This window comes from uncultured Porticoccus sp., from assembly GCF_913061305.1.
In the GTDB taxonomy this organism is placed as follows: Bacteria; Pseudomonadota; Gammaproteobacteria; order Pseudomonadales; family Porticoccaceae; genus Porticoccus.
In genome coordinates, this window is record NZ_CAJXST010000001.1 from 342,452 (window position 1) to 398,378 (window position 55,927).

The 55,927-nt window shown below is 58.5% G+C and carries 58 protein-coding genes (2 of these 58 cut by a window edge); 18 read left to right on the forward strand and 40 right to left on the reverse strand.

Features of this window, described 5'->3' with window-relative positions; all coding sequences use genetic code 11:
* Positions 1-1,278 carry the 3' portion of a hypothetical protein gene (locus QZ516_RS01650; RefSeq protein ID WP_297185292.1) on the forward strand. Its footprint begins 198 nt before the window's first position, so only the last 1,278 of its 1,476 coding nucleotides appear in the window; its start codon lies off the left edge, out of view; its stop codon occupies positions 1,276-1,278.
* A gap of 20 nt (positions 1,279-1,298) precedes the next feature.
* Here QZ516_RS01650 and QZ516_RS01655 read toward each other — a convergent pair whose 3' ends face one another.
* The 6 genes from QZ516_RS01655 to QZ516_RS01680 are packed head-to-tail and all read right to left on the reverse strand — an operon-like array spanning position 1,299 to position 6,601.
* Positions 1,299-2,048: a TIGR03747 family integrating conjugative element membrane protein gene (locus tag QZ516_RS01655; RefSeq protein ID WP_297185295.1), complete on the reverse strand. Its 750-nt coding sequence runs from the start codon at positions 2,046-2,048 to the stop codon at positions 1,299-1,301.
* A complete protein-coding gene (gene traD / locus QZ516_RS01660; protein WP_297185298.1) occupies positions 2,045-4,216 on the reverse strand; it encodes a type IV conjugative transfer system coupling protein TraD in 2,172 nt (723 codons plus the stop codon). Before traD ends, QZ516_RS01655 begins: the two co-directional genes overlap by 4 nt.
* 1 nt (position 4,217) lies before the next feature.
* Positions 4,218-4,712 (reverse strand): integrating conjugative element protein, encoded by a 495-nt coding sequence (locus QZ516_RS01665; RefSeq protein WP_297185543.1) that lies wholly within the window; start codon positions 4,710-4,712, stop codon positions 4,218-4,220.
* A 38-nt stretch (positions 4,713-4,750) separates the two neighbouring features.
* The gene (locus QZ516_RS01670) at positions 4,751-5,332 is read right to left on the reverse strand and encodes a transglycosylase SLT domain-containing protein (RefSeq protein ID WP_297185301.1); all 582 of its coding nucleotides are present in this window, start codon (positions 5,330-5,332) and stop codon (positions 4,751-4,753) included.
* The gene (locus QZ516_RS01675) at positions 5,317-6,042 is read right to left on the reverse strand and encodes a TIGR03759 family integrating conjugative element protein (RefSeq protein WP_297185303.1); all 726 of its coding nucleotides are present in this window, start codon (positions 6,040-6,042) and stop codon (positions 5,317-5,319) included. Before QZ516_RS01675 ends, QZ516_RS01670 begins: the two co-directional genes overlap by 16 nt.
* A gap of 52 nt (positions 6,043-6,094) precedes the next feature.
* A complete protein-coding gene (locus tag QZ516_RS01680) occupies positions 6,095-6,601 on the reverse strand; it encodes a PilL N-terminal domain-containing protein (RefSeq protein WP_297185306.1) in 507 nt (168 codons plus the stop codon).
* 230 nt (positions 6,602-6,831) lie between these two features.
* On the opposite strand from QZ516_RS01680, the gene QZ516_RS01685 reads away from it, so the two are divergent.
* Genes QZ516_RS01685 through QZ516_RS01700 form a run of 4 tightly spaced genes read left to right on the forward strand, consistent with a single transcriptional unit; the run spans position 6,832 to position 12,617 of the window.
* Positions 6,832-7,308 (forward strand): hypothetical protein, encoded by a 477-nt coding sequence (locus QZ516_RS01685; protein ID WP_297185308.1) that lies wholly within the window; start codon positions 6,832-6,834, stop codon positions 7,306-7,308.
* Positions 7,305-10,415 (forward strand): N-6 DNA methylase, encoded by a 3,111-nt coding sequence (locus tag QZ516_RS01690; protein ID WP_297185311.1) that lies wholly within the window; start codon positions 7,305-7,307, stop codon positions 10,413-10,415. Before QZ516_RS01685 ends, QZ516_RS01690 begins: the two co-directional genes overlap by 4 nt.
* Positions 10,399-11,043 (forward strand): hypothetical protein, encoded by a 645-nt coding sequence (locus QZ516_RS01695; RefSeq protein ID WP_297185314.1) that lies wholly within the window; start codon positions 10,399-10,401, stop codon positions 11,041-11,043. Before QZ516_RS01690 ends, QZ516_RS01695 begins: the two co-directional genes overlap by 17 nt.
* Positions 11,044-11,066: 23 nt before the next feature.
* Positions 11,067-12,617, forward strand: a complete 1,551-nt coding sequence (locus QZ516_RS01700; protein ID WP_297185317.1) for a hypothetical protein — start codon at positions 11,067-11,069, stop codon at positions 12,615-12,617.
* Between the two features lie 58 nt (positions 12,618-12,675).
* Here the strand turns inward: QZ516_RS01700 and QZ516_RS01705 are convergent, their stop codons facing one another.
* The 22 genes from QZ516_RS01705 to QZ516_RS01810 all read right to left on the reverse strand — a co-directional run bounded on the left by QZ516_RS01705 (position 12,676) and on the right by QZ516_RS01810 (position 32,623).
* Positions 12,676-14,955: a DEAD/DEAH box helicase family protein gene (locus QZ516_RS01705; protein ID WP_297185320.1), complete on the reverse strand. Its 2,280-nt coding sequence runs from the start codon at positions 14,953-14,955 to the stop codon at positions 12,676-12,678.
* A 78-nt stretch (positions 14,956-15,033) separates the two neighbouring features.
* Positions 15,034-15,327, reverse strand: a complete 294-nt coding sequence (locus tag QZ516_RS01710; RefSeq protein ID WP_297185545.1) for a hypothetical protein — start codon at positions 15,325-15,327, stop codon at positions 15,034-15,036.
* 116 nt (positions 15,328-15,443) lie between these two features.
* On the reverse strand, positions 15,444-16,553 hold the full coding sequence (locus QZ516_RS01715) for a DUF6094 domain-containing protein (protein WP_297185322.1): 1,110 nt from the start codon (positions 16,551-16,553) through the stop codon (positions 15,444-15,446).
* 80 nt (positions 16,554-16,633) lie between these two features.
* Positions 16,634-17,287: a hypothetical protein gene (locus QZ516_RS01720; protein WP_297185547.1), complete on the reverse strand. Its 654-nt coding sequence runs from the start codon at positions 17,285-17,287 to the stop codon at positions 16,634-16,636.
* Positions 17,288-17,366: 79 nt separating this feature from the next.
* Positions 17,367-17,756 carry a hypothetical protein gene (locus QZ516_RS01725; protein WP_297185325.1) on the reverse strand — a complete coding sequence of 130 codons (390 nt, stop codon included), beginning with the start codon at positions 17,754-17,756 and terminating at the stop codon, positions 17,367-17,369.
* Between the two features lie 87 nt (positions 17,757-17,843).
* A complete protein-coding gene (locus QZ516_RS01730; RefSeq protein ID WP_297185326.1) occupies positions 17,844-18,446 on the reverse strand; it encodes a DUF3275 family protein in 603 nt (200 codons plus the stop codon).
* A gap of 80 nt (positions 18,447-18,526) precedes the next feature.
* The gene (locus QZ516_RS01735) at positions 18,527-19,057 is read right to left on the reverse strand and encodes an STY4534 family ICE replication protein (protein ID WP_365332576.1); all 531 of its coding nucleotides are present in this window, start codon (positions 19,055-19,057) and stop codon (positions 18,527-18,529) included.
* A gap of 19 nt (positions 19,058-19,076) precedes the next feature.
* The gene (locus QZ516_RS01740; RefSeq protein WP_297185329.1) at positions 19,077-19,337 is read right to left on the reverse strand and encodes a hypothetical protein; all 261 of its coding nucleotides are present in this window, start codon (positions 19,335-19,337) and stop codon (positions 19,077-19,079) included.
* Positions 19,338-19,401: 64 nt separating this feature from the next.
* Positions 19,402-20,118, reverse strand: a complete 717-nt coding sequence (locus QZ516_RS01745; protein ID WP_297185330.1) for an ABC transporter substrate-binding protein — start codon at positions 20,116-20,118, stop codon at positions 19,402-19,404.
* A 78-nt stretch (positions 20,119-20,196) separates the two neighbouring features.
* Positions 20,197-20,589 (reverse strand): hypothetical protein, encoded by a 393-nt coding sequence (locus tag QZ516_RS01750; RefSeq protein WP_297185332.1) that lies wholly within the window; start codon positions 20,587-20,589, stop codon positions 20,197-20,199.
* A 739-nt stretch (positions 20,590-21,328) separates the two neighbouring features.
* Positions 21,329-23,350 (reverse strand): DNA topoisomerase III, encoded by a 2,022-nt coding sequence (locus QZ516_RS01755; protein ID WP_297185335.1) that lies wholly within the window; start codon positions 23,348-23,350, stop codon positions 21,329-21,331.
* Between the two features lie 235 nt (positions 23,351-23,585).
* Complete coding sequence (locus QZ516_RS01760) at positions 23,586-23,981, reverse strand: single-stranded DNA-binding protein (protein WP_297185337.1); 396 nt, start codon at positions 23,979-23,981, stop codon at positions 23,586-23,588.
* Positions 23,978-24,514 (reverse strand): DUF3158 family protein, encoded by a 537-nt coding sequence (locus QZ516_RS01765; protein ID WP_297185339.1) that lies wholly within the window; start codon positions 24,512-24,514, stop codon positions 23,978-23,980. Before QZ516_RS01765 ends, QZ516_RS01760 begins: the two co-directional genes overlap by 4 nt.
* On the reverse strand, positions 24,511-25,296 hold the full coding sequence (locus tag QZ516_RS01770) for a PFL_4669 family integrating conjugative element protein (RefSeq protein ID WP_297185342.1): 786 nt from the start codon (positions 25,294-25,296) through the stop codon (positions 24,511-24,513). The genes QZ516_RS01765 and QZ516_RS01770 overlap by 4 nt, the downstream gene beginning before the upstream one ends.
* A gap of 296 nt (positions 25,297-25,592) precedes the next feature.
* A complete protein-coding gene (locus QZ516_RS01775) occupies positions 25,593-26,792 on the reverse strand; it encodes an STY4528 family pathogenicity island replication protein (RefSeq protein ID WP_297185345.1) in 1,200 nt (399 codons plus the stop codon).
* Positions 26,793-26,795: 3 nt separating this feature from the next.
* Complete coding sequence (locus QZ516_RS01780) at positions 26,796-27,356, reverse strand: DUF2857 domain-containing protein (RefSeq protein WP_297185347.1); 561 nt, start codon at positions 27,354-27,356, stop codon at positions 26,796-26,798.
* A gap of 16 nt (positions 27,357-27,372) precedes the next feature.
* Positions 27,373-29,115, reverse strand: a complete 1,743-nt coding sequence (locus tag QZ516_RS01785; protein WP_297185350.1) for a ParB family protein — start codon at positions 29,113-29,115, stop codon at positions 27,373-27,375.
* Positions 29,108-29,347, reverse strand: a complete 240-nt coding sequence (locus QZ516_RS01790; RefSeq protein ID WP_297185353.1) for a type II toxin-antitoxin system HicA family toxin — start codon at positions 29,345-29,347, stop codon at positions 29,108-29,110. Before QZ516_RS01790 ends, QZ516_RS01785 begins: the two co-directional genes overlap by 8 nt.
* Positions 29,344-30,195 (reverse strand): ParA family protein, encoded by an 852-nt coding sequence (locus QZ516_RS01795; RefSeq protein ID WP_297185356.1) that lies wholly within the window; start codon positions 30,193-30,195, stop codon positions 29,344-29,346. Before QZ516_RS01795 ends, QZ516_RS01790 begins: the two co-directional genes overlap by 4 nt.
* A gap of 39 nt (positions 30,196-30,234) precedes the next feature.
* The gene (locus tag QZ516_RS01800) at positions 30,235-30,450 is read right to left on the reverse strand and encodes an AlpA family transcriptional regulator (RefSeq protein ID WP_297185359.1); all 216 of its coding nucleotides are present in this window, start codon (positions 30,448-30,450) and stop codon (positions 30,235-30,237) included.
* Between the two features lie 109 nt (positions 30,451-30,559).
* Positions 30,560-31,306, reverse strand: coding sequence for an ATP-binding protein (locus QZ516_RS01805; RefSeq protein ID WP_297185362.1), 747 nt, complete (start codon positions 31,304-31,306; stop codon positions 30,560-30,562).
* Between the two features lie 432 nt (positions 31,307-31,738).
* Complete coding sequence (locus QZ516_RS01810) at positions 31,739-32,623, reverse strand: LysR family transcriptional regulator (protein WP_297185365.1); 885 nt, start codon at positions 32,621-32,623, stop codon at positions 31,739-31,741.
* 294 nt (positions 32,624-32,917) lie between these two features.
* On the opposite strand from QZ516_RS01810, the gene QZ516_RS01815 reads away from it, so the two are divergent.
* The gene (locus tag QZ516_RS01815; RefSeq protein WP_297185367.1) at positions 32,918-33,205 is read left to right on the forward strand and encodes a metalloregulator ArsR/SmtB family transcription factor; all 288 of its coding nucleotides are present in this window, start codon (positions 32,918-32,920) and stop codon (positions 33,203-33,205) included.
* Between the two features lie 103 nt (positions 33,206-33,308).
* Here the strand turns inward: QZ516_RS01815 and QZ516_RS01820 are convergent, their stop codons facing one another.
* Both QZ516_RS01820 and QZ516_RS01825 read right to left on the reverse strand, forming a co-directional pair.
* The gene (locus QZ516_RS01820) at positions 33,309-34,718 is read right to left on the reverse strand and encodes a heavy metal sensor histidine kinase (RefSeq protein WP_365332587.1); all 1,410 of its coding nucleotides are present in this window, start codon (positions 34,716-34,718) and stop codon (positions 33,309-33,311) included.
* Positions 34,705-35,397, reverse strand: coding sequence for a heavy metal response regulator transcription factor (locus QZ516_RS01825; protein WP_297185370.1), 693 nt, complete (start codon positions 35,395-35,397; stop codon positions 34,705-34,707). Before QZ516_RS01825 ends, QZ516_RS01820 begins: the two co-directional genes overlap by 14 nt.
* Before the next feature lie 183 nt (positions 35,398-35,580).
* On the opposite strand from QZ516_RS01825, the gene QZ516_RS01830 reads away from it, so the two are divergent.
* The 7 genes from QZ516_RS01830 (at position 35,581) to QZ516_RS01860 (ending at position 41,267) form a co-directional block, all read left to right on the forward strand.
* Positions 35,581-35,883 (forward strand): hypothetical protein, encoded by a 303-nt coding sequence (locus QZ516_RS01830; protein WP_297185371.1) that lies wholly within the window; start codon positions 35,581-35,583, stop codon positions 35,881-35,883.
* Between the two features lie 34 nt (positions 35,884-35,917).
* Complete coding sequence (locus QZ516_RS01835; RefSeq protein WP_365332591.1) at positions 35,918-36,478, forward strand: cytochrome c; 561 nt, start codon at positions 35,918-35,920, stop codon at positions 36,476-36,478.
* 66 nt (positions 36,479-36,544) lie between these two features.
* Positions 36,545-38,332, forward strand: a complete 1,788-nt coding sequence (locus QZ516_RS01840; RefSeq protein WP_297185374.1) for a copper resistance system multicopper oxidase — start codon at positions 36,545-36,547, stop codon at positions 38,330-38,332.
* A gap of 10 nt (positions 38,333-38,342) precedes the next feature.
* A complete protein-coding gene (locus tag QZ516_RS01845; RefSeq protein ID WP_297185377.1) occupies positions 38,343-39,092 on the forward strand; it encodes a copper resistance protein B in 750 nt (249 codons plus the stop codon).
* A 35-nt stretch (positions 39,093-39,127) separates the two neighbouring features.
* A complete protein-coding gene (locus tag QZ516_RS01850) occupies positions 39,128-40,480 on the forward strand; it encodes an APC family permease (protein ID WP_297185380.1) in 1,353 nt (450 codons plus the stop codon).
* Positions 40,481-40,524: 44 nt separating this feature from the next.
* Positions 40,525-40,737, forward strand: coding sequence for a hypothetical protein (locus QZ516_RS01855; protein WP_297185383.1), 213 nt, complete (start codon positions 40,525-40,527; stop codon positions 40,735-40,737).
* Positions 40,738-40,808: 71 nt separating this feature from the next.
* Positions 40,809-41,267 (forward strand): ATPase, encoded by a 459-nt coding sequence (locus QZ516_RS01860; protein ID WP_297185386.1) that lies wholly within the window; start codon positions 40,809-40,811, stop codon positions 41,265-41,267.
* Between the two features lie 69 nt (positions 41,268-41,336).
* Here the strand turns inward: QZ516_RS01860 and merR are convergent, their stop codons facing one another.
* On the reverse strand, positions 41,337-41,762 hold the full coding sequence (gene merR / locus QZ516_RS01865; protein WP_297185388.1) for an Hg(II)-responsive transcriptional regulator: 426 nt from the start codon (positions 41,760-41,762) through the stop codon (positions 41,337-41,339).
* Positions 41,763-41,835: 73 nt separating this feature from the next.
* Here merR and merT point away from each other — a divergent pair, with 73 nt between their 5' ends.
* From merT to merA, 3 genes are read left to right on the forward strand one after another with little or no spacing between them, the layout of a single operon-like run.
* Complete coding sequence (merT, locus tag QZ516_RS01870) at positions 41,836-42,186, forward strand: mercuric ion transporter MerT (protein ID WP_297185390.1); 351 nt, start codon at positions 41,836-41,838, stop codon at positions 42,184-42,186.
* 14 nt (positions 42,187-42,200) lie between these two features.
* Entirely contained in the window at positions 42,201-42,494 is a 294-nt protein-coding gene (gene merP / locus QZ516_RS01875) for a mercury resistance system periplasmic binding protein MerP (protein WP_297185393.1), read from the forward strand.
* Positions 42,495-42,496: 2 nt separating this feature from the next.
* Positions 42,497-43,900: a mercury(II) reductase gene (gene merA / locus QZ516_RS01880; protein WP_297185396.1), complete on the forward strand. Its 1,404-nt coding sequence runs from the start codon at positions 42,497-42,499 to the stop codon at positions 43,898-43,900.
* 100 nt (positions 43,901-44,000) lie between these two features.
* Here merA and QZ516_RS01885 read toward each other — a convergent pair whose 3' ends face one another.
* Positions 44,001-45,275, reverse strand: coding sequence for a hypothetical protein (locus QZ516_RS01885; RefSeq protein WP_297185399.1), 1,275 nt, complete (start codon positions 45,273-45,275; stop codon positions 44,001-44,003).
* A 73-nt stretch (positions 45,276-45,348) separates the two neighbouring features.
* Between QZ516_RS01885 and QZ516_RS01890 the strand changes: the two genes are divergently transcribed.
* Positions 45,349-46,509, forward strand: coding sequence for a phospholipase D-like domain-containing protein (locus QZ516_RS01890; protein ID WP_297185403.1), 1,161 nt, complete (start codon positions 45,349-45,351; stop codon positions 46,507-46,509).
* A gap of 175 nt (positions 46,510-46,684) precedes the next feature.
* The gene (locus tag QZ516_RS01895) at positions 46,685-47,110 is read left to right on the forward strand and encodes a hypothetical protein (RefSeq protein ID WP_297185406.1); all 426 of its coding nucleotides are present in this window, start codon (positions 46,685-46,687) and stop codon (positions 47,108-47,110) included.
* A 16-nt stretch (positions 47,111-47,126) separates the two neighbouring features.
* Here the strand turns inward: QZ516_RS01895 and QZ516_RS01900 are convergent, their stop codons facing one another.
* The 8 genes from QZ516_RS01900 to QZ516_RS01935 all read right to left on the reverse strand — a co-directional run.
* Positions 47,127-48,785, reverse strand: coding sequence for a BCCT family transporter (locus tag QZ516_RS01900; RefSeq protein WP_297185408.1), 1,659 nt, complete (start codon positions 48,783-48,785; stop codon positions 47,127-47,129).
* Between the two features lie 122 nt (positions 48,786-48,907).
* The gene (locus QZ516_RS01905; RefSeq protein ID WP_297185410.1) at positions 48,908-49,189 is read right to left on the reverse strand and encodes a DUF5676 family membrane protein; all 282 of its coding nucleotides are present in this window, start codon (positions 49,187-49,189) and stop codon (positions 48,908-48,910) included.
* A gap of 141 nt (positions 49,190-49,330) precedes the next feature.
* Positions 49,331-49,843, reverse strand: coding sequence for a hypothetical protein (locus tag QZ516_RS01910; RefSeq protein WP_297185413.1), 513 nt, complete (start codon positions 49,841-49,843; stop codon positions 49,331-49,333).
* A gap of 61 nt (positions 49,844-49,904) precedes the next feature.
* A complete protein-coding gene (locus tag QZ516_RS01915) occupies positions 49,905-50,822 on the reverse strand; it encodes a DMT family transporter (protein WP_297185416.1) in 918 nt (305 codons plus the stop codon).
* The gene (locus QZ516_RS01920) at positions 50,819-51,520 is read right to left on the reverse strand and encodes a lycopene cyclase domain-containing protein (RefSeq protein ID WP_297185419.1); all 702 of its coding nucleotides are present in this window, start codon (positions 51,518-51,520) and stop codon (positions 50,819-50,821) included. Before QZ516_RS01920 ends, QZ516_RS01915 begins: the two co-directional genes overlap by 4 nt.
* 6 nt (positions 51,521-51,526) lie before the next feature.
* Positions 51,527-52,417: a ribose-phosphate pyrophosphokinase gene (locus tag QZ516_RS01925; protein ID WP_297185420.1), complete on the reverse strand. Its 891-nt coding sequence runs from the start codon at positions 52,415-52,417 to the stop codon at positions 51,527-51,529.
* Positions 52,414-54,828, reverse strand: a complete 2,415-nt coding sequence (locus QZ516_RS01930) for a xylulose 5-phosphate 3-epimerase (RefSeq protein ID WP_297185422.1) — start codon at positions 54,826-54,828, stop codon at positions 52,414-52,416. Before QZ516_RS01930 ends, QZ516_RS01925 begins: the two co-directional genes overlap by 4 nt.
* Positions 54,825-55,927 carry the 3' portion of a hypothetical protein gene (locus QZ516_RS01935; RefSeq protein WP_297185424.1) on the reverse strand. Its footprint extends 4 nt past the window's final position, so the window shows 1,103 of its 1,107 coding nt (coding positions 5-1,107); its start codon lies off the right edge, out of view — the gene reads right to left on this strand; it ends in the stop codon at positions 54,825-54,827. The genes QZ516_RS01930 and QZ516_RS01935 overlap by 4 nt, the downstream gene beginning before the upstream one ends.

Genomic DNA, 55,927 nt, shown 5'->3' on the forward strand with positions numbered 1-55,927 from the left:
ACCCTGAAATCACGCTTTTCTGTTAAGGATTTTACGGCGATGGTTCGCAGGGACTTCGGTCCAGCATTGGCAACCATAGACTGGGATCAAGATATAGTTCAGAGCACCATTCGAGTCTCGAGTGATGTTGAAGAGGCAGTGGCGAGAGACATAGACTGGACGTTGAAGAAAGGAGAGCTTGAATATGCGTTCGGATGCACATTATTCAGTTATGACGATATTCCTCCGTTTGAAATCGGCCCAGTTCGATTTGAACCCAGAGTTGATTGGCTAGATCGTAAGGCGTCAGATGATCGGTGGGCCCGTGTGGGACCCGGTGGCCGCATAGAACGGTTTTCCGAAAAAATTGCGGATGGGATGATCTCAAAAATAACACACCGGCGCATTTTACGAACATGGAAAGGCGAAAAATTGAAGAGACGAATGCCTTCTGCTGACGCTCATGATGAAAAAGTTATCCTTGAGGCGATTGGGGATTGCCAATATGTCTGCTCCGTCAATGTTCCGGGGTTCGGTGGAGATACAGGTCAACATAAAGCGGTACTTGCAGCACGGCTCGCGCAGGCAACGGTCTCCTTGATCTGGGAAAACTCCTCAATGGCACTGGATGGAATCAGTTTGCTTGCAGAAAGGAAAAGGCCGTACGGAAGAACACTTGCTTTCACAACTGAAGGGCTAATGTTGGCAAATGGTTTGGGAGCAAAGCGACTACATGCGCCGTGGGTTGATAAGGAGGAACTAGCTGAAATCATTAATGACTTTTCTGGTTGTTTCACTGTGGCAGGAGAGGCGATCGCGGCTTACCTTGATCCAGATGGGGGTAGTGAACGACCGGCATTGATGAATGCTATTGTCCATGCGTTGCTTTGGTTTTATGAGGGATGCCGTGAAACCGTTGATCAAATAGCTATTGTCAAATTCTCGTCAGCCATGGAGGTGCTAACCGAGGGATTTGTATGGAAGGCAGGGAACGGAAAAAAGCAAAAGGGAGGGCAGCCGGCGATTCGTGAACTGCTCAAGATCAACCTTGGAATAGATGAAGATAATGTCATTACCCGGGACGGGAAGACTGCGAAGGAAGTTGTTGAATTGATCTACAGTGCGGGGCGCAATCGGATGATCCATGGCGAGAATAAAGCGCTTGGTAATGATTGGTCGATAGAGAGAGCTATCGCTGAAAAACTGTCCAGGTACAGCCTTGTAACCCATCTAGGTAGGGTCTCTGAAAACCCTTTGTTTGATAATCCAAAACAACTCTGGCAGAAAGATGGCGGATAATTTTGTACAGCGCAACAGCCTCACAGATACTTCTTGAAGCTCCCCGCTGTGATATCCACCGCCACCCCCAGCAACATGGCACTGGGTAGCAGGATCAACAACGGACTCACGCTGACCGGCAGCGTCAGATAGGTCACCCAGGGCAGCACCAGCAGCGGCATCAAAGCGGCCTTCGCCCGGTGGTAGACGAAGCCGGATTCCCGTCCCGCACCGAACCGACGGATGTCCCGGCGTACGAGCCCATCTACCAGCCCCACAAAGGCGGCCATGCAGAACAAGGGGAGCATCAGGCACAGCACCAGCAGGCGCACCAGGAAGACCAGCAGGGTATAGGCCGCGGTGATCAGGTAGCTTTCCAGGTGAACGTAGACCACGCCCAGGTAATAGCGGAAATCCCGGGTGGCATTGTCAGCCCCTGCGCGGGCTTGGGTGGCGGCACCCTGCATCCAGTCCATCAGCCCGGTTTTGACGAAAACCCACTCATGGGCTCCGTCGATCAGTCGATGGGCTGTGCGCCCTGGCTCCTGTACCACCACGCTGCGAGTGAAGTGGGTCGAGAGTTGATCGAGTTCGTAATGCAGCATGGCCTGAGCATGGCGCCATCCCTGTTCTGGCCAGAACAGGTGCATGCCGACCCACTCAATCAGGATGCACAGCAATAGCGAGCCGCAGAGCACACCGAAGAAGCGAAAGGGCAGCGAGACCACTGAACCCACCAGGTTGCGCTGCCGTGTCTGTTGTCGCTGCGCAGTGGCTGCGGGGTCGCTCATGTTGTGTCGGTTCCGGCGGTCTCGGCACCGGTCATCTGTTTGAAGCCATCCAGCAGGTCATCCGGCAGGCTCTCATTCTGCAGCTCGGGGTTGCCCTGGTTTTCCCACCATTCGCCTGCATCTGAGTAGTGCTGACGCATGTAACCGGCCAGCGCCTGCAGGTCCTTCGGCATGGCCTCGTCGGGGTCGGGGGCCGGCAGCGGCATGCGCAACTTCCACAGGTTGCCGCCTTCGAGCAGTGCGAAGGCCTGGCCTTTGGGGAGGTTCACCACATGAGCCGGTTCGATCAGCGGTACGCTGGTCGAGGTAATGCGATCCTGGGTGTTGGAGGTGAAGGCGGTGTGCCCTTGGGGGTCGGAGGTGTCTGTTGCCCCGCTGACGATGGAGGTGGTGTGCACCTCAACCTTGGGCAGCTGCCGGGTCAATAGCTCGGCAGTGGCCGTCTCGCGCACCCGCAGCATGAACAGGTTGTTGAAGTTGCCCACAACCTGTCCCGCCTTGGCCCGGTTGCCGATCCGGGCCTCGATATCGCTCAGGGTCTGGGTGTAGGCCGTGACCTGAATTCCGGCCCCACCGCCCTTGTTGACCATGGGGATGAACTCGTCACCCATCAGCTCATTGAACTCGTCGGCATGGACGTTGATGGCGACTTTTCCAGGGGGGCTGGTCGACCCTCCGGGCAATCCATCGTCAATGCCAAACTTGTAGATGTGCCCGGCCACCGACACCAGGTCGGAGAACATGGAATTGCCCACCGCCGCCGCGACTTCGGCATCCGACAGGGCATCCAGCCCCACGTAGACCACGGCTCGCTTGCGGATGATCTGCATCCAGTCGAAGATTGGCCGCGGATCGTGCAGGTCGGCATAGTCCGGCGCCAGCAGTTGTGAGATCTTGCCGGTGGTCAGCTTCTCCAGCAGCGGCAGCAGGGAGGCGACAATTTTGTCGAAGTAGGTCCTGTCGTAGCGTACCGCTGAGCGCAGTCCGTCGAGTACTGGATCGTAGACCCGCACCTGGGACAGGTATTGCTCAATAGCCACGACACGCTTTTCCCGGCCGACCATGTGGCGGGGAATGTTTTTGTCGTTCAGCCGGCCTTCGAGCTGCACGATCACTTCCCAGGCCTTCGGCTCGGTTCTGGAAAAAAAGTGCTGGGCGTACTCGATGAACAGTGCATCGATGTTGACGACGTGGCGCTGGATCTGCAAATAGTCGGGGCGTCGCCCCAGCTCCACCAGGGCGCGAGCGATGATATTGACGAAGCGCCAGGCGAATTCGCGAAAGGCGGCGCTGTTGCCCTCACCGGAGAGTTGGCCGGCAATCCGTGTGGCCACCTCCGAGATACGCCCGAAACGGCCCACGGCATTGTAACGGGCGGAGATGTCCGGCCAGCCGAGATGGAACACGTAGAACTCGCCCTCGCGTCCGGCGCGCCGGGCTTCCACGTACATGCGCTTGAGCAGGTCGGCATCGCCCTTGGGATCGAAGACGATCACCACCTCGTGCTCCCCGTTGACCCTGCGGCGAATATCCTGAGTGATGCACAACTCGGCCAGCCGGGTTTTGCCGACCCGGGTGGTGCCGAGCACCAGAGTATGGCCGACCCGTTCACCCAGTGGCAGGGAGACGTCCGTCTCCATGGGCTCGATACCGTGCAGCCGCGGCAGCCCGCCCACCGGTGGCAGGGGGCGAAGTGGATTCAGGGGATGATCCCAGGCGGTCACCCGGTCAAGGTATGGCAACGGAAATGGCGCAAATTCCAGTCGTTCCTCCAGGCGACGGACGAATCGATAGGCCGGCGTGGGCTCGACGTAGCGGCGAAACTCAGGACGGTAGGTCTGCATCAGCCGGTGGGTATGGCGCTGATCCCAGCGAAAACCCCGGCCAACAAACAGCCGTTGCTGACTCACCGGCACGTTCCGGCTGGCCATTACGTAGCGTGGGATACGCCTGATGTTGCGGCGATAGTGAAGGATTGCCCGCGCGTCGCGAAAGCGGATGGCGGCAAAGGTCAGAAAGCCCAGAGCTGCACCCAGCCCCAGTAGCGGGGTGAGAGCCAACGACCACGGCGCAAATAGGCACAGTAGAGCCGCACCGACACTGACTGCAACGCTGTACAGTTCGACGGCGGGTCGCAGCATGACCTCCACGGCATGGGGCTGGGCCATGTCACTGCTCGAGTCCGGTGGCGGTGATCAGCACCGGGTAGTGCCGGATCTCAAGGCGCTGTGCCAGGTCGTCGCCAGAGGCAGGTGCCAGGGTCAAGCCGGGTGCCAGGTCTCGCAAGTCGGCCAGTCCTTCGGCAGTGTCGACATTGACCACCAGACCTACGGCACCAAGCGTCCGCAAGCTGGCCGCTCGGTGTTGCAGCCAGGTGCGGGAAAGTTCGTCGTCGCCCACCAGGAACAGGGGGCGAAATCCTGCAGCGTCCATAGGCCGGCGTTCCACCTTGCCCGGCGATAGCAGCGCCGATCGTACTGGCAGCATTTCCGCCTCTCTGATGGGCTGGTTTAGGGCTGTTGGCACCTCCCCCTGTTCGGGTAGGGCTATGGGTGTGCCTATGGGCGGTAAATCCATGGACTGGTAATACGGCAGCGCTGAAGCGCCACCCCGGTCCTGAACGACAATGAGTGGGGTGTCATCGGCAGAGGCTGAAAGGCTCATTATTCCCAACAGCCAACACAGGGCACGAAAACGAGCTTTCAAGGCAGGTCCTCCTCAGATGCGGTCAGAGCTGCAGATCCACGGTGAATGCGTGACAAGTGTTGGTGGATGCTGCGCCGGTAACGCTTGGCTGGCTTGCCACCGGCTGGGCGGTGATAGCGACCAACCGCATACAGCCAGCCTTCATCGGTCTTGTACTGTTCGCGCAATATAGCGGCGGCGATAGCCAGGTTTTGATACGGGTCGAGGAGGTCGCAGGGATGAGTCACCCGATGGGCGTGGTAACCGACATTGATCTGCCCAAGCCCTACGTCGATACGGCGAGCGGGAGTAGTTTCAAGGGCGGTTGTTAGCTCGGCACAGGCCCCATCCCGGGTGGCGAGCCGCCGAGGTTGACCGGCGACATTCAGTGTCCATGGCCAGGGAACCTGCCTGCCCCGTATGCCTGTGCCACTCTCCTGCAAAGCAATGGCATAGAGCAGTGCCGAAGGCACCCCGGCCTCGTGGGCGGCCAACTGATAAGCCAGTGGCGGGAGTACGGTATCTGCTGTGCTTGGCAAAACGACCAGCCAACCCAGGCAGATGACCGCCCAATGAGGGGAGGTCACAGACGTTGCCATTGTCCGCCCACCTCACGGACCACGGCGGGCAACTCACCCTGCACGCCGATAGCTAGCCAGCGCCCATTATCATGGTTCAAGGTGATGGCGCGGTCGCGAACCTTGTCCGGCTCAATGCCCACACGCTCAGCCCATTGGCGTACACGGGCATCCTCCTGGCGGCTGTCGACCAGATACAGATCGAACTCCGCACCCTCCGTCTGCAGTTGTCGGACGCGCCGCTCACAGGCTGGGCAGTTTTCCTTCACGAACACGGCCAGCCGGGTGGGCTGGAGGCTGCTTTGAGGCAGGCCACTCGAGGCTCTCATGTCAACACGCAGAAGGTTCGGATAGAGTCGCTGCCACGCTGCATCATAGGCGCGTTGATAGGTCAGCAGTTTCTCGACGCGGCGAGCTTCGGCCTGTACCTGGAGCTCTGCATAACGGCGGCGCTCCTCCTCGTCACGCGCCTCAATGCCCAGCACCGTGAGCGGGTCCAGGTTGGGTGAGTAAATGCCCAGTGGCCCCTGCATTAGTTGCTGATAGCGCGTCCACTCCTCGGGTTTGAGTCCCCAGTCCTTTGCCAGGCGTTCGTCGAGTGCTGTGTCGTTTGTCATGCGCTCCTGGCTGGACACGATGCGAAAACCAGTGGCAGGGGCGGTCTGGGCAAGAGCCAGAACTGGAGCCAGGGCAATCAGCGCCGCCAGAACGGGAGTTATGTGGGATCTCACGGTAGCCACCTGTAACAACTGGCCAGGACAGAATCGCATCCAGTCTGGGTTCTCACGGTAATGCCTCCAGACGGGGTGTGAAGCACACTTGTCGTGCTCGATCATCCACCTGCAACTCCCAGGCTGGCCCGGCCAAAGTCAGCAGTGCATCATGGAGAAACACAGGCCCAAGCCGCAGATGGGCCGCCGGTAGGGATAGATCGTAGAGCGGTGCCGAGTTCGGGTCGTCGTCACACAGGGAATAGCCGGAACTCTGCAGTACATGGCGCAGGCCATCTTCCACCGATAGTGGCGGCGTTCCCGGGATGGACACATCGACCACTTGCAGCAGGAGATTTTGCTGGGCCGCCTGGGGCGTCAGTTCCACCAGTGTGTACCGACCGTAGCGGACGATTGGTATCCAGTCGCTTGGTAGCGGGACTAAAGCGGCTTCAGTCCCCGGGAGATTGGGAGTAGGGGCAACGGTCGACGTGGCACAGCCAGTGCCTAGGATGGCTTGGATAACGGCTGCGAAGAGAACGAGGCTCCTAGAAGGGACATACAGGCGGATCGCTGGCATGTGGTGGTATTCCTAAAAATGTGCACTCCCAGGATCTCAGGGGAAAGCTGGTGAATCCGCAGAAAATCGGCATCAGCGGATGACCGGATTCTGATCTAGTTAAACGCATTGCCAGAATTTCCGGATTAGATACTGGCCCGGCTGATTGAGAAACATGAGCCGTGGGGCGATAGGAAGATACGGGGTTTACCCCGTGTTGATATGGGGGCTTTTCCGGGTTAGTATTCGGCATGCGCTATACACAGGGTCAGATTCGTGAACTACTATCCATCTCGGTGGATGCGTTTCGCACATGGCGGGATACGATCCCGGCGCTGGCTATGCATAAAGGGCATGCCCCCACATTCACTCCTGGGGATGTTGTTGCTATGGCGATTGTGGCCGAACTCGTCCGTGATTTTGGCATCCGCGTTGGAACAGTCGGCGCACGTATGGATCAACTTTTTCGTGAGTGCAGGGGAAAATCCTGGCTTTCACTTGAGAGCTGTGTCGCCATAATTGAAGCTGACGGTATACGCCTCGTTAATCCGGCCATTCAGTACAACCGAGTATCTGAAACGTCGGCTATCTGTGTCCCTTGCGCACCGATCATATTGCGTCTTCGCTCCGAGCTCACTGCGAGCGAAGCAGAACAAATTCAAGGCGCTCTCCAGTTTCCTCCAAACTCCGTCAGTACGCAGCTTGAGCGGCGTGGGAAGCGAGCATGACTACGACTGAAAAATCCCAATTAGGGTCGGAGTGGAAAGAGCGGTTAGGCCTAACACATCGGCGATCCCCCGAGCTTTATGAGTCGGCCGAGGCGGTCAGGGATGTTCCCCATGCGCCTGCAATTCGCGCGGCGCTCACTGAGATGGGTCTTTCCGCGATCTTTTGTGTTCAAGGAGTTCCCACTGTCGCGATCCTTGCCGCCGAGCAGTATGATCGTGCTTCCGTTATCGACCTGCATGGCATGCTTTGGAATCAGGGCTTGGCGAGCTTGTTACTTGTTATCGCTGACGACACGCTGAGAGTTTTCTCCCTTGCCCGTACTCCTCTCAACGAACCGGGAGATATTTTTGAATCTCGCTGTCTGATTGATAGCCTCAGCCTTACAGCTAAAGCCTTGCGGTTTCGCAATCTTATCTATGGTGCGGAATCGGGACGTCTTTGGCGGGACTACAGCGACTACTTCCAGTCGAAGGAGCGCATCGATCAGGTTCTTCTCGATAATCTGAAAACCTCACATGGCCTACTACAGGCTGCTGAGCTCACTCCCGATGCGGCCCAGGCGTTGCTCATTCAGACAATGTTTATCGCCTATCTTGAAGATCGAGGTATGGTGAGCTCGGACTATTTCAAGGCGATTTCCAAGAAGCGTGCTGAGAGTTTTTCGGCGCTTCTAGAAACCGCTGATATCAACCTGTTCCGTTCTTTTTTCCGCACTTTGCACGAAGATTTCAATGGAGATCTCTTCGTTGCTCCGTGCTCCTTCGAGCCGGAGGCCGAGGCGCCGGAGATCAACCCCGCTCATCTAGCAATATTGGCGCGATTCAGATCTGGTCGTGAAGAAATGGCGCATTCAGGCCAGCAGCGATTCTGGGGGTATGACTTTCGCTACATTCCAATCGAATTGGTCAGCGCGGTCTATGATCGCTTTCTCGGCGACCGTGAAGCTGAACGTCGCGCGAATGGTGCCTATTACACACCTATGTTTCTTGCGGATACTGTAGTATCCCAAGTTTGGGATCTGTTGCCCTCTGAGACAAGGGCGAGCGGGAGATTTCTTGATCCTGCTTGTGGTTCAGGCGTGTTTTTAGTTCGCTCGTTTCAACGGCTCTGCGAGTATTGGCGATCGAAACACAAGAAACAGACCATACCCTGGAGCAGTTTGTTATCGCTGCTAAGTCAAATTCACGGTTGGGATTTGAATGGCGGTGCCGTTCGCGTAGCGGTATTTTCACTCTACGTAGCACTGTTAGAAGAAGTGTCGCCTCGCGATATCCGCAAACTCATTAACAGAGGCAAGTTTCTACCAACACTATGGGGGAATACGCTCGTTTGCCACGATTTTTTCGATGTGCTGCCGGATACAGCTCAATACGAAGTTATCATCGGAAATCCGCCGTGGACTAGCCGTCGTGGGCCTGACCGCTCATCCGTGCAGTGGAGCAAGAAAACCAAACAGCCGATGCCAGGCCGCGAAGATGCTTGGGCATTTAGCTGGAAGGCGCTCGCGCACCTTTGTGACGGCGGGCTAATCGCATTTTTGTTACCATCAATGGGATTTTTGCACAATCACGCCCAAAATGCGGTGGATGCGCGTGATGCATTTTTCAAGAAGTCCCAGGTCCGTAGGATAATCAATTTCGCGGATCTTCGCTTTCAGCTTTTCGAAAAGGCCCATCGTCCAACAGCATTGATAATCTACAGCAGAGGTGAGGTTGGCGACTTTCCTTATAATTTCGATTACTGGGCGCCGAAAGCCGATCTGAATCTTCGCATCAAGCGTGTTATCACATTGAGTAGTGCTGATAAGACAGTGCTCAGCGTAGGTTCCGTCCTGGATAACCCGCTAATTTTCAAGCAACGACTTTGGATGCGTGAGCCCGATGCTAAATTATTCGGCTACTTGGATCGGCTCCCGAAGCTGGGCGCATTCATTAAGGATTTTGGTAGTCTAAGCCGCCGACGCGAAGCGCCTAATGGCCAATGGGTCATTGGGCAGGGCTATCAGCCGTTCAATGCGGACCGAGAAAATAGCAATGCGCCTCTTTTAAGCAGCGAATATGTCGGTCGCTTGGCGGATCTATCTATCGCCGCCTTCTCGCGTATTGCCCAGGTGGCGAATGGTCTAAAGCCAGCTGCTTCTTCAGCTGTGCGTCGACGCGGTTTCGAGGCTGGATTCGGTGGTACCCGTATCCTTATTCCTCGCGGAGTCGAGACCTCGCAGAATCGCTTGCGGGCTGCTTACTGTGATGAGCCGCTGACCTTTCAGCATATATTTCAAGCGATCACTGTGCCAGAGGGGCACAGTGACCGTGCAAAAATTCTAACAGCGATTCTTAATAGCCGCATCGCGGTTTGGTATGCGTTTCACGGAACGGCGTCTTTTGGCTCAGACCGACCGGAAGTGCAGCAGGCTGATCTGCTTCGGTTGCCTTTTCCTTCACTTGCGGATGTGCCTGATAAGGACGCAGCCACTCATGCTGCTCATAAACTTATTGCTATTGTCGATGAAGCAATGCTGCGGTCTAAAGAAGCGTTTCCAACTCAAGTTGATGAACTAGAGACTCTCCGCGCGATTGACCAGCTGACATATCAATACTTTGGCCTCTCACCTGATGAAATTGCGCTCATTGACGATACGATTGAGTCTATTTTGCCTGCGCTTCAACCTCATGATGGACATTTTCCCAAACTGTGGGGCGAGCCGGACCAGCTCCAACGCAAGAGTTATGCAGACACGCTAGCCATCAGCCTCGGGGAATGGTTCCGTGGGCAAAGAGTCGGGGCTTGTCTTGTGGCGCGGAGCGCCGACCTCGCGATTCTCCGTTTGCGTTTAGGGGGGCAGGAGGAATATGCCGAAGAGCCAGTGGGAGAAATAGGACCCGTTCTAGAAGAGCTTTCCGTCCACATTAACCATCCGCTTGAGGGTAATTTTCAGCTTATGCCAGATCTGCGAGTTTTCGTGGATGACTGCCTCTACCTTATCAAGCCCATGCAGATGCGTTTCTGGTTGCGCTCTACCGCGCTTGCAGATGCGGACGGAATCGCACTCGATCTTCAGCAGGCCTCCACCACCAAGGAAGGGGGCATGGATGCTGGTTGGCGATAGCCAGACGTGGACCGACAGTTTCATTTCGTTCGATGATCGCTTTCTGGAGCGAATTGCGGTCGTGTGGCCAGAGTGTGTGTCAGTTCTTTCGGAGCAGCCTGGGGAAGATGATATCACCATCAACTTAGTTGACCGCCTAGCCAAGGATGCTATCGTACGCCGACTTTGTCATTGGGTGGAGTACCAATATGAGCCATTCGGTTTGGCAACGGATGGATCGAAGTATAGCAAGGGGATAATTGATATTGCTGTGCTTTTTGACTGGGAGCGCGAGCACTACCTAGCCTATGAATGTAAGCGCTTGAATATAAAAAATTCAGGCAGTCGCAGCTCCCTGGCCACTGTTTACGTTACCCAAGGAATGATGCGCTTCATGACTGAACAGTATGCTGAGCATCTGCCTGTTGGTTGCATGTTGGGTTATGTGCTCGATGGCGACATTTCTTTTGCAAAGGGAAGATTAACACGGGCTATTACCAGCCATACTCCTCTTGCTCTCCTTGATGGGCCAACGTCGTTCAATACGATTGACACAATTAAACGCTTTAGAACGCGCCATACACGTACAGCAGGTTCAGAGATCGAGATTCGACATGCATTGTTACCGTGGGTATCGATGAAGACGTAGATGGTTATCTGTGACAAGCTTCCATGAACAACAAGACCGCATGGGAAGAATCTGCTGAATCAGAGGGTACGACCGAGTCCGAACGTATCCTCACTCGACTCGCTCGTAAGGCCTTCCTCAGCCTTTGGAGTTACCCGAATGTCTATAGCGATGAGGGTAGACGCAATGGAAAAGGCGACGGCAAGGAACTCGTTGACCTTTTGGTCGTCTTTGGCGACGATGTGCTGCTGTTTTCAGATAAAAGCTGCGAATTTCAGTCTCATGTAGATGTAAGCGTTGCTTGGTGCCGATGGTATCGGCGAGCCATCGAAAAATCTGCAAGACAGTTATCAGGCGCTGAGAATTTCATTGAGAGGTTCCCTGAGCGTGTGTATCTCGATAAATCCTGTACTATCCAGCTGCCTCTCACCATCCCCAATCCGCGAGCAGCTCGATACCACCTCATTGCGGTGACTCGTGGTAGTCATATTGCCGCAAAGCAGTACTTCGGTGGTGGGAGTTCGGGCAGTCTGATGCTATCGACCCATCTGCGGGGCAGAGCTGACCATGAGAAGATGCCATTCCATATTGGGCAACCGCTAGAGAATGGTCGATTCATCCATGTCTTCGACGAAATTACGGTTAACTTGTTGCTTGACGAGTTAGATACTGTGCCAGATTTCATCGCCTATCTGAGGAAGAAAGAGAAATTCCTTGACCAAACTGGAGTTATCGTGTCAGTTCCGGGCGAGGAAGACTTGCTGGCTCGATACATGGCAACCATTCGTAATGATGAGCACGCATTTCCTGCAGTGGCTCAGGGTGTGGATTATGTTGCCCTTCCAGAAGGCGATTGGGAAGTCTATCTCAAGAGCCCACAACGGGCAGCCAAAAAGCAGGCTGACCAAATCAGCTATATGTGGGATGCGCTTATTGAACATCATAGTACGTTTATTCGGTCAGGTGAGGCTATTTCCAGTCCTTACCTACCATCTGACAATTCCGTGGATCACGAACGAATTGTACGTGCTCTCGCCGAACAGCCCCGTTTGGCGAGACGGGGTTTAGCATCGGACCTACGCTATGCAATGCAGCAGAGCGACCCAGGCCGTATGTTTGCACGCGTAAAAATGACGGGGCGACCTGTTAAACAAGTATTTATATTTCTGACAATTCCAAAGACCTCAGGAGAGGATTATGCAACGACTTACCGAGAGCGGCGAATGCATGCTCTTACGGTGTACTGCCATGCTGTGAAAGAGAATATGCAAACGCTTGAGGAGGCTATCGGGATTGCTTGTGAACCGTTTTCAGAAGGCGAAGCTTCGTACGATTTTATGTATGTAGAACTCGCACAGCTGTCCTCCGAGGAGATTGGATTCTGGCGAGCGCAGGCCGACGAACTTGAAATTCTGCGACCGAAAACTGAAATGATGCTTTTTCGAGACTCTGAACGTGAATTTCCTGCCCCGTATAGGTTTGTAAACTCTCCTGCTATGCACATTGGACCTGACGGTATACCTATGAATCGGGCTGAACGTCGTCGAGCGGACCGTGAGGCCCGGAAGCGGACCAAGAAGGCTAAGAAGCGTTGACATTTCCAACTGTGTAAAAAGGCGGCCCCCGAGGGGGCCGCCAGAGATCAATCGCTACTCAACTCACCAACTGCCGCGCCAGCGCCACCTCCACCGAGTCGCCATCCTGATTCAGAACTTCCAATCCGGATTCCGGCACGTCTCCCGACGTGCTTTGTGACACGGTGATCTTCTTGGCCATCAACCCCAGGCAGGTCATCTGCCAGGTGGCCGAATAGCCCAGGTAGATCACCCTGACGGGCTGCCTCTGGCCAATTCGCCAGGAACGGCGAGCCGCCTGTTGCAGCGAGTAGACGTTGTAACCCGACTGCATGAACACAATGGTCGGGAACTCCAGCAGATCCAGGCCGGTTTTCACAAGCTCGGGATTGGTGATGAGCACGTCGATGCCGCGATCCAGCTGCTCGGCGATCCAGTCTTCCCGGCGGGAGGCATCCACGCTGGCGCGCAGTACCGCCACCTTAAAGCCTTCCTGCTCCAACAGCACTTTCAACCGTGACGTGGTATCCCGTGTCCCGGTGTACACGCTGTAGACCAAGGTCTTGCGACCCGCTGCCTTCTCTTCACGACAGATATCGATCAACTCCCGCTCCTTCGGCATGATCTCCATATCAGAGAACAGAGAAGGAGTGAACGCCAGCAGGTTGCGGCTTCGCGGGTGCGTGACCGTCTCTGCACGGAAGCAGGTGTCCGGCCAGGCCAGCAGCACGTTGAGTACCACGCCGAGAAGCGTTGTGTCTCGCCGCGCCAGGGCCTGCTTCAGCTCAACGGTCAACTGCCCCGCCAGGCGTGAGTAAGCCTGGGATTGCTCATCGGCCATCGCCACTTCCCGGAACTCCTCGTCGTAAGGTGGCAGCACATTACCGCCGATCTCCTTCAACTTGAGGAACACCGTGAACGGCAACACACAACGCAGCACACCTTTGGGACCAAAACCCGGGGCCTTGACGGTTCGCACCGTGATCTTGCTGCCCTTGGCGGTCTTGTGGGCCGATCCGTTGCTCTCGGAGTAAATGTCCTTGAGTACGCCGTGATCACGCATAAACGCCATCGCGGCCGGTGTCAGACTGCCCTGCTTGCTGGGTCGATAGCCGTCTTCGATCATTCTCGACGGCAGCGCTCGAAACAGCAGGTAGAACAAGTCATCGCCGTAACCACCCATCAGCGTACCGGTGAGCAGTAAGGTCTTGCGCACCTTGGAAGCCAGAACACCCATCGCTTGTCCCTGGGCAGAGCCCGCATTCTTGTACTCATGCGCCTCGTCGGCGATGAGCAGGTCGAACGTGCCTTGCGGCAGGTAGCGCTTGATGAACTCTGATGGCTGGTAGCCGCCTTCACCGAAGCCGAACTCCATCGAGGCCATGGCGCGCTCCATGCGCTGGGCCTGGCGGTCTGAAAACACCAGCTCACCGTTATCGTCCATCAGGTTGATGAACTCGTACAGGTTGTCGCCCAGCATGGAGGCCAGGAATGACTCGCCGAACTTCTTCATCAACTTCTGGGCGGTGACTTCACCGATGGTGGGAATACGCTTGAGCGCCTTGAGCACAGCCTGGGACTGATCGTTGGTTGATAGCCGACGGGGGCGAACCAGCGTCCACAGCGCCGAAGCACAGCGGTTGCATTTGCGACGTGATTCCGCCGCTTCCAGTTCGATCGGATTGACCGGCTCACCGTCGAGATCGGTGATGACTTGCCCACAGTGTGGGCAACTGCCGACCTCGCCGTGCCGGGTCCGCCGACGCACGAATACGGGCTTCCAGTGGAAACCCATGCGCATACGCACGCGACCGAGAACGAAGAACTCCGGTCCTTGGGACGGCACGCCCAACTGCTCACGCAGTTTGATGAGCTTGACCAGAGTATCCGGGCCATTGAGTACCCAGACCTTGGCGTTGGCCACGGTCTCCTGGATTTCCCGCCGCCACTTGTACACCAGGTGGGGTGGCGAGAGCACCAGCGTACGGCGATAACCTTCGGCTTCGAGTACGGCGGCCGTCGCGATACCTACAGTGGTCTTGCCACAGCCCATCTCGCCGTTGACGATGGCGGCGCGTTCGCCGCGATCGACCAACAACTCGGTGACGGCATGCACTACCTCAGCCTGAGCCGGAAACAACTGCCGTTTCAGATTCGCCAGTAGGGTCTGGCGGTATGCCCGTGCCTGGCCGGTATACACCGGAGGATTGGCGCGATTGAGGGAGTCGAGCAACTCGTCGCCAAACTCGGACACAAAGTCCTGCAGGCTGATGTCGAGCGGGGATGAAGGCTTGTCCAGCAGGTCGCCCTGCACAGTGGTGTCGGATGAAAGGTTTTCAGAACAAGTATCGAGGGACATGATGATGCTCCAGATAGAAGCGGGGCATGCACCTCCCCCAGTGGGGCGATGGCATGCCCCAGGGTTGGGAAAAAAGGATCAGTACTCCTCAGGGAGCAGCAGCGTCGTAACACTGCGGTCGCATTCGGTGATGATCCAGAGTTTTAGAGTCGCTGTGATGGGATAGGACGACATCAGCCGATCGCCGTGTTTCAGCGCGGCTTCGTTGGTAGCACGATCCTCTTCACAGAGGTCTCCCCAGTCGCCACGCAAATGGCGCAATAGGTACTGCCTGGGATTGATGACACCCCGTTGGACGACGTCGTTGACGCCTTGGGTCATAACCACTTGACCCGGGTTGAAGCGAACGTGTGATAGTGTTGCCAGTGCCATGATGAATACCTCCTGAAGGTCATGTGAGGGGTCACGGCACCCCACGGGGCGACTGGACCCCAGTGGGTGAATAAACGGCATGGATGAGCGGGCGGCGAGCCGCCTGTGAGTATCGATCAGCGAATGGTCAGGACCTGGCCCAGTGTTGGGGAGCCGGGGGTCATGTCCCACGCGCGGATCACGGGTACGAAGCGATCAGTGAGGATGCGGGTCTCGGCGACCGAGCCGTCATCCCGTTCCTGGTACTCCGTGGTCAAGGATTTCTCCTTGTGAGTATCGCCCTTGACCACCAACACCTTGCCGGTTCTGGAGGTCACCACACCGGACACTGCACCGGCTGCGAGCGCCAGGGCGAGATGCCAGTGCGACAGAGCGCGCGCCGGAGGCCGTGGCGAATGGTGCACGGCGCCCAGATGCGTTTCGAGCGACGGCCACAGCCCTTGCAGGCGCTGCACTTCGTCGGCGAATTGCGCCGGTTCGAGCGTGACACGATAAAAGTGCTCCGGCTCGGCGGGCGATGCTGGAACACAGTAGGGCTGGAACGGCCATACGTCGGGCAACTCCTCGGCTTCGAGGTCACCAAGACCGATTTGCAGCATGAGCTCCCGTGCAGCTCTGGCATCGCCGGGATTCTGCTCGCGTTGCCGAATACGGCGACCAAAGATCACCACCTGCTTGAACTGCGTATCCACCGCACGGTAGAGCCGCAAATCCGCAAAGTGACGGGTCAGCCAACCGACCAGTTCGGCATCCAGCACATAGCCCGGGATGATGAACACCAGCACGCCGTCGTACTGCAGCAGCGGCAAGGTGCGCTGATAGAACAGCTTTTCCAGCCGGGCGCGTCCCTGACCCTGGTAGCCGATGTTGCCATCGACGCCACGCTCAAGGTCGCCATAGGGCGGGTTGAGCCACAACAGCCCGAAGGACTGTCGTGAGATCAGGGTGTCCATCAGATCAGCGTGCAGACACCGGTCGACCAGTTGACGTGCATGGGTCGCGCGCTCGCTGTCGTACTCAACGGCAAACGCCCTCACCTGTTCACGCCCAAGAGCATGGGCGGCTTCAGCGATGGCCACGCCTTCGCCGGCGCAGGGATCGAGGATGGACATTGACCCCCTGGCCGGAGCCAGTGCAGACAGTGCTCGTTCGAGTGTGGGCTCGTCCGTTGGAAAGTAGCCGTTCTTGATAAAGTTGCGGGCAAGCCGCGGAAACATGAGAGCCATGGGTATCTCCTTTGAAATGAAGGAAAGGCATAGTGGGAGAAGACTCGGGCATGCTTGTGCATGCCCGGCATGGAAGCGGTTCAGGCCACCCGCCGTAGCGGTTTGCCAGCGTCCGGCTCGTCCTGTGCAACACCCAGGGTGCCGCAACGGATCAGATCACCCAGTGCTGTGGTCAGCGCCGGGACGTCCAGGCTCAATCGGTGGCCTTCCAGCCGCCCGAGAGCGAAGGGCAGTCGGGTCAGCATTTCCCGGGACTGCAACAGAGCCAGTACCTCGTCGCGCCAATGATCCAGCAAGGGCAATGGACAGGTCTCCCGCACCAGCGCCCACAGGCGTTCGGTATGGTCGAGTCCGTCCCTTGGCAGCAAGGCCAGTGCGCTGGCGTTGGCCTTGTCAGGCTTCACGCAGCGGGTATCGAACAGCCACAGATGCACAATGGAACCGAACAGGGTTCGGCGGAAGGTGCGCGTGGAGCGTTTCTCCAGATGATCCACATTGCCAATGCAGACGGGCACCGAAGCACCCTGATCTGTGATGAGGTGAAATCGATCCAGTCCCTGGTCCGTTCGACCGAGTGTCAGGCGGGCCAGAAACTCCTGAACGGCGGTGTCGCGCGCCCAAAGGGAGAGAAAGATCAGAGTACCGCTGTCGTCAGAGACACAGCCATCGGCCATAAGGTCGGGGCATTCGTCGATGCGATACAGCGGTTGCGGGGATGAAGTGGGCATTGGGATGTCCTCGTGTTTGGAAGAGGCACCCGCGCCCGTTGGGGCGAGCGAGTGCCCCTGGGGGTTGATGATGCTTGGATGACGGTCAGCCGGTCATGGCCACTGACTTTCTGGCATTGCGCCGTGCGTGATGAGCACGTACGCCATCGCGCCAGTCTCGACATTGCTCGGGAGCCATGTCGAGATAGCGCAAGGGGCAGGAGTAGTAGTACGGGTGCATGGCTTCTTCCAGAGGCTTGTGGCCCCAGTCGTTGCCAGACCCCTGCAGCAAGTCGCAGCGGATAAAGGCTGTAGATTCACCGGCATCGAGACCGAAGATACCGGCGACTTTGGCGGTGATGCGCACCACGGACCAGAGCACGTTGCCACGCAGGGCGTGGGCAATGACCTGGTAGTGAGCGCGTTCGCCCTCTTGCGGTTGGATCAGTTCCTGGATCAGTTGAGCGCGGGTTTGCCGCGAGTAGTACCAGCCCATGGCAGGTCTCCTGTGAAAAATGCCGGAGCCCTGCCCATCGGGGCAGTACCCCGGCGGGTGGTGGGAAGTCGCGTCAGCGACGGTGGATCAGGCCGTGAGGCGGTGCCAGTCCTGGGACAGGGGAGCGAACTCGTATCCCATGGCGCCGAGGCGGTCACGTTGCTGGCGCAGCAGTCGACGATCGACCGTGGCATCCAGCTTGACCACATCACCCAGCGGCCAAAGCGCACCGAAGAGTGCGACATCCGCGTTCTCGGTAGCCGCTGTGTCGGGCACGGCGCTGCCGAACGGTGTGGTATCGATCAGCGGGTTGCTGGCCTGGCTGTCTTCTTCTGCTTCGGGGGAAACCGTGGCAGCGGGGACAGGGGCTTGTGCTTCCTCGTCGATCGGGTCGACTTCCTGCGGACTCAGCCGTTTGGCGTCATCACTGCTCAGAAGGTCGATGCTGGACAGAGTCATCCCGCCCAGGTGGGCGCGAATCTCGATGACCATGCGACCGCTGGTGTTGTACGTGGAAGGCCGAATCTCGGTAATGACGAATTCGCCGTCGTACTTGCCTTCGCGGTACTGATCCAGCTCGGCGTTCTTGATAACAAATTCGCCGATGGCGGTGGCAAGGCGACCCACATTGAAGTCACCGTTTCTGCCGTGGATAGTGCGAATGGCCAACTGGCCGGAGAGTGTGATCATGGTTCAGTTCCTCGTGCTGAAGGGTGGGATCAGAAAGCAAAGCGCTGGTCAGGGCTTTGTGGCTCTCAACAAAGCGACTCTCAACAAAGTGACTCGGCTGGCACACTGTCGTCGGCGTCGATATCCGTCGTTACCCCGTCGGATGCCGGGGCATCCTCCACAGGAGCCGGAGTCATCGCAGGCGGCGTGCTGTCATGGGGCACCTCGTCGGTGGCCCTGGGTTCAGCCTTGTACACGAGCTGGCCGTCAACCTTGATCCAGCTGACAAAGAGTAGCCGGGCTTTCAGGCTGACGCCCTGTTCGCCGGCACGATTCCCTTTGGTATAGGTGAAGGTGTCAGTCCACAGATCGCCCAGGCGAAAGCCGATGAGTACCTTGCGTTCGGATTCGACGGCCTGCTGGCAGCGGCGAATCAAGTGCTGGGCTTCGCTGCCGGAAACGCGCACGTCGAAACGGCGGTATTCCGGTGAGTCGCTGGGACCGTTCAGCGCTGCGATATCGCAGGCGAGGAAGGCATCACCTTTGCGGGGCGTCACTTCGCGAATGCGATTGAGATAACCCAGGCCGGTGATGTGCAGGTCAAAATAGGACTTGTCAGATGAAGGGTTCATGGTGAATCTCCAGATGTAATTAACGAACAAGCGGAGACACACCCACCCCGACGGGGAGGTATAACCCCCGCGCGGGTTGATGGATCGGATGATCCTGGTAGTGCTGTGCATCCACCATCCCGAGAGATGGTCGTTCGCGCTGGGGATGCGGTGGCGAACGGGTTGGGTCACGCGGTCGGAACCGCGCCGTAGCCTTGAAGACCCTGGCTACCTGGGCATGTCGCTGACACATCAGCGGGACATGTGGGCAGGGTGGCACCGCATCGGATGGGTCGGCCACACGCAATAGGAATCCGGGTGTATCCAATTATTCGCGAAAAGGAGCCCCTTACGGGGCTCACTGGTCAATCGTCAAAAGTGGGCAAGCCCTCCAGGACGAGGGCATCGGGATCGAAGATCAGAAGGCGCACGTCTGCCACGGCGGCAAGGTGCATGACATCAATCAGAGACTGAGGAGCCTGGGTCTCTATTTGGGCCTGATGCAGTGCCGCTGTTGTACCGCCGCCATCGATAAACCCCAGATTCGTATCGGTCCAGGGAGTGGCGATCAACTTCACACCGACAGCATGGCTGCCTGGAATACGGAAGGCTTCAAACAGCAAGCCGGTCGGTGTAGCCGCATCCGCCAGGTGCTCAAGGTATGCCAGTGCCTGGCTCGGCAAATGACCTGTACTGATTTCCCAGCAACGGCTGTAGTGGCCGGTATCGAAGGTCAGTCGCCGTACGACTTCAAGTGCTGCCTCGTGACTGTAGGTGTCACCGACATGCAGTGGTGTGCCGTACTCATCTGCCGTAATGGCGTAAACCACGGTCTGTACAACACCGATGCCGGTACAGTGATCGTCCAGTTCACTGCTGATATCCTGCCCTTCGGTGACCAGGGCGAAGTCGTCACAGAAGACACAGGGAAAACGATAAACCTGGTCATCAGCGAGGTGAGCCTGTGAGCTATGCAGTGGGAGATAGGTCAGCGGGCAGTCTTCTTCGTAACGGATTGCCAGCAGGCGCTGAATGGATAGGCTTTGATAGCCTCTGATAAAGGGATTGTTGATGGGGATCATGGATATGCTCCAGTAGAGGAAAGGTGGGGCCAATCCCCCACTGGGGTACAGACCCCAGGGGTTGAAGAAAATGGGCTGTTACCAGCCGGTGTAGTTCAGAATCAAGTCGGCAATGACCTGGCGTCGGTCCAGATCCAGGCCGCCCAGATCGGACAAGCCGTGGACGCCAACTCGTTCGAGCAACGCACCGCCAATTTCGGCGTTGTAGAAGCTAACCAGGGTCGCCAGAAAAACACGCTCGCCGGAGCTCATCACATCGATGGCATGGTCGATGGTTTCCAGGTTTGGGCACAGCTCCCACTTGTCCTGGGCCTGATCGATCTGGGCTTGGGTGCCCATGCCGAACAAGGCGGGGCTGAGCAATTGGACGCCGCGTTTCCAGGCGCGAAAGAAGGCGTCGGGCGCTTGCGCAAAATGCCGATCATTGCGGGCAATCTGTTCCAGCATTGCCTGGTTGCTGATGGTGTTCATGAGGAGGGTGCTCCCGATGGTTGAGAATCATGGGTATGTCCGTGGATAGTCGAAGCATCGTCGCCCTGATGGGGCGATCGTCCGCGAAGTGATGCGTGGCGGACTGGTTCGGTCGTCCCGGCATCGCCAGGATGCAGCCTTGATGACCGGAGCTGCCTGGGCATGGTGCTGATCGGAATCAGCGACGCATGGGGCAAGGCTCCAATGTCCTGTGGCTGTTGGCGATGGAAAATCCGTGATGGGATGCACCCTATTTTGGCGGGTGAGCAGGTGGATTGGGCGTGAAAGCGAGAAAATTCGCCGAAGGCCGGAACCTTCGGCACAGAGGACGTTGCCACCGGTGGGCTTTGCAGGGTCGGGTCGTCGTCGGAACCTGGCACTGCGTCAGCATGCACACCCGGCCCGTGTCGTGGCTGGGGCCGGTATCCTCTGGCACACATCCGCGCACAAAGGGAGCCCGTTGTTTCACCGGTGGGCGCCGGTACCGAATACCGCTGACCCCGCAGGGTTTCCTGACGGCTCGCAGGCCGCCAATACCGGAGTGGAAGCCGTCAGGAAACCCCGCGTGAGCAGCACATACCGATAGGGATGACCTCCCGGTTGGCGTGATCAAGGAACAGGGGCCTTCTCGCCGGTGAAGTCTCTCACCGATCGCGCACGCCGGGACAGAAGGTTGGGCATGCTGGGCACCGCACGGGTGCTGGGGGGTTGAGTAAAACCTCGTGGTGCAAAAAGCCGCTCACGACGTTCGGGTGGATGAGTGCCTGGCCCTGCGTCCGCGACTCTTGGGCTTGGTCTGCTGCACCGGCAGACTGCCTTTGCATTCCGGGTATTGGCTACAAGACCAGAAAGCGCCGTTCTTGCCGCGCCTTGGGTGTGTGGCCGCACCGCATTGCGGGCAGGCTGGACCTTCCGGCTGTGTGATCGTCAGGGCGACGCTTCGATATTGCTGCACCAGTTGAGCCACCCAGGTGGATTGCTTGTCGATGAAATCCTCCAGCGTCATCTGGCCTGATTCGATCATTTCCAGCGCCTGCTCCCAGACGGCGGTGGTGCCGGGGTCGGCAATCGCGCTGGGCACGGCATCAATCAAGGTGAAAGCCGCCTCGGTCGCCCGGATCGACTTGCCCTTTTTGGCGATGTAGCCGCGAGCCAGCAAGCCGTTGATGATGCCAGCGCGGGTGGCTTCGGTGCCGATGCCGGTGGTCTCCTTCAGCTTTTGCCTGAGCCGCGGGTCGGTCACCAGCCTGGCCACGCCTTTCATGGCCTTGATCAGTTCGCCCTGGGTATAGGGTCTTGGCGGCTGTGTCTCGAGCGCCTTCAGCTCGATCTGCTCCAGCGTACACAGGGTGTCTTTTGCCAGTGCGGGCAATGGTTGGCTTTGCGTACCATCCTGCTCCGGTTCTCTATTCGTTTCGTTACCCTGGCCAGGCATGACCCGATGCCAGCCGGATTCAATCACCTGCTTGCCCACGGCTCGCAGCGATTGGCCGGCAGCCTTGAGCTGCACATGGGTGCGGTCAAACTCATGGTGCGGCAGGAACTGGGCCAGATAATGCGCCCGGATGAGTCGGTAGACGGCCAGCTCCTTATCCGATATGGCACTGAGCTTGACCGGCTCCAGCGTGGGGATGATGCCGTGGTGCGCTGTGACTTTGCTGTCGTTCCAGGCACGTGAGCGGAGCCGGCTGTCCAGTCCGTCGACCAGGGATCCCAACGTCGGATCGGAGACCGCCAGGGCCTCAAGAACAATAGGCACTTCCGCCCGCATACTCTCGGGCAGGTAGCCGCAATCACTGCGCGGATAGGTCGTTGCCTTGTGTGTCTCGTAAAGTGCCTGGGCGATATCGAGGGTCTCCTGCACATCCAGCCCCAACGACCGAGAGCAGATTTCCTGCAGCGTGCTCAGGTCAAACGGCAGTGGCGGTGCTTCGCGTACACGCTCCGTTTCCATCTGGGTCACCGTGGCTTCACGGCTCTGGCGCAGGGCATTGGCGGCAGTTTGTGCCACGGATTCCTGCAAGCACCGATCTGCTTCGTCGGTACTGTCCTCGGGCGCTAACCAGCTCGCCTTGAATGAACGCCCACCCTGGGCAAGCGTGGTCTCGATAGCCCAGTAGGGCACAGGGACAAAACGCTCAATGGATCGGTCGCGATCCACCACCAACTTCAACGTGGGCGTCTGAACTCGGCCTACCGAGAGCACGCCGCTGTAGCCCGCCTGCTGGCCGAGTAGTGTGAACAGTCGGCTCAGGTTCATGCCAATCAGCCAGTCCGCCCGGGAGCGCGCCAGGGCCGAGTGGTACAGCGGCAGGGTCTCCGTTCCCGGCTTGAGAGTATCCAGCGCTTTGCGGATGGAGGCGTCGTTCAGTGCCGACAACCAGAGCCGCCATATCGGGCCTCGGTAGCCGCACAGGTCGAGAATCTCGCGGGCAATCATTTCGCCCTCACGGTCGGCGTCGGTGGCGATCACCAGTTCGTTGGCTTGGCCGATAATCCGCTTCACAATCTGGAATTGCGCCTTGGTCGAGGCTTTGACCTCGATGCGCCAGTGCTCCGGAATAATGGGCAGTTGCTCAATTGACCAGCGCCGGTATTGCTCGCCGTAGGCTTCCGGGGGCGCGGTTTCGAGCAAATGACCGATGCACCAGGTTACCGTAATGCCTGATCCAGTGTAGCAACCGTTGCCGCGCTGTCGGGCACCCAGCACGCGGGCGATGTCCTTACCCTGGGACGGTTTCTCGCACAGATAGACGCGCACACTGCAGCTCCTTGGGTGTTATGGGTTGGCCCAGCGACTCAATTGACGACAGGATGGCGAGTCAGGGCGGATTTGGCTGTACACAACCCGATTCGCCGACGCTCCGGGTTTTCGGCTTGGCACGGGCGATAGGGCGAATGGCGGTTGATGGACGTCCGCGGTTCTATGCCACTGGCACAATCGGCGTTGGCGCAAAGTGAGCGGCGGAGAGCTGGTGCAGCCGCTCACGGTTCTTTTACGCTTCGGCATGCTGCTCAGCAACGGGCTCTTTGGGTGCCAGGGTTACGCGCTCGACGCGATACGGCAGGATGCCGACTCGGCGGGCCTCGATCTTGAAGGTGACGCGCTCGTTCTCTTCGGCGTCCTCCCACTCGTCTCGTACGGTCCGGCCTTCCACCAGCACGCGCATGCCCCTCTGGTACAGCGTTTGCCAGTGCTCGGCATCGCGGTGCCACAGCTCCACCGGTGCCCAGAATCCGCCCCGATCCTCGAAGCCATCTTTGGTGGGCACAGGATTGTCGAAGTAGATGTTCAGGCGCAGCAGACGACGGGGTTCGTCGTTGCCGTTGTTGAACGCCCGGTACTCTGGTGTAGAGCCGATATTGCCCTCGCCTAAAAAACGTGTGCTCATGGTGTCCTCTCCTGGGTCAAGACGTGTTGCCGGATGCGGCGGTGGTAAACGGTTTGAGCCCGCTGGATTTTGGCTGCGCAGTCCACGGCCTGGCGGGCAATACTGTGAGTGAGACTGATCTGCATGTTCAGGGTGATCCGCTGCAGCTCCATGGCGTAGAGATCGTCGATCAGGGCGGCTGGGGTGGCTGGATCTGCGATTAGCCCCTCCCACAGCGCGACGCCCATGGAGGACCGGTCGAGGTTGCGCCAGCGCAGGAAGGTAGTCCCCGCTCCCGTGGTCTGCTGGGCCAGTTGCACACTCAACCAGTTGAAGGGTGAACGGCGGGCCTGGGACAGAATCTGCCGCTGCGCCAGGTTGATCAGGCCATCACGCAGAGTGAAACATTGGCTGGCCCAGACCTCCAGACTCCCCTTACCCTTAAAAGGTTTTAAAAGGCCTTTTAGGTAGGCTGCATGTTCCAGCTGCTGGAAGGCCGCCTGTTCCAGGGGCGAAAATCGATGTGGTGAACGGGTGAAGGCGGGTGTCGTCATACCGGTGCCTCTTCGTCTGGTGAAACATCCTCGCTGGCGTCACCGGCGTCTTCTGTCCTATCGGCGGCCTCATCGGCAACGGTGTTTTCTGGGGCTGACGTGTTCCGCGATGATCGGCGGCTCATTGGCGGCGCGAAGCGCGAACGGCGTGTACCTTCGAGCACGTCCTGGGGCAGCTCACCGAACTTTTCCCTGGCCGCCCGTGCCGCCGCATTATTGGCCGCGAAGTCGTCGCGGCAGGCGCCGGAGTAGCGGTACTGCTGAGCCAGCGAAAACAGGCTGCGCAGCGCATGACCCCCATCGTTGAGCCAGCGCTCCAGGGTGCTGCGGTCTATCAATGCGGTGTGATGTGCCAGGATCAGGCGGCGTGCCAGATCGTCGTAGTCGGCCAGTAGATAGACCGCCATGAAGCCCAGCTGGGCATTGACGAACAGGGGCAGCTTGACGGGCTGCACGTTGAGGTTTTCTCCCAGACTGAGGGCTGCGGGCACATCCGCCAGGGCCTGATCCACCTGTTCGCGCAGGGTCTGCAGGCGTGTCCGGGTATCGTTGATCTTGTCCTCGATGCGCAGCATCCACCAGTCCGAGTAGGGATCGTCCTGCTCTGAGCCGCGCTTGAGCTTGTTCATGATGGACAGGAAGCCGTTGAGTCCGATGATGCCTGGCTTGCCGTCCGACGCAGCACGACCGTGCCAGATGCGGGAGGCGTGGTGAGTATGCAGCGTGAGTGCCATCGCGCTGCGCAGCGATCCGAGGTTGAGTTGCAGAGATTCGTTGGCCATGTGAGCGACTCGCTGTGGAAGATCGAGTCGCCAGCATCGGCAACGGCGGGAAGGCTGTCAGTAAAGAAACCGCACCCATTCGCCGCCCGTTTGAAATACCAGGTGTGATTGAGGCAGTGACCGGGTGGGGGGTAGGTGAGGAAGGCTGCGTGTTCCGGTTATGCCACTGGCATAATTCCTGTCAGGCTTTGTTGAAGATCGACTGCGGGCGGGCGAGGTGTGCCCTTGCTGGCTCAGGGTCTGTGTCCGGGTTGGGGAGGGCCGTGTGTTCCATTATGCCACTGGCATAATCGGTATCAGCCTTTTTGGAAGATTGCCTGTAAGCGAGCGATATGGGCTTTCACCTGCTCAGGGTCTGAGGGCTGGGTGGGTCCCGTACTCTCGCCGTCGATGTGTGGCGCCGATCGCTCAGCCTTGAACTCCTTGATTGGATCGACCCCTGCCCAGGCATGGAACTCGCCTCGGATCGCTTTCTGGATCAGGCCAAACAGGTAATTGACCGGTTTCTTGATGTAGCTGTCGCAGCAGCGAACGTCCCACTCATCGATCACCGGCTGTTGCAGTTCTCTGTCGACCTTCCTCAATGCGAGCAATGCGCCAGCTTTCTGCTCATCGTCGAGACGATCAAACCGCGGTGGCAGATTCAGATGTAGCAACTCGTTCAGTACTGTACGTACATTACTATTTTTAATACTTCTTTTACGTACAGTACTACTGTTCGTCGGAATCGGAAGAATGCCGTCAGCCGGGCCTTTGCGGCCCGATTCCGATTTCGAAGAGGGCTCGTCGTAATCCCGAAGAAGGGCCTGAGCGCTCTCTTCGGTTTTAGAGTTATCCACAGGCTCGATCTTGGTGGCGTCGCCGTGCCAATTTTGCCCTGCCAGGCGCTCCGCCATGACCTGCAGGCGCGAGGGCAGCGTCCGGCCGCTGATCAACGGGTCTTCGGTGATTTCTCTGAGTGCGTTGGTGCCGACGATCCGTACAGCCTTGGCGGCATGGGTCAGCGCCTGGCTGACCAGCCCCAGGTACTCGGTATCGAGTTGCATGGCCTCGAAGGGTGACAGGGGTTCGTCATGGAGCACATACAGGTTACCCAGCAGGCGTCCAGATCTGGGGTCACGTCGTCGCCGGACCAGGCTGAGCCAGCGGGTCAAGCGTAATTGGGTCAGCGCTCTGGCGACGGTTTCGTGGGACGCTTTGGCTGTGCACGGCATGGACGCCAGGTAGGGTCGCAGGCGCTCATAGGTGGGGAAGGCGGTTATGCCGTCGTCGTTCAGCAGCAGGCGAAAGACCTGCCAGGCATTGCGCTCCAGGGGGGTCAAGCGGCGATCGAGAAACAATGCTCTGGGCACGCTTTCGTGGCGGTTGCCGCTGAACAGGAAGCCGTCCTGCGCGGTGAATGTGGCCGGGCGCGTGTCTAAGCGTTGAGCTGCGTCATCCAGAAGCGTGGTTAGCGCAGCGGGGCCACTGTCGCGGCCCGGTGTTTCGCTGGCCATGGGTCACACCAGACCCTGGTCGATCCAGGCATTGATCGTTGACCACAGGACGGAAGCGGGCAAATTGAGGTCTTCAGCAAGATCCAGCGTAAGGTCGAGCAAGGCCATGGGGTCATCCAGGGCGATACCGCGCTGTTTGACCTCGGGGTCCCATCGTCGCCACAGTTCGGTGTCCTGTTCCTCGCTCAATCCGGGATGGCGGCCTTTACGCTTGGGCAGGCCGAGAATGTCACGGCGCAAGGCGACTTCCTGATGCGTCAGGCCGTAGAACTTGCTCACCATCTCGGTACTGGCGCCCAGGCGCAGCATGCGATCAACCGCGGCGATTTCTTTCTCGACGTCCGCTACCTGGCGCAACAGGCGCTGCAGCACTTCGCGGTTGACGGTGACGGAACACCAGGGCACGGAGGCATTGATCAGTACGCTGACCAGGGCGGGGTGCTTCAATGCGCCCAGTTCCTGTTCGCCGAACCCCATGGCTTTGCAGCGCCGCAGCTGGCCGTTGCGCAGATCATGCAGTGCCTGCGCAATCACAGCCTGGTTGAGTGGGTGGGGTGCCGACATGCTGCCTCCTGGAACGCTATGAACCCCCGGGGGGTGTGAGTTCGGTGCCAGTACCCGACTCCAGCTCCACCAATCGACGTGACAGCCGCAGCAGGCGGAACAACTTGACCAGACCGTTATCGCTCAGCCGCGATAGTGAATCGTGATGGGTGCCTTGACGCCCCTGCAGCAGAGGCCCCAGCAAGTCCAGTAGCCGCAGATTGTCGATGCCACCGGTGGGCGGGCTTGATGAGTGGAAGCCTGCACTCAGCGCATGCAGCAGGGTAAGGACTGCGCGCCCCATCAGCGGCATCACGTGACCATCAACGGAAAGTGCCTGCAAATCGCAGTGGAAGCCGATCCCCGTATCGGTTGGCTGTATGTGGTGGGCTTGTCCTGTCTCATGGGCCATTTCGGTGGCGAACTGGGCAATATGCACACGCAGGCTGTCGGATACGTCCAGACCGGGCTCGATGTACCAAACGTCCGTGATGGGGTAGAGCCCTCCAGCCTGGACTGGGATTGCCTGCAGAACGGTCGACTCGAAGTCCGGCTGTGTGTTGCCTGTTTGGTCCGCCAGCAGGCGCTGGATGTCCTGGAGTCGGTCGGTGGTTGTCGCTGGCGTGACCACATGGGCCTGAAGTCGCTCGTTGTCGGGCGCAGCCAACACAGGACTGCCGATATCGTTGGCCGATGAATCAGGACGTTCCGGAGGTGGAGACTCCTTTACGTTCGCCGGTTTAGGTGTTGTAGGTGCTGTGTCAGTCCCTTGTTCGCCTGCCGGGGGCGCCGGGGGTTGTGGCTGTGATTTACCTGGGCTCTGCTCGATGGAGCGAGGGGCAGGATCGTCTGCGGCAGGGCGTTGTTTGAGGGCTGCACCGGCTGACGTCAGGCGGTTGCGAACATCAGATTCCGTGATATCCAGGGTCAGGGTGTCGTAGTCGACCTGCAGGAGTTCGGCCATCTGTCCAATCAATTCGTCCTGGATGCGCCTGACCGAGAAACCCTCCGCGTCGCTGTCGAAGGTTGCGAGCACATCGTGGAACAGGCTGGCAAATGCCATTTCCGCGCCGCGGCTCATACTCAGCGCTTCCCATGTCCTCTCGCTGGACTTGCGCAAGGCGGTCAGCCGCTCGATCTGTGGCCGTCCCAAACCGCTATAGAGCACGGTGGGGATGGCGGGAAGCAGATAGAGCACGGCATCCTGCATGCGACTGATGTGGGGTTGGGTGATGGGATAACCGTCCGCAGAAAGGCGCCGGGCCAGTTCGGTTTGTGTCAGTGTGATGCCCGATTCGACCTCGTACAGCTCACGGGCTTTCTCGATACCCAGAGCGCGCTCAATGAAGGTCAGTCCCCCGTGCAATTCGTTCTCGGCCAAGTGCCCAGTGAGGGCGACAATTTCACCGCGCTCCGGCCAGGGGCGGAACAGACACTGGATGCGAAAGAATGTCTCGTCTTTCGTCTCAGTCCACAGCTCATTCAGGATTGCCAGACGGGTATTGCCGCCGTTGCGGATAATGTAATGGCTTTCGCCGGGCCGGCGGGTGATGGCCGGTGGCGTATCAAGCCCGCGCTTTCGTATGGATTCCTTGAGCTCTTCGTAGCGGGGGTTGCGAGTGACTCGCGGGTTTAGGTCATACGGCAGCAGTTGCTCCAGGGTCACGGTCATAGGTGTGTCGGCGATGGGATCGCTTAACGCCTCTGCGTCAGGGCCACTGCGTCGGAACTGATCGGCCAGTAATTTGCTGGCCATGTCTTTGGAGGTGAGGTCAGCCATCGTGGTCACACTCATCGGCAAAGCGGGTTTCTCGCCGCATGCGTGCCAGTGCGCTGCGGGTGGCACGATGGTCGCTCGACGTTGAGCCGGTGTAGATCGGTGGCAGTCCGGGTTTGGTGAGTTTCAAGTGACCCCCACCGGTACGCTCTACGTGCCAGCCTTCGGCTTGGGCAAGTTCGATTAGTGGTTTGAGGCGCTTATAGCCACGCGAGGGAATCGGCAAGCGGGTCATGAGGCAGTCCTCCGGTGGGCTCCAGCTTGCAGTCGGCTAAATGCCGGTTGCCAGGCAGGCAGCAGCTCGCAGGCCAGCGCGCGCATGGTGTCAAGGGCGGCAGGCGTGATCCGTCCTTTGGGCCGACGGTATTCCACCCGGTGAACGGGCAGTGCCTGGGTCGAGGCGCGTGGGTAGGCTTCAATGGCCGGGATGCTGGTATCGAGCGCAACGATGCCAGGTTCGTTGGCAAACAGGTCGCGCAGTGCCTGCTGGATCACCCGTGCATTACTGGAGACCGGATGAGCCCGGTTGATAAGCAGGTGCAGGGATGGCGGTTCGATGCCAAGGCGCTGGTAGGGGGCGATATCCTGCATCAGCTGCAGGGTGCCGCGTCGAAATTCCCGTGCCGCCAAAATCTCTGGCGTGACCGGCGAGAGGGCAATATCGGAGGCCAGTACCGCCATCTCCAGCAGAACACTCCTCGCGCCCTGGGTATCGATCAGCAGCAAATCATAATGAGGACGGAACACTGGTAGCAGATTGCGCAGGCGCAGCCGTCCATCGGGCGCGTGAAGCAGCAGTGTGTTCAACTGACCCTTGTCGTCATTGGACAGTACCAGGTCCAGGCCGTCGATGGCGGTGTGGGATACCAGGTGAGAACGATCCTGTTCATTGAAGGCCAGCAGCTCATAGATACCGCCTGGTGCGTGGGACCGTAGGGTGAAATAGCTGGACAGGGTTGGCTGGACATCCAGGTCGAGCAGTAGCACCCGCAGTCCAGCATCAGCCGCGATGCCGCCCAGATTGGCGGCCGTGGTGGTTTTGCCCACCCCGCCCTTGGTTGAAATAATGGAAACGACCTGCATGACTATCCTCCTCACAGGGTTGCGTTCGAGAAGGCTGGGTCAGGTACGGTCGTTGAGGCGCTCTTCGATCCACTGGTCGATCTCGGCGGCATCCCAGCCAACGGCGCGGACGCCGAGGCGAAGCGCCTTCGGGAACTTGCCGGCTTTCATCAGGTTGTAGATATGCGCGCGCTTGAAGCCGGTCTTGGCTTCGACTTCCGGACGGCGGAGGATGCGGCGTTCAGTGCGAAAGGCCTGGGTCGTCTGTGTAGACATGGTAAGCACTCCTGTACGCTCAATAGCGCGGTGAAGAATGTGCTGCCCATTCAATGCCAGCTGGATGGGATTGACACTGCAATTGCAGGTTCCAGGACTGCAGTTGCAGTCACTCTGCCTCGTCGCCGACGTGACGCTTGGCGGCACTGAACTTCGACCAGAGTGTCCGTTCACTGATGCCGGGGTGCCCTGGATAATAGGCCAGAAGGGCGCTGATGATGGAGGCGGTGGTGTCGAAGGAGGAGTAGCGCTTTCCGCTCGGGGACTTACCCAGCAGCAGGGTCAGCAGACCGCCGATAATGCTCAAGTACGTAGACTCGCCACGGGGCGAGAGGGTCTTGTCCTCTCCCGTCCCACAGCTCGCTTTTTCGCTGAGCAAACGGTGCTGATCCTGTAGTGCTTTGAAGGACTGCTCCAATTCCGTGAATCGCAGCTTGAGCGCCTCGCGATCAATCAGCAGGGCCTGCAAGTTGTCCAGGTTGATGGCGGAATGCAAGTGGCGCTCGATGCCTTCGAACAGGAATTCTGGTTTTTGGTCAGGGTAGTAATGAGTCATCCAGGCTTTCAGGTCCACGTGCCTGACGGTGAGGTCGGGCTGGGTCAGCAGCGTTGGATCATCGCAGGTGATGCCGGATTTCCCGTAAGGTAGCTCACCGTTACGGAAGGCGTCGTAAAGTCGCTCCAGGTTCAGCCTCAGCATCGGCCAGCGGGGAAAGTCATTTACATCCAGAACGATCTTGTCGCCCAGGGTGTTGAGTATGCGGGCCTCGAATCGTACGAGACCGCTCCAGCGGATTGCCGCCTCAATGGGGCGATAGAATACTTTTGAGTGCTGCGTTTGGTTGGACTTCCCCATGTCTCATCCCAGCCACTTGGCCTCCTGGCGTTAGCTCAACAGGTCACCTGCCCACAGGCTTTCCGGCTCTGACTGGCTGGGCGGTGATGCAACGCTGGGGAGTGTGACGCGAATGAGAGCTAGAAATAACGGTGTATATGGACTGCTGCACCGCCTCATTGTTGTCAATCAACGTATGCCGCCGAGACAACGGCTTCCCCATCGTTGGTCACGAGTTTTCGAAGCGATCAGGCGGCTGTAAAGACCTGATAGGTCAGTGGTGTTGTTCGAGGGGAAAATGCAAACTTCTAGATCAGCGGTGTCTGGCATGTGATCAGAAAAATTGCAGGTTGTGTCACAGAATCCTGGCGGTGGTCTCGAGTTTTGTCATAATGTCGATGCTTTTCGTATCTTGAGGCAGATATAAAAAGAATGGCAGCGGGTGCAGCGGGTTTAATTGCTGACGTAATTGACCCGTCGGATAAAGTTTCTCAGTTGCTTCGATGGCTCATTGTCTGGTCGCAGCAAGTAGGTCGTCAATATAAAAGTGTTGTCAGCCAGGGGTCTCGTGACGACGTCTTTGTGGTGTGATACTTCTGCGTGTGCCGTCGTGGAAAAGCCCACTCCATATCCTGCGGCGACCAGTGTAAGCATCAGGTCATGGGTAGATACTCGCTCGGCAACGACAGGGCTCTCATTGCTCGATTGGAGCACTTTGTCCAGTTGTTGGCTGCATCCTTCGCAATTCTGTGGATCACACAGAACCAGGGGGTATCTCATTACTTCCTGGAGGGGCACGTGTTTGTGCGTCAGCAAAGGGTGTCTTGCCGGCATGGTAACCACGAGAGGGTCGTGCCAGACAGGCTCGGCGAGAATCCCGTCGTCGACTTCATCGGCGAGCGCCAGCCCGGCGTCGTACAAGTCATTACGCAGTCCCAGCAGTTGCTGTGAGAAGGGCATCTCCGACAAACGAATCTCGACTTCGGGTTCTTCTTCTCGACAGCGGGCGAGTAGCATGGTCAAACGACTGCGTGCGATGCCATCGGAGAGCGCAATGCGCAGCTTGCCGCGATAGCCGGAGGCCGCTGCTTTGGCATTGGCTTTCGCCTGATCCAGGCAAAGCAGGACTCGGCGAGCATCTTCAAGGAAGACCTCGCCAGCCCAAGTCAGTCGTGCTCCACGTGATGTTCGCTCAAGCAGCAGCACGCCGAGCTCGGTTTCCAGGTTCTTGATGGTCCGAGAGAGGGGTGACTGCTCGATATGAAGGCGCTCGGCCGCACGACTGAAATGCAGCTCTTCGGCGACGGCAATGAAATAGCGTAGATGGCGTAACTCCATGTCAAACATCCTCCCTGTACAACGCCACCATCAATGCGATCCTTGGGCCAGACCGGTTAAACGCTGCCTGGCGGATCGACTTGTCGTGCCGGTTCCTCCCCCCTGGCTTAAGCTGACGTCTGGTAGGCGTCAGCTGGTGGTGAAAGCAGTCAATAGGACAGCAGTTCTCTATACGCTTGGAGTCCGCGATGGGGAGTCCACTGCGGATCGCTTTTACCTTGTCGCGCCCAGTGATGTCATTGTGTTGACGTGTTAAGTATTGACTTAATTAAGCTCTTTCAACAATATCACAGAATGAACAGCTTTTCTGCCATTGCCGACCCTACGCGTCGAAGAATCATGGAGTCTCTGGCGCAGGGTCCCCTTTCGTCGGGAGAAATCGCTGGGTTGTTCCAGATATCGGCCCCAGCAGTATCCCAGCATTTGAAAACTTTGCGCGAGGCGGGGTTGGTTCAGGTGCGTATTGAAGCTCAGTGGCGGATCTATGAGTTGGACAGGGAGGGGGTTGATAAACTGGTTGCGTGGGTGAGCATGCTTAGCTCCTCGGAAATGGCTGGCTGTGACTACAGAAAACATTATTGATAGTGTGCTGAGGATTTGGTTAAAGGATATCAATCGGTAGGTTTTGTGTGAGGGTTCTGGTTGACATGAATGAGTCCTGACGTTGTACTGCTTTTCCGCGAGCTCATGTGGCTACGGACAACCAAAAGGTAAATGTGGTCACAGCTGCGGTAGAGGCAGCTTCTACGCGGCCACCATGAGCCTCGACGATGGATCGCACGATCGCCAGACCAAGCCCCGCCCCCTCGCTTTGTCGGGTCCGGGATGGATCGACACGGTAAAAGCGGTCGAAAATGTTGGCCAGGTGTGCGGGGGGTATTTCTGGTCCCGGATTCTGCACGCTCAGTGAAACCTCGTGGTCCGAGGGTTTGGTAAGCCGTACCAGCACCGTTTCTCCCGGGGGTGTGTGCCGGATAGCGTTGGACAGCAGGTTGGAAATCGCTCGCCGCAGCATCGCGCGATCGCCCTGAATAGTCGGTGCGTGACCTGCCAATGATAGGTGGATTTGCCGTTCTTCCGCCAGTGCTTCGAAAAAATCGAACAGTTCATTGACCTCACCGGCCAGATTCAACGGTGCCTGTACCGGTTTAAGCAGGCCATGGTCGCTCTTGGCCAGCCAGAGCATGTCATTGACCATCTTGGCCAGACGCTCTTGCTCCTCCAGACTGGAATACAGCAGTTCACGGTATTCCTCGGGTGCTCTGGCCTTGCCCAGCCCGACCTGGGTCTGGGTGATGAGGTTGGTAAGCGGTGTGCGCAACTCGTGGGCTATATCGGCGGAGAAGTGTGACAGGCGAGTAAAGCTGTCTTCCAATCGACCGATCATGTGATTGAACGAGGTGACCACGTCCCGCAATTCCGGTGGAACCAGGGAGGGGTCAAGACGCACGTGCAGCCGGTCGGCCTGGATGTCTCCCATCCTGTCGGAGAGTCCGCGCAAGGGGGCATGCGCCTGATGCACCCCATACCAGGCGGCCAGCAGGGTGATGGCACCGGCGAGGCTCATGATCAGCCACAGGCTGCGGCGGAAATTCTCCAGAAACTGCAGGTGAAAGCCCATATCGATGGCGGTAATGACTGAGTAGCTCCGGCCCATGATGTCGTGTTGCGTGAGTACACCTCGAAAGGTCTTACCATCGGTATGCCAGGTTTGCAGGTTGTCCGGCTGAATCGCGGTTGCGGGGGTAAGGATCGCTGCCGCTTGCGACAGGTCAGCCCCCGTGGTCGCGTAGACAACCTCGCCTCGCCGATACCGCACTTGAAAATAGACACCGTGATGTCCCGATATGGCGTTGGACAGGGCCTCTTGCCGTCGTGCTGGCGCGTCGCCGCCGTTGCGCAACGCGTTGGCCACGGCTTCGGTCATTACTGCCAGTTCGCCGGCATCCTGTTCCGCAAAGTGGCGTTCGACGGCACTGAGCACCAGGCTACTGGTCAGTACGAGGCTAAGTCCGATGGCCAGTCCGACGAATACCATTACCCGGGCGGCGAGGGACAATGGTTGCCGGAATGATTGCCGATTAATGAGCATCATCGTCGGTTTCAACGTCAAGTTTGTACCCCATGCCGCGGACAGTGTGAATCAGCTTGGGCTCGAAATCGTCGTCAATTTTGGCCCGTAGCCGGCGAATCGCCACATCGATCACATTGGTGTCGGAATCAAAGTTCATGTCCCATACCTGGGAAGCGATCAGCGAGCGAGGCAGTACCTCGCCGCGGCGACGGGCCAACAGCTCCAAAAGGCAAAACTCCTTGTGGCTGAGATTGATTTTCCTGCCTGCGCGGGTGACGCGGTGTTTGGGCAGATCGAGGGTGAGATTGGCCACGTGGAGCTGCTCCGACAGGGTGGGCGTGGCGCTGCGGCGCAGTAAGGTCCGTATTCGGGCCAACAGTTCGGCAAAGGCAAACGGTTTGACCAGATAATCGTCGGCACCGAGTTCCAGGCCCTTGACCCGATCATCCACGCTGTCGCGGGCGGTCAAAAAGAGCACCGGTGTCTGTCGGCCTGCCTCACGCAGCGATTGCACGATGCGCCAGCCATCCACATCCGGCAGCATGACGTCCAGAATGATCAGGTCGAAGGTTTCGGTCATGGCCAGATGATGGCCGTCCAGGCCATTGCGTGCGAGAGCGACCAAAAACCCGGCCTCGGCCAGACCCTGACGGAGATAGTCGCCGGTCTTGACTTCGTCCTCTACCACCAGCAGTCGCATAATGCATCGCTCCAGATCCGTATTAGCCCAGTCTAGCGGGCCGCACCCAACGGCAAGATTACTCCATGATTACAACATTGTAATGTAAGGGTCATCTGACAGACAGGGCTTGTTGGTTACGCTGATTGTGTTTCTGATGCTGGCAAGTCGCCCATCGTATTTACATGATCGAGGAGTAACACCATGAAACGCAAAATTCTCTGTTGGCAGGTTACCTTGGCTGTGCCGGCGCTTTTGCTGGGCTTTTCAGCTCAGGCGCATGAGCCTGAAAAGCACATGAAGGAGGCCGAAAAACCGGAGTGTGCGGCGATGAAGACTATGGATCCTTCCAAGATGGACAGGGATGATCCGGTCATGCAGGCCATGATGCAGAAATGCAGGGACGAGATGCATCAGGATGAGTCCGGGCCGCACGGCTCTCATGCTGACCACTCTGGAGAGGATAAAAAGGGCAATGAGAAAAGTCCGTCCAAGCATGAGCACTAATCCATTGTCGGAAGTTATCCCTTAAGGAGAGATTGTGGCACCCCGCAAGTTTCTGTCGTGTATCAAATGCCTTGCCGTGGCGTCAGGTATCGCTGTCGCAACCGGCGTGGCGTTCATTTACTCAGGCCTCTACCCCATGGGAGCGGATGACCGCCATACCGCTTTGACCACTTGGACGCTGGAAACGCTGCGGGAGCGCTCCATCAGCCGGGCGTCGGCCGGCATCGATGTGCCAGCGGACCTGGATAACCCCGAGCGCCTGCTGGCTGGCGGAGCCGATTACAATGATATGTGTGTCGGCTGCCACCTCAAGCCGGGCAAAACCGAGAGCGATTTCACCCTGGGCCTCTATCCCGCGCCGCCGAATCTGGCTCGGCAGACCCAAGACGAGGGCGACGCTGAGTCGCGGGCCCGGCGTCGATTCTGGACCATCAAGCATGGCATCAAGGCCTCCGGTATGCCGGCCTGGGGGCCAGGGCACAATGATGAGCGGATTTGGAATATGGTTGCCTTTTTGCGGCGGCTTCCAGACTTGTCGCCCGAGCAATACCAAATTGTGACCGCCCGTGGATCCACTGATTCAGATTACCATTGATACAGCGCATAACGAGGAGCCAGATGCAGGCATCACATTCATTATTTTGAGATGAGAGGGTATGAGATGGAAGAACCGATAAAGCCGGGTCGTCGACGGTTTATCAAATCCGCTGCCGGGGCGGTGTCCGCCCTTGCCCTGGCGAAAATTGCACCGGCCTGGGCTTATCCGCTGGGGCGAAGCTATGGCGACGCCATCAGAGCCGACAATGCGGTGGATTTGCATATTCGTCGGGAAAACCTGAATGTCGGTGGGCGACTCGGTAGGCCAATCACTATCAATGGCAGTATGCCCGGGCCACTGATCCGGTTGAAAGAAGGGCAGCGCGCTCGATTGAACGTCACCAATGCGCTGGATGAAGACACATCCATCCATTGGCATGGGATTATTCTGCCCGAGAACATGGATGGTGTGCCGGGCGTCAGTTTTCCGGGTATCAGGCCGGGAGAGACGTTTCACTACGAGTACGACGTTCAGCAGAATGGCACCTATTGGTATCACAGCCACTCAGGGTTGCAGGAGCAACTGGGTCACCTGGGTCCGCTTGTGATCGATCCGGCGGATGGTGATATAGGCGCGGATCGGGAGCATGTGATTGTTCTGAGCGACTGGACCTTTGAAGATCCTCATGAGGTCTTCCGCAACCTGACAGTCGCGGAGGGCTATTACAATTACCAGCAGCGCACGCTGAGCGACACCCTGGCCGATATTCGCGGTCAAGGACTCGCGAAAACCTGGCAAGACCGCTCCATGTGGAACCAGATGCGCATGAGTGCCCGGGATATTCTGGATGTGACCGGATCCACTTATACCTACTTGATGAATGGTCGCGACAACGCAACCAACTGGACGGCGCTGTATAAGCCCGGAGAAAAGGTTCGATTGAGAATCATTAACGGCTCCGCCATGTCGTTCTTTGACTTCCGCATCCCAGGGCTTGAGATGACGGTGGTCTCCGCCGACGGCCAGCCGGTTAAACCCGTCACGGTGGATGAATTCCGCATCGGCGTGGCGGAGACCTACGATGTGATCGTGGCACCCAAAGGTGACCGGCCCTATACGCTGTTTGCCGAGAGCATGGACCGTAGCGGGTATGTGCGCGGCACCCTCGCGACGGAGCTGGGGCAGGAGGCGGAAGTGCCCGAATTACGACCGGTGCCGGAACGCGGCATGGCGGCCATGGGCATGTCCCATGACATGGGTGACATGGGTATGCAGTCCCCTGGCGGGGATGAGTCCGGCATGAAGGGCCACCATGGCATGCACGACAGCGACGACGACAATATGAACGATAACATGAACAATGGCCCGCAACGGCCTTCAGCGCCAGACCTCGGTATCGAGCACGCCCCGGGAGGACACGGACCCGGCGCGGCCATGATCGCCAGAAACCCGGTCAGTCGGCTCAACGAACCGGGCGTGGGTCTTGAAGGTGTCAGTCATCGTGTGCTGGTCTACGGTGATCTCGTGGGTGCCCATCCCTGGCCAGACGAACGGGAACCGGAGCGCGACATCGAGCTTCATCTCACCGGCAATATGGAAAGATATATGTGGTCTTTTGACGGTGTGAAATTTACCGAGGTCGATGGGCCGGTGCAATTTCACCATGGCGAACGTCTGCGTTTGATCATGGTAAACGACACCATGATGGACCATCCCATACATCTGCACGGCATGTGGATGGAGCTTGAGAACGGCCAGTATCCCCGGCCTCGCAAACACACGATCAGTCTCAAACCCAGTGAAGTGGTGTCGTTGCAGATCAGCGCCGACGCGCCCGGCAGCTGGGCCTTCCACTGCCATCTCCTCTATCACATGAAGGCGGGTATGTTCCGCGTAGTCAATGTCAGCTAAGGGGGGAGCCATGAAAAAACTCAAAACCGTAATTTCGCTAATGTGGATTGGATTGAGCGCTCCGCTGTTTGCCGGGCACGCTGAAGATGATTGGCCCGAGCCGATTAAAACCTACCGAACAGGCCAGGTCCTTTTTGACCGATTGGAAGTCACCCGCACAGACAACAATGAAGACCTGTTAGTCTGGGATATGTTGGCCTGGTATGGTGGTGACAGAAACCGGGTATATTTCAAGAGCGAAGGAGAAAACAAGTGGGATGATGGCGAGCCCGCTGAATTGGAGCGTACGGAATTGCTGGCCAGTCATTTGATTGCGCCCTTTTGGGAGTTACAGGGCGGCGTCGGAACCCGGGGGTCGACGGCATCGGGGGCAGAACGTGAAAATTACCTGGTCTTCAGCTTCTTCGGTATGGCTCCCTACCGATTTGAAATGGACAACTCCGTTACGGTCAATGAAGACGGTGATATCGCCGCGAACATCGAAGCCGAATATGATATTCGCCTATCTCAGGTGTCGTACTTGCAGCCACGTGTGGAGTTGGCAGCGGCCTTGACGGACGCCGAAGAGTATGACCGCCCCAGCGGATTCAATAATATTCGCCTTGGACTCCGCTATCGCTACGAACTGTCAAGAGAGTTTGCCCCTTATGTCGGTGTCTACTGGAGCCGCTCCCTGGGCGACAAGTCGGACCAGGTTCGCGATCAAGGGGGGGATGAGTCCGAAACTGGCGTGGTTGTTGGGATTCGTATGTGGTTCTAGGCCGATACATCGAGAAAATTACAACTGGAGGACTCATGGCTGAGGAAAAAGACAGAACAACGCATTACCGGGAAGGTAGCCTGACGCTACCCGGGACTGTGATGCTGGGAACCGGCGTCATGATAGGCGCCGGTATCTTTGCGCTGACCGGGCAGATGGCGCAGATGACGGGCGTGCTGTTTCCGCTGGCGTTTCTGGCGGCCGCCGTGATTGTCAGCTTTAGCGCCTATTCCTACATCAAAATTTCCAATGCCTATCCGTCCGCCGGTGGCATCGGCATGTATCTGCACAAAGCCTATGGTGATCGCCTGCCGACGGCGTTCAATGCGCTGCTGATGTACTTCTCCATGGTGATTGCCCAAAGCTTTCTGGCAAGAACGTTCGGATCCTACACCATGCAGCTGTTTGGCGGTGATGAGAGCGGGCGTATGGTGCCGATCCTGGGGGTTTTCCTCCTGTTGGTCGCCTTTGTGATCAATCTGATGGGCAACCGCCTTATCGAGAGTGTTGCGTCGTTCATCGGTATTCTGAAAATTGGAGGCATTCTGATTTTTGGTGTCGTGGGCGTCTGGATTGCCGATAGCATTTCCGTCGATTTCTCCAGCCCGGGAGAGGCCGGAACCCTGGGCAATTTCCTCGGTGCGACCGCGCTCGGGATATTGGCATTCAAAGGTTTCACAACGATTACCAACAGTGGCTCGGAGGTGAAAGACCCGCACCGCAACGTGGGGCGTGCCATCGTGATTTCCATTGCCGCGTGCGTGGTGATCTATACCCTGGTGGGCTTTGCCGTTGCCAGCAACCTGTCGCTCTCTGAAATTATTGAAACCCGTGACTATTCACTTGCCGCCGCGGCCCGACCGGCGCTGGGGGAATACGGCGTGTGGTTTACGGTGGCCATCGCCATGATGGCCACCGCCGGCGGCATTCTCGCCAGCATCTTCGCCGTTTCGCGCATGCTGGCCATGTTGACGGAAATGAAACTGGTTCCTCACCGTCACTTTGGCATGCCGGGTAGTATCCAGAAGCACACGCTGGTGTACACCGTAGTGCTTGGCCTGGTTCTCACCGCATTCTTTGATCTCTCGCGTATTGCGGCACTGGGTATCGTGTTCTACCTGATCATGGATATTGCCATTCATTGGGGAGTTATTCGCTATCTCCGTGAGGACGTCAAGGCCAGGGCGTGGGTGCCGGCCACGGCCATTCTTCTCGATCTGCTTGCCCTCGGAGGCTTTGTCTGGGTCAAGCTGAAAACCGACCCCTTTGTGATTGGCGTAGCCGTGGTGGCCATGCTCGTTATTGCGATTGCCGAGCAGATATTCCTGAAAAGCTCGGCGCGGGCGAGACAGCCCGAGCACGAGGAACCGCATGCACACCACCATTAAAACTTGGGACTAGAACCGAGGAGCACACCATAATGGAGAATCATATGTTGGGTAACACAATGTGGGCGGGACACTGGCTGTGGATGCTGATCGTTGCCGTTGTCGTCGTCATTCCGGTCTGGCGTATTTGCCAGCGCACAGGCTATCCGGGTTGGCTGGGACTCCTGATACTGTTTCCCGTCGTTAATCTCCTTTTCCTGTATTTCATAGCATTTTCGGCCTGGCCGGGAGATAAAGCCGGGGAGCATAATGGCTGAGCACCGGCATGCTCACTTACCGCCGTCGGCCGATAAGACCACTTGTTGGAATCATCGAGGATAGATTCAGTATGGAAGTCAAAACATTTTATAATCTGATCGAATGGACCCGTGAATTACACGCGAAATTGGCAACATGCCTCGCCCATTGTGCTTCCCGTCACGATGATGAGCGGGCCTCAATGCTGCTTGAGTATCTGGCGTCTCACGAAACCGAAATGGAGAAAATGGTTGCGGCCTTCGAGCGGCAGGCCGATCCTAAGGCTGTTCACACATATGTGTATGATTACATACCCCATAATCCCATTACGACACATCTGGTTTGTGATGATCACTACGCCAAGCTGGATGCCGGTGCGATCAGTACGGAAGTCTTCGATTTTCACGAGCAAATTATCGATCTTTACCAATCGCTCGTGGGTAAGGCGGAAATTCGGGAAGCCGCGGAACTTGTGCAATCACTGCTGGCTATGGAAGAACACGAAACCAAGCGCTTGGTCCGGCAGATAGAGCGAATGGACGACCTGTAGGCAGAGAAAAGGGCCCTCATCAATCGAGGTGACCGTCGGAATGTGTATCCAGCTTAGCCAAGCGCCAGATTAGTCACAACAACCACGGCCCCCTGTATGCAGTGACGCAATGAGCGGGCACGTGATATCGCCCTCATGTACATGGCATCGATCGACCATTTCCTGCAATGCCGTTTCAATTTTTTTCAGCCTGTTGATCTTCTCCCTTACATTCCGCAATTTATCCTCGGCAAGCGCGCTGGCTTCCTGACAATGGGTGCCATCTTCCAGCCGAAGCAGGTTGGCGATTTCATCGAGGCTGAAGCCCAGCCGTTGCGCCGTTTTCACGAACGTCAATCGGTCAATATCGGCGGAGCCATAGCGCCGGATGCCGCCTGGAGGACGCTCGGGTATGGCTACCAGGCCCCGGCGCTGGTAATAGCGGATGGTTTCGACATGCACCTGAGCCGCCTTCGCCAAACCGCCGATGGTCAGTGAGTTTACTGTGTTCTGCATATGACTTGACTCCGTAGCCAACTACGGAAGTAACCTTACGCCAACAGCCAATGTCATGAAAGGAGCAAGCGATATGTCATCACAGAAATCCGGGCGTGCTCCCCTGGCAGTCGGAGGAATTGCCGGGGTCCTGGCATCAATCTGCTGTCTCGGGCCTCTGGTACTGATTACCCTGGGCGTCTCCGGCGCCTGGATCGGTAACCTGACCGTTTTGGAGCCCTATCGGCCACTATTTATCGGCATTGCGCTGGTCGCCATGTTCTTTGCCTGGCGCCGAATCTTTCGGCCTCCGAAAAGCTGCCAGCCGGAGGATGCCTGCGCCGCCCGACAAGTTCGGTTGGCCTATAAGGTGTTCTTCTGGGTGGTATCGGTGCTGATACTGATCGCTTTGGTCTTCCCCTACGTCCTGCCCTGGTTTTATTGATTGGAGACTGACTTATGAAAATGCGTTTCGTGCCAATTTTACTCACAGTCCTGCTCAGCCTGCCCTCTTGGGCCGCTATCCAGACGGTAACGCTGTCGGTACCCAGCATGACTTGTGCCGCCTGTCCTCTCACCGTCAAAGCCGCGCTCAACAAGGTGGAAGGTGTTTCCCGTGCCGAGGTGAGCTACCCGGAGCGTGAGGCGGTGGTCACTTTCGACGATAACCTTACCTCTGTGAAGGCCCTGACCGAAGCGACCACCAAGGCGGGATATCCATCTACCCTGAAATCGAAAGCGGACCGGGAGTGACCATGAAAAATACGCAGAGCCTGCACATTGCCGTGATCGGCAGCGGTGGCGCGGCCATGGCCGCCGCCCTGAAGGCGGCCGAGCGCGGCGCCCGAATCACCCTGATCGAGCGCGGTACCATCGGTGGCACCTGCGTAAATATCGGCTGTGTGCCCTCAAAGATTCTGATTCGCGCGGCGCATATCGCTCATCTTCGCAAGGAGAGCCCTTTTGACGAGGGTATCAGCGCCCAGAGGCCGACGGTGGATCGGGAGAAACTACTCCGGCAACAGCAGAGCCGAGTCGATGAACTTCGGGATGCCAAATACGAGAGCATTCTGCGTGACCATTCGGCCATTACCGTTCTGCACGGGGAGGCTAGATTTGTCGACGCCCAGCAGCTGACGGTCACCCTGAATGAGGGCGGCGAGCGGACCGTTCACTTTGACCGTGCCTTCATCGGTACCGGCGCGCGTCCAGCAGAGCCGCCAGTACCGGGGCTGGCGGACACACCTTACCTGACCTCCACCAGCGCCTTGGCACTGGAAACGGTGCCTGAACGGCTGGTCGTGATCGGCGCCGGATTTGTCGCGCTGGAGCTGGTCCAGGCCTTCGCAAGGTTGGGCAGTAAAGTGACGGTGCTGGCTCGCAGCCGACTGCTCTCGAGTGAAGATCCAGCCATTGGCGAAGCGGTGGAAGCCGCATTTCGCCGTGAGGGCATCGAGGTGCTCAAGCAGACCCAGGCGAGCCGTGTGGCCTACACCAATGAATTCATGCTGGAGACCAACACCGGAACACTGCGCGCGGATCAACTGCTGGTGGCCACCGGACGCACGCCCAACACCGAGGCGTTAAACTTGGAAGGCATCGGCGTGAAAACCGCCGGTGGTGCCATTCAGGTGGATGAGTATCTGCAAACTACGACACCGGGCATCTATGCCGCCGGTGACTGCACCGATCAACCGGAGTTTGTCTATGTCGCCGCCGCCGGGGGCAACCGGGCGGCCGTCAACATGACCGGAGGCGAAGCCACCCTTGATCTCAGCGCCATGCCGGCGGTGATGTTTACCGAGCCTCAGGTGGCCACCGTAGGCCTGAGCGAGGCTCTGGCGCAACAGCAGGGCTACACTGTGGATACCCGAATACTGGAACTGGAAAATGTGCCGCGGGCACTGGTCAACTTCGACACCCATGGTTTTGTCAAGATGGTGGCTGACCACGATTCGGGTCGGTTGCTGGGCGTGCAGGCGGTGACCGCAGAAGCGGGTGAGCTGATCCAGACCGCCGTGATGGCGATTCGGGCCAGGATGACCGTGCAGGAAGTGGGTGATGAATTGTTCCCTTACCTGACCATGGTAGAAGGGCTCAGGCTCTGTGCCCAGACCTTCACCAAAGATGTGAAACAGTTGTCTTGCTGTGCTGGATAAGATTAACAAGTGTCCAGCTGTTTCAGTGCCTTGGCTACTTCATCCGCCTTGAGGATGTTTTAGTCCCATCGCCTCACGGTTTAAAAGAGACGTTTTCTGATTAATCTTTAAGGAGCAAAGGCGCAAAGCCGCCGCCGGGCGTACGAAAATTGGTGGTCTGTCCCCGATACAGCCTTGCCGCAGCCAGGAGCAGGGTGCCGCGATAGGTATACAGGCGCACGTCAACCTTTAGCTTCTCCCGCTCACCATCGACCAGAACCAGGCGCTCGGAAGGCGGCACATAGGCCTGAGCGATATAGTCGCTTTCGAGAATCCGGGCAAAGGTGCTTTTGGTGAGCTTGCTGCCCCGGTACACGCCCTTGCTGCCGTGGCCGGCCACCGGTTTGAAGAACCACTGTCGCCGTTCCCGCCACAGATCCTCGCCGTTACTGGCGGTGACCTGTACGGTGCGTGGAATGCCACGGCGGAGTAATTGGGCGTTTTCAGGGCTCAAACCCCAACCCATAAGCGTTGTGTGATCCGACAATACCGCCAGGTTGCGCTTGTCCGCCAACAGGGCATGGACAAAGGGGTTGGGGGTTATGACGGCGCCGCCGTCCAGCCAGGCCGAACGCAAGGCGGCGTGTTCGGGGGTTTCGAGCCCGAAGTCGACCAAACGGTTGTAAACCAGGTCGATTCGCTTGTCACCAGCGTATAACGCGCCCGACGCATATTTGAGATCAGTGGGGGAGAGAATGACGGTGTCGATACCGTTACTTTGCAGGAGCTGCTGCGCCAACCTGAACTCAGGGTAGAGATGCTGCTCGTCAGGCCGATCATCGACGATCGCTATGCTCTCCGGACGTCCGCTGCCCTGCTGGGCGCGCCATTCACTTTCGAACTGGGCGATCACCGCAGTGTCGAAGTCTTCGGCCCAGGAGGCTCGCGTAGCGCCACCGCAGCAGGGCAGTTGGGCCCGTGCCAGCACGGCATTGAGGAACGCGCCCCCCGCGTTGGTATTGACTTCGATGAGGCGGGGTCCCTCCACGCCAAGATGGAAATCATAGCCCATAAAGGCGCCAGCGGGTCCGGGGTTGATCATGGCATTCTGCGGGGCCCAGGACAGTACCCGTCGCCGATAGTCGGGGAGGGCGGCAGCGGCCTCCAGGGCCTGAACAATGGCCAGCATGTGGTCCAATTCCCGACCGGGAACGAAGACGGCGGCATTGGAAAAGAGTTGCTGCCAGGCCGTGCTGGACAGGATTTCGTCGGCGTTGTCCCCCAGCTGACTAGCGAGATTGGCAACGACTGCTGGCCGATCGAGGGTGACGCAGACACAGTGCTGGTTCAGTCTTTCCGCTTCGGTCTGTTCCGGCGTTTCATCGGTGGGTTGCAAGTGCTGTCCTCTATTTCCTTTTACGCTGGCCTGCGGTTACTGCGCACGCCAACAGGCATTGGTTTGTGGCACCATGAGATTACCGTTACCGAGCCCCAGCATCAAACCCAATGCCATGCCTATGACAGCGGACAGTAAGCCCGAAACTCAAACACTCGTCGCCGAGTGCGCCGGTAACGACATTCAGGTATTTGTCGAGGGAGACGTCCTGTTTGACGCCATGCTTTCCGATTTTGCCACGGCGCAACGGCGAGTCTGGCTGGAATCTTATATTTTTGCCGACGACGCCGTAGGGCGGGAATTCATGAAGGTCCTCAGCGATTGCAGCCGGCGTGGTCTGGATGTGCGCGTGAGGGTCGATGCTGTGGGCTCGCATTTCGGCTTCTCCGGCGGGTCGGCTCACAGTTTGAAGGCAGCGGGCGTCAAATTTATCTGGTGCCACCCCTGGCAGTGGCGAAAACCCTGGCTGTTTCACCGTCGCAATCATCGCAAGCTCGCCGTGGTCGACGACCGGGTCGCGTACCTGGGCGGCTTCAACATCACGGCGCTCAACTCGCGGCGAATTTCCGGGGAAGCCCGCTGGCGCGATACGCACTTCCGCCTCTGTGGCCCGGTGGTTGACGATGCCCGCAGAGCGTATGAATCCTTTGGAAGGGGTGATCTGAAGTGGCGGTGTGGTGACGACCAGGACGGGATTCAGCTGCTCACCAATCACGGCCATGCCTGTCGTTTTCGCCTGCGCTGCCATCTGAAAGACCGTTTCAAGTCAGCGCGCAAACGGGTGTGGCTGACGACGCCTTATTTTGTGCCGGATTCGGGAACCCAGCGTGACCTGTGCCGGGCGGCAGTGGATGGTGTCGATGTCAGAGTGCTGGTGCCGGGAAAGAGCGATGTGCCCTTCGTTCAGTGGGCTGCGCGAGCGGCCTATTCCAGTTTGCTGGCGTCAGGTATCCGGATATTTGAATATCAGCCCCGTGTACTGCACGCCAAGACCCTGATCGTGGATGACGACTGGAGCACGGTGGGAACAGCCAACTTTGACTACCGAAGCCTGTTCATCAATTACGAACTCAATCTGGCGGCAGAGTGCCACGCGCTGAATACCGCCCTGGCGACTCTCTTCGAGAACGATCTGAACGAGTCGCTGGAGGTCCGCCAACAACCTTGGTCGCGGCGGCCGTTGAGCGCTAGAATGGCTGAATTCATCGGCTGGAGTGCGAGACATTGGCTTTGAAACTGAGTTCAGCCTCACGCTAATGTTATTCGCAGCACTGGCGAAATCTTAATGGACTGTGAATACTCCAGCGGCTGAAAGCCGATGGCGGGATCATCAAATTGAGGAGAAACGTGGCATGTATGCAAAGTTAATAAATCCATTGGCCAGAATCACCTTACTGTTGGGGAGCCTGATGATCTTCAACTCAGTCGCAGCGAAAGATGTCACCGGGAACTTCCAGGTTGCCGACGGCGTGGCGATCTACATTGGCCTGATGCCGGCCCAGGTCGTTCAGGGCCACCCGGCCGCCCATGAGGAAAGTCGCATGCATGGCGGCGTGCCCGGTGGGGGCTCTCCTGTGCATTTGGTGGTGACACTGTTCGACGATGCCACAGGTCAGCGTATCACGGAGGCGTTCGTGAAGGCGGAGGTTGTGGAACTGGGCCTGACGCCCCAACGCAAGGAGCTGGAGATGATGCACATCGCCGATACCGTCAGCTATGGCAATTATTTCTCATTGAGAAGCGAGGGTCCCTACCGTATTCGGTTGAAAATACGGCTGCCGGAGCGGGAAAAGGTTGTCGAGGCAACTTTTAGCCACAATCACAAACCCAAATGAATACGGTTCAAATGGGCTAGCTGTCGCACTTCAACGCGGGACATTCCTCCGGGGCGGTTGGATGAATCTCCTCTTCTTCCCGGCGCTCCGCTTCCCGCTCGGATTCCCGCATCAGCCATTGTTCCATTCGGGTATGGAGCAGTTGATGCTTTTCCTCCCGCCGCCTGATTTCCGCAGCGAGGTCTTTGTGAAGGGAGAATGCCATCAGCACCATCAGCAACATAAAGGGGAACGCGGCGATAATGGATACGGTTCGCAGCCCGTTCAGGCCACCGCTCAGCAACAGGACGGAAGCCATGAGTAGCTGAAGAGCTCCCCAGAGGATGCGAACAAACCGTGTCGGCGTCAGAACCCCTTTGGAGGTGAACATGCCTAGCACAAAGGTGGCGGAATCCGCAGAAGTCACCACGAACATGGAGACCAGGGCCACGGTCAGGATGGCCGCGAACCCGCCCCAGGGCAGTTGATCGAGAAGCACGTAAAGACCGGCCGGCACTTCTTTCGACACGGCATCCGCAATGGCGATGCCGTCGAACAAGTCGAAGTAGATGGCGGAGCCACCGAAGGTGGCAAACCACAACATGCTGAGACCCACGGGAACGATCATCACGCCCAGGACGAACTCACGGACGGTTCTGCCCCTGGAAATCCTGGCAATGAAACTGCCCACGAAGGGTGCCCAGCTCAATCCCCAGGCCCAGTAGAATATGGTCCACTGCTCCACCCAGTGTTCGTGGGAATAGGGCGTGGTTACCAGGCTCATCTCGATGATATTGCCCAGGTACTCGCCCATCGTCTGGGTGAGTTCGCCGAAGATAAAGCCGGTGGGTCCCGTGGCAAGTACAAAGACCAACAGCCCAGCGGCGAGCACCATATTGGCGTTGCTGAGATAGCGAATCCCCATGTTGAGGGGTGTCATTGCCGAAATGATGAATAGGGTTGCGAGTCCCCCGAGAATGTAGAATTGTGAGGTCGTCGAGTAGGCGGCTACGCCCAGATTGGCCAGTCCGCTGTTGACCTGAAGCGCCCCGAGGCCCAGGGTCGTGGCGACGCCGAATACAGTGGAGATCACCGCCAGGATATCGACGATGCCACCCCAACCCCGGTCCACCCGATCGCCCAGTAATGGGCGGAAGCTTTCGCTGATCAAGCCGCGACTGTTGTGACGAAAACGCACATAGGCAATAGCCAGCCCCACCAGCGTGAAGTTCGCCCACTGGTGGAATCCCCAATGAAAGAACGCGTAGCGCATTCCCAGCTGCGCCGCTTCGGCAGTACGGGGTTCGGCAAGGCCAAGGGGAGGGTCATTGAAATGCATCATCGGCTCGGCCACGCCCCAGAAAACCAGCCCGACACCCATCCCGCCGGAAAAAATCATCGCCAGCCAGCTGTTGAAGGAAAATTCCGGTGCTTCGTCCTCCGCTCCCAGGCGAATGCTTCCAGATTTGGAAAAGGCGAGAAACAGGACAAACAGCACAAAGCCGGTGGTTGCCACCAGATACATCCAGCCGAGATTCCTGGCGGTGAGATCGAGAATTTGCTGGGCCGTGGATTCCACAGCGTCGGGATACAGTGCGGCGGTGGTGACGAAAGCGGTGATAATCAATACGGAGACGTAGAACACCAGTCCCACATCACCCAGATACTCCCTCAGAAATATCGTTAACCTGTTCATAGAGGGCTCACTTGCTGTTGCATGGAAATGAATGACGGGATTCAGTAAAATGCCCAACAACCTGCGAATAATGAACGGATGTTTTCAGGCGGCACGTTCGATCCACAATGGCTATCATGCAATCAATTGCCGCCTCTGGAGAACCAGCGGTACAAGGGAACGAACAAAACCGCGAAATACCAACCGTATAAATAGGCTTCAACCAAGCCAATCAAAAAGCCGGACCACGTAAGCCATTCGAAGCCAGGCAATAACGGAGCCCACGCCTCGTACATACGCATCTGTGCCGGGGCGAGCAGGCCAAAGCCCACGCACAGCAGGTAGCTGATGACCAGCACTAACGACAGTGTGTTGCCTAATGGGGCTGTACACAAACGGATACCCGGTGCGCTCGAATTATCCATAACGTATTTCCTCTGTTGGTTGTCGTAATAAATGGACTTTTTCCATTATCGCCCCTGCGTTGACGGGCGTGTTTTGTCAATGTGTCTGGCTCAAGCTAGTGACTTTCCTTAAATGTCCTGCCTGTCAATATTTTGAGGCAGTTAGCCTGAGTTGTGGAACTGAAGAGCGACGTGGCCGAGCATATGCCGCCTCGCCAGCCACATTATCAACGGCGGCAACAGCAGCCACTGCAGCAACGGGGCAAGGCCCACGCCCAGCAGCGGGATGATCGGCATGGAATCCGCGTATGTCCATCGTTCCAGCGGGCCCGTCGCCAGCCACTCCAGGACGACGGTCACGATGAGAGCCGTGATAACCAGGATGACGGCTGGCTTCCGTTCGCGCTCAAGGAGCCAGTGCCGATTTCCAGAGATGATTGATGCCAGCCAGAAACTGGCCAATAGTATCAAGACATCGCCGCCCGTAGCCTGTATACACAACCAAACCACCGAGCCGTGAGATGCCGCCGCGAATCCGGTGAACCAAGGTACCTGAAGCATCTCCCAAACGAAATGCGTCAGAAAACCGAACCCCGCCAGTGGCAGCTCCGGAATGCGCGGATTGCGTCTATGTTCCGGGATGGTAAATGTCCCTTGGCGTATTCGTTCGATCACACGTTGCTCCGTTGTAGGTTTCTCCGATCAGTCCATTTGCAGGGAGTATTGGTTGCAGCGATTAAGAAGGAGTTGCCTCATTGTCAGGTCCGAGGGCGGCGCTTCTTGCTTGCATGAGGGCTATGCCGCAAAGAACAACCAGAATGCCCAGCACCTGAACAAGTCGCAGCCGCTCTTCAAAGAACAGAAACCCGATCAGCAACCCAAACACCGGGGTCAGAAAGCTGAAGACGTTCAATTTGTTCAAGGGGGCTCGGGCGAGTAGGCCGAACCATAGAAATATCATCGCAGCTGTAGCCAGCGCGGAGAGAATGAGCAGGGAGCCGGTGAACCGGAGAGTCCAGCCAACGTCCCAGCGCTCACCGGCCATGGCTGAGGCGAGCAACAGTATTGTGCCACCGATCAAAAGCTGGATTGCCATGGGCGCAGCGATGGCGCCACCAGCGTCCTTTTTCAGCAGAATATTGCCTATTGCCGTTCCAATAGCCGCCATCAGCACCCAGGTAATTCCCCATAGGTAGCCGTTATTGTCATCGCCGAATCCCGGCCAGGACAACAAGGCTACGCCCAAAAAACCAATGGCAAGCCCCACTATGCCCTTGGCCTTCAGGCTTTCTCCCAGCCAGCCCGCGGCGATTGCCGCGGCAATTAGCGGCTGAGTACTTGCCAGGACCGTTGCCAGTCCCGGCGACAGGTGTCCGGCGCCGAGGAACATTCCGCCAAAGCCCATCGCCGTGTACGCCAATCCGATCAATCCCAGATGTGCCAGGTTTCGGAGGTTCAGCAGATAAGGCTCGCGATGCTGCTGCACGATGCACACAAGGACGAGCAGTCCAGCGGCGAGAAAGGCACGCAGGGCAGCGAACAGCAGTGGCGGGGCGTCCGGCAGGCCAATGGTGATGAAGGGGAAGCAGATGGCCCAGAGCAACGCCACCAGCACCATCCAGGCGACATCCGCTTTTACTGGATAGCCTTTCATGGTATCGACCGGGGAAGGTATTGCCGCCAATACAGGTGTTCGTACAGAGAGCACCACATCAAACCCAGTGTGGCGGCAAACAGTAACTCCTCCACCGGGACACCGGCCACCAACCAGCCGCTCAGGTGTTCCAGGCGCCAGACGTGATCGATATAGGCCGGATAAAAGGCCACGAGGGAGGAAAAATAGACGAAATAGAGAGCGGTGAAAATGACGGCCCCGAGCAGCATGGGCCGCCACAGATCCGGTCGACAGAAACCGTTGGCGATCCCCCCGGACAGCATGGCCAGCGACGCTGTGTAAATGGGGTTCCAGGCAGTAATCACCTCCAGAAGAAGGAAGAATACGATCGGCGTCCAAAGCACCACTTTGTGCCAGCGATGCCGGGAATGATGGCGTTCCGTACCGGCTACGGGGGCCATTGCCACGGGGACAAGCGCGGGATAGATTGAACTGCTGATTCCTCCGACGGCAAAGGCGAAGATCAGGCTTTCAAGGTCGAAGCCGGTACGCTCGGCCAGATCGAACAGGGTGGGTGGAAGCCAGTAATCGGGTACAAACAGAGGTTCGCTCAAGCCCAGGGGAGCGGTGATCAGGCTCATGCGCAGCATTTTGACTCTCAGCTGCTGCCGCATCGCGAAAATCGCTCCCCAGATTCCCAGCAGTATCAGGCTCCAGATCAGATACGCGTACTGCATGGCGCTTCAATCCAGCTCCTGGATGCTGGCCGCCAGAAGACCGCCGATATCGATGGCGTTGGTGGGGTGGGGGATGGCGTTGCTGGTCACCACCCGCTGGGCCACGGCAGTGAGTTTTTCGTCCGCACCCTCGGCAAAGACGCCATGTACGCCGATACAGACAGCACGGGGCAGCCCCAGGCGTTCCAGGTGCGACAGGGTTTCCAGCATGGTATGGCCACTGGAGATGATGTCATCCACCAGCACCGGGGTGTGATCCAGCCAGCGCTCGATCTGGGGCACGCTGACCTCGACGTCACGGTCACCATGGCGGGTTTTGCTCAACACCGTAAATGGGGCGCCGGCCTGTTTTGCCACCGCTTCCACCCACTGCTCACTCTCGCTGTCGGGGCCGATCAACACGGGCTTGTCGACATTGGTCGCTATCCATTCGGCTATCATTGGTGCGGCGTGGCCCACCCGGGTGGGAATGTCATAGATTTCCGACAGGTCATGATAGCGGTGCAGGTGGGGATCGATAGTCACCAGCGCGGTAAAGTAGCGGGACAGCAGTTTCGCGAAATACCGTGAAGTCACGCCCTCGCCGCTGTGAAAGCGTTTGTCCTGGCGCATATAGGGAAGGTAGGACGAGACCAGCAATACCGCGCCGGCACCCAGATCCCGAAGTGTTTCGGTCAGCAGGAGCAGGGGCAGGATGCGTCGATCCGGTTGATAGAGATCCGCCAGTACCACCACATTGCGGTTTTGGACCTCGTCCAGCAGCCGCAGATAGCTTTCGCCGTCGGGAAAGTGGCGCATGTCGAACCTTCCTTCCTCAAGGCTGAGTGATTCGCGGAGTCTCTGGGCGAGGGCTCTGTCCTCGTGGAGGCTATAAAGCCTGTGCCAGGTGGTTGTCATGAGTCCTCCTGAGTTTTAAGCAGAGGGCGGGGATCGATGCGGCCGGCAAGGGCGTCCCGTTCGGCGGGAGTCAGCCAGTGGGAAATATTGTCGCCCGTCAGTTCCGCGAGAGCGGCGAGGATATGCAACCAGCTGCAGCCGTTGGCGAACAGCATACCTTCAACGTCCAGGGTGCCGCCCCGGTTGCGGTAGCCCAGCACCCGCATGACGCGGCTCGCTGGCAGCAGTCCCCGGATCGCCTCCGGGCGGGTGTGAGTGAGAACCACGCGTGCGGCCCCGGAGGGCAGCATCTCGTTAACCCTCGCCTGGCAATCCGCTTCCAGCGCATCCCGAGGGGATTCCCGGAACCGGCCGGGTTCCAGCAGGCAGAATACTGCGGCGCTCAGACCTCGCTGTTCCAGGCGCCGCCAGGCCAGCAGGCACTGCTGCAGCTGGTAGGCGCCGATGGCCACCAGCTGGACGCCGGCTCCGGCATCGCCCCGCAGGTAGATGGCGCCCTCGTTCACCAGCCGGCGGGCCTGTTCCCCGGACAGCACCACCGGGAGCTTTCCTTTGGGTACCACCAGGGCATGAATTTCCCCCTGGCGGCGATAGCAATCCGCCAGGGCGGCCAGGGCGCTGTTGGCGTCCACCGGGAAGCGTACCACGCTGGTGTCGGTCATCTCCCCCAACAGGGCCTCGGCCAGGGTTGGGTCCTGGTGGGACTGCTCGTTCTTGCCGCTCTCCCAGGTGTGGGAGGTGAGCAGGAAGGGGACCGACAGCCAGCGGGGCGATTTGCCGGCCTCCTTCTGGTGGCGGGCAAAGATAATCTCCTGGCGCAGGATGCCGAGCATTTTCACGGCAAAGGCCTCGTAGCTGACCACCAGGTTGATGCCGCCCTTGTTGCCCAGCGCCGCGCAGGCCACGGCTTCCTCGTTCAGGGCCGTAATCACGGCGCCGTCCACCGCCTCATCGGCATCCGGTTCCGGCCTGTAGACCCGGTGCCGGAAGCGTTCCAGAGTTTTACCGAAGCGGTTGCTGCGCAACTCGTCGGGATTGCCGATGCGCACCCGCCATTCGGAGTTGGCCTCGGTGAGGACGACAAAGTAGGTGTCGAGAGCTGCCATGGGCGATTCGTTACCGTCCACGGGGTGCCACGACGGCGGTACCGGATTTTCAAGGCTCACCGCGCGCTGGGTCAGGGGATGGTCCTTTTCCCGTGGTCTATCTTGAATATCGTGATTTTGCAGTCGGTCCCGGGCGCCTCGCAATTCCTCTGCGGGCACGAACAGGCGCGCCGCCCCGCTGTTGAATTCCGCAGTGGCCGATTGGTCCTGGGCCGGATTGCCTTGCAGTGGCAGGTTGTGGGCGCGGTTGGTGCCGGCACCGGGAAAGCCGTAACCCTTGGTGGCCTCGGCGATAACGTAATGCAATGGCACCGGATAGGTGGTGGCCCCACTTTTGATGGCGTCGGCGCAGCCCTGCAGTCTGCCCTCGGCTTCCATGATGGCCCAGGCGAACGCCGCCGGATCGGTGCCGTCGATCAACAACGGATCGAAGCCGTTGTGGCGCAGGTGGTCGGCGAACCACTCGACTCCGCCCTGCTGAAACAGGGTGGAACGCTGTTCGATGCGCCGGCCGTTGGCGATCATCACCGGCGTCACCAGACCGCAATCCTCTGCCCGCCACCAGCGGGGCGCCCAGTCGCTGCCACGCTGCTCTTCGAAGGCGCCGTCGCTGAGAAAGGCCACGAGGCGCTCGCCGGGCAGGGGCATGTGCACGTACTCCAGCTCCGCAAAGCCAAGATAGCCCCCCTCGTGGAGGCCGCCGGCGGTATGGACATTGACGTGGCTCCCCAGGGGTGAGGCGGGGCGGCCGTTTTCGTCCAGGTCATAGGCGTAGAAATCCCGTGTCAGACGGGCAAGCCCCTCGTCCGACCAGTGATAGCGGGCGGCATGGGCGGATTCCATGTTGCCCGCCAGCGCATTGCAGGCGTCCACCGCTGCCACGCAGTGGCCCTGACCCATCAGCCAGCTGCGGGTGACGCCGGATAGGGCGTTGGCGGTGAGGTAGCCAATATAGGCGGGTACCATATTCAGCGAGCCGCCGGTATGGCCCTGGGGATCGCGCTTGAAATCCCCCGTATCTAGCGGCCGACCGTCGAGATAGACATTCTTTGCGTAGGTCATGTGAACCACCAGCCACATGCCCGCACTGGCCAACCGGTCCGCCGCCGCGAGCCTGTCGAAAACGGTGGCCTTGTCCGGTACCCGACCAGTCTCTTCCAGATCGCAGGCGAGGCGGAAAATGCGGACCTGGGTGTCGTCCCGGTGCCGGATCGCGCCATAGCCCTGTGCCCAGTGGGCGAATCGTTCGTCGTGTTCGCGGTATTGTCTGGCGAGCACCGCCAGGCGATGCTGTTCGTGGCTCATTCTGATCTCTCCAGTACCAGGCCCTGTTCGCAGAGTTCACGTTCCTCGTCGCCGGCCAGCGCGTATAGACCGACCGGGCTGTCGGGCGTGCCGATGTAACCGCCGTCGTCGTCGAGGCCGGCGTTCCTTGCGGTATCCATGTGCAACCCCAGCCATGCCAGCGGTTGCACGATGCGCTCGCGGATCACTGCCGCATGCAGCCCGATGCCACCGCCGAACACCAGCGCGTCGAGGCCGCCCAGTACGGCGGCATAGGCGCCGATGTACTGCCGTATGCGGTAGCAGAACTGGTCGATGGCCACAGCCGCCTCTGGCCGCCGGCTCGCCAGCAGGGTTCGCATGTCGCCCGATTCGCCGGAGACACCCCGCAAACCGGACGCCTGATTCAGGATGGCAGCGAGTTTTTCGACGCTGTAATGTGGCAGCAGGCCCAGCAACGCGCCGGCATCGATATGGCCGGGGCGGCTGCCCATTACCAATCCGGACAAGGGGGAATAGCCCATGGAGGTGTCGCGGGGGCGGCCATTTAACAGTGCCGCCGCCGAACAGCCGCCGCCCAGCTGTAGCGTGATGACGCGCCCGGCAGCGCTGTCCGGATTGCGCTCACGCAGCGCGCGCCACAGTGCGGCGTGGGCGAGACCGTGGAAGCCGTAGCGCCGCAAATGGTGGTCCTCACAGAGGTCACGGGGCAGCGGAATCCGCCAGGCGACTTCGGGCATTGTGCGGAAAAATCCGGTGTCCGGAACCAGGATTTGCTGGGCGTCGGGCCAACAGCCAAGGGCGCTTTCCAGCCAGCGATGGGCCTTGGGGTTGTGTAGGGGCGCCAGTGCAGCGAGCCTGTCGAGTTCTGCAGCATCGTCTGCCCGATACCGGCGCGGGCCGGTCAGCCAGTCGCCGCCATGCACCCAGCGGTGCGTCACCAGCGCGGGGGTGGGCAGGCCGTGTAAAACGGACAGCGGATCAATCGCTGTGTCGGACTCATCGTAATGAAGCCGTTTCAGCTCATTTACTGTATTGGCTTCAACACAGTAGCTGACCAACCGTACGCTTTGGCTGCCGGTATTGATACTGAGCGCGATCTTTGCGGAGCAGTCGGCAC

What these genes read in the sequence shown, in the direction of transcription:
- QZ516_RS01840 (WP_297185374.1), top strand. Translation starts at nt 36,545, where the DNA reads ATGGAAGAACCGATAAAGCCGGGTCGTCGACGGTTTATCAAATCCGCT.
- QZ516_RS01695 (WP_297185314.1), top strand. Translation starts at nt 10,399, where the DNA reads ATGCTGGTTGGCGATAGCCAGACGTGGACCGACAGTTTCATTTCGTTC.
- merP (WP_297185393.1), top strand. Translation starts at nt 42,201, where the DNA reads ATGAAAATGCGTTTCGTGCCAATTTTACTCACAGTCCTGCTCAGCCTG.
- QZ516_RS01905 (WP_297185410.1), bottom strand. Translation starts at nt 49,189, where the DNA reads ATGGATAATTCGAGCGCACCGGGTATCCGTTTGTGTACAGCCCCATTA.
- QZ516_RS01925 (WP_297185420.1), bottom strand. Translation starts at nt 52,417, where the DNA reads ATGACAACCACCTGGCACAGGCTTTATAGCCTCCACGAGGACAGAGCC.
- QZ516_RS01845 (WP_297185377.1), top strand. Translation starts at nt 38,343, where the DNA reads ATGAAAAAACTCAAAACCGTAATTTCGCTAATGTGGATTGGATTGAGC.
- QZ516_RS01795 (WP_297185356.1), bottom strand. Translation starts at nt 30,195, where the DNA reads ATGCAGGTCGTTTCCATTATTTCAACCAAGGGCGGGGTGGGCAAAACC.
- QZ516_RS01710 (WP_297185545.1), bottom strand. Translation starts at nt 15,327, where the DNA reads ATGGCACTGGCAACACTATCACACGTTCGCTTCAACCCGGGTCAAGTG.
- QZ516_RS01725 (WP_297185325.1), bottom strand. Translation starts at nt 17,756, where the DNA reads ATGGGCTGGTACTACTCGCGGCAAACCCGCGCTCAACTGATCCAGGAA.
- QZ516_RS01810 (WP_297185365.1), bottom strand. Translation starts at nt 32,623, where the DNA reads ATGGAGTTACGCCATCTACGCTATTTCATTGCCGTCGCCGAAGAGCTG.
- merA (WP_297185396.1), top strand. Translation starts at nt 42,497, where the DNA reads ATGAAAAATACGCAGAGCCTGCACATTGCCGTGATCGGCAGCGGTGGC.
- QZ516_RS01930 (WP_297185422.1), bottom strand. Translation starts at nt 54,828, where the DNA reads ATGAGCCACGAACAGCATCGCCTGGCGGTGCTCGCCAGACAATACCGC.
- QZ516_RS01830 (WP_297185371.1), top strand. Translation starts at nt 35,581, where the DNA reads ATGAAACGCAAAATTCTCTGTTGGCAGGTTACCTTGGCTGTGCCGGCG.
- QZ516_RS01915 (WP_297185416.1), bottom strand. Translation starts at nt 50,822, where the DNA reads ATGAAAGGCTATCCAGTAAAAGCGGATGTCGCCTGGATGGTGCTGGTG.
- QZ516_RS01735 (WP_365332576.1), bottom strand. Translation starts at nt 19,057, where the DNA reads ATGAACCCTTCATCTGACAAGTCCTATTTTGACCTGCACATCACCGGC.
- QZ516_RS01745 (WP_297185330.1), bottom strand. Translation starts at nt 20,118, where the DNA reads ATGATCCCCATCAACAATCCCTTTATCAGAGGCTATCAAAGCCTATCC.
- merR (WP_297185388.1), bottom strand. Translation starts at nt 41,762, where the DNA reads ATGCAGAACACAGTAAACTCACTGACCATCGGCGGTTTGGCGAAGGCG.
- merT (WP_297185390.1), top strand. Translation starts at nt 41,836, where the DNA reads ATGTCATCACAGAAATCCGGGCGTGCTCCCCTGGCAGTCGGAGGAATT.
- QZ516_RS01665 (WP_297185543.1), bottom strand. Translation starts at nt 4,712, where the DNA reads ATGAGCCTTTCAGCCTCTGCCGATGACACCCCACTCATTGTCGTTCAG.
- QZ516_RS01920 (WP_297185419.1), bottom strand. Translation starts at nt 51,520, where the DNA reads ATGCAGTACGCGTATCTGATCTGGAGCCTGATACTGCTGGGAATCTGG.
- QZ516_RS01680 (WP_297185306.1), bottom strand. Translation starts at nt 6,601, where the DNA reads ATGCCAGCGATCCGCCTGTATGTCCCTTCTAGGAGCCTCGTTCTCTTC.
- QZ516_RS01800 (WP_297185359.1), bottom strand. Translation starts at nt 30,450, where the DNA reads ATGTCTACACAGACGACCCAGGCCTTTCGCACTGAACGCCGCATCCTC.
- QZ516_RS01705 (WP_297185320.1), bottom strand. Translation starts at nt 14,955, where the DNA reads ATGTCCCTCGATACTTGTTCTGAAAACCTTTCATCCGACACCACTGTG.
- QZ516_RS01850 (WP_297185380.1), top strand. Translation starts at nt 39,128, where the DNA reads ATGGCTGAGGAAAAAGACAGAACAACGCATTACCGGGAAGGTAGCCTG.
- QZ516_RS01860 (WP_297185386.1), top strand. Translation starts at nt 40,809, where the DNA reads ATGGAAGTCAAAACATTTTATAATCTGATCGAATGGACCCGTGAATTA.
- QZ516_RS01895 (WP_297185406.1), top strand. Translation starts at nt 46,685, where the DNA reads ATGATCTTCAACTCAGTCGCAGCGAAAGATGTCACCGGGAACTTCCAG.
- QZ516_RS01825 (WP_297185370.1), bottom strand. Translation starts at nt 35,397, where the DNA reads ATGCGACTGCTGGTGGTAGAGGACGAAGTCAAGACCGGCGACTATCTC.
- QZ516_RS01715 (WP_297185322.1), bottom strand. Translation starts at nt 16,553, where the DNA reads ATGGCTCTCATGTTTCCGCGGCTTGCCCGCAACTTTATCAAGAACGGC.
- QZ516_RS01730 (WP_297185326.1), bottom strand. Translation starts at nt 18,446, where the DNA reads ATGATCACACTCTCCGGCCAGTTGGCCATTCGCACTATCCACGGCAGA.
- QZ516_RS01785 (WP_297185350.1), bottom strand. Translation starts at nt 29,115, where the DNA reads ATGGCTGACCTCACCTCCAAAGACATGGCCAGCAAATTACTGGCCGAT.
- QZ516_RS01775 (WP_297185345.1), bottom strand. Translation starts at nt 26,792, where the DNA reads ATGGCCAGCGAAACACCGGGCCGCGACAGTGGCCCCGCTGCGCTAACC.
- QZ516_RS01890 (WP_297185403.1), top strand. Translation starts at nt 45,349, where the DNA reads ATGAGATTACCGTTACCGAGCCCCAGCATCAAACCCAATGCCATGCCT.
- QZ516_RS01750 (WP_297185332.1), bottom strand. Translation starts at nt 20,589, where the DNA reads ATGAACACCATCAGCAACCAGGCAATGCTGGAACAGATTGCCCGCAAT.
- QZ516_RS01685 (WP_297185308.1), top strand. Translation starts at nt 6,832, where the DNA reads ATGCGCTATACACAGGGTCAGATTCGTGAACTACTATCCATCTCGGTG.
- QZ516_RS01815 (WP_297185367.1), top strand. Translation starts at nt 32,918, where the DNA reads ATGAACAGCTTTTCTGCCATTGCCGACCCTACGCGTCGAAGAATCATG.
- traD (WP_297185298.1), bottom strand. Translation starts at nt 4,216, where the DNA reads ATGGCCCAGCCCCATGCCGTGGAGGTCATGCTGCGACCCGCCGTCGAA.
- QZ516_RS01765 (WP_297185339.1), bottom strand. Translation starts at nt 24,514, where the DNA reads ATGACGACACCCGCCTTCACCCGTTCACCACATCGATTTTCGCCCCTG.
- QZ516_RS01900 (WP_297185408.1), bottom strand. Translation starts at nt 48,785, where the DNA reads ATGAACAGGTTAACGATATTTCTGAGGGAGTATCTGGGTGATGTGGGA.
- QZ516_RS01700 (WP_297185317.1), top strand. Translation starts at nt 11,067, where the DNA reads ATGAACAACAAGACCGCATGGGAAGAATCTGCTGAATCAGAGGGTACG.
- QZ516_RS01820 (WP_365332587.1), bottom strand. Translation starts at nt 34,718, where the DNA reads ATGATGCTCATTAATCGGCAATCATTCCGGCAACCATTGTCCCTCGCC.
- QZ516_RS01760 (WP_297185337.1), bottom strand. Translation starts at nt 23,981, where the DNA reads ATGAGCACACGTTTTTTAGGCGAGGGCAATATCGGCTCTACACCAGAG.
- QZ516_RS01855 (WP_297185383.1), top strand. Translation starts at nt 40,525, where the DNA reads ATGTTGGGTAACACAATGTGGGCGGGACACTGGCTGTGGATGCTGATC.
- QZ516_RS01805 (WP_297185362.1), bottom strand. Translation starts at nt 31,306, where the DNA reads ATGGGGAAGTCCAACCAAACGCAGCACTCAAAAGTATTCTATCGCCCC.
- QZ516_RS01780 (WP_297185347.1), bottom strand. Translation starts at nt 27,356, where the DNA reads ATGTCGGCACCCCACCCACTCAACCAGGCTGTGATTGCGCAGGCACTG.
- QZ516_RS01770 (WP_297185342.1), bottom strand. Translation starts at nt 25,296, where the DNA reads ATGGCCAACGAATCTCTGCAACTCAACCTCGGATCGCTGCGCAGCGCG.
- QZ516_RS01790 (WP_297185353.1), bottom strand. Translation starts at nt 29,347, where the DNA reads ATGACCCGCTTGCCGATTCCCTCGCGTGGCTATAAGCGCCTCAAACCA.
- QZ516_RS01690 (WP_297185311.1), top strand. Translation starts at nt 7,305, where the DNA reads ATGACTACGACTGAAAAATCCCAATTAGGGTCGGAGTGGAAAGAGCGG.
- QZ516_RS01670 (WP_297185301.1), bottom strand. Translation starts at nt 5,332, where the DNA reads ATGGCAACGTCTGTGACCTCCCCTCATTGGGCGGTCATCTGCCTGGGT.
- QZ516_RS01655 (WP_297185295.1), bottom strand. Translation starts at nt 2,048, where the DNA reads ATGAGCGACCCCGCAGCCACTGCGCAGCGACAACAGACACGGCAGCGC.